The sequence below is a fragment of the Lachnoanaerobaculum sp. genome (assembly GCF_057250505.1).
Genome location: NZ_DBHIEQ010000001.1, coordinates 156,813 through 214,483, shown reverse-complemented (window position 1 = coordinate 214,483; position 57,671 = coordinate 156,813). Strand labels below are relative to the sequence as shown.

Here is a 57,671-nt window from a genome sequence, read left to right as displayed (position 1 = left end):
TGATTCGCCCTGAAAACACCGCTCTGCTTTAAAAGCTGGTCAACGAGTGTAGTTTTACCATGGTCTACATGGGCGATAATGGCAATATTTCTTATATCTTCTCTTGTTGTTATCATATATACTTCCTCATAAAAATTTACAAATACCTATTATAGCATTGTTTTAGGGGATTTTCCATATATAAAATTTTACTTGGATATTGAAATTAATTAAAGATAATGCTATACTCACTGTACTATGATAGATAATACAGTTAAAGGAGAAGCCTATGATTGTGATTGACTCAAGGGATAAGAGACCTATCTATGAGCAGGTGGTAGACAAGCTGTCCGATCTGATGCTTGTAGGGGTATTGTCTCCGGGGGATAAGCTTCCGTCTGTGAGAAGCCTTGCAATGGAGCTTTCAATAAATACGAATACTATACAAAAGGCCTATATTGAGCTTGAGCGCGAAGGCTATGTATACAGTGTAAAGGGTATCGGAAGCTTTGTATCGGATATGGACAAAATAAAGGAAAATAAGAAAAATGTCTTGTTCAATGAACTTAGGGAGCTGGTGGACAAGTCAAAGAGACTTATAGACAGAGATGAATTTTGTAAAAAAGCGGATGAGTTCTATAAAAAGAAGGAGGAAGTATGATTGAAGCCAAGAATTTAAGTAAGAGCTTTGAAGATATCAAGGCGCTTGACAATATAAGCGCAACTATAAGAGACGGAAATGTCTTCGGACTTATAGGAACCAACGGTGCCGGAAAAAGTACCTTTTTAAAGATACTTGCAGGAATACTAAAGCCTGAGAGCGGTAAGATACTTATTGACAATGAGAGTGTATTTGAAAATATAAATGCAAAAGAGAAGTTTTTTTATATCTCTGATGAGCAGTATTTCTTTGCAAACACCAATGCAAAGGAAATGATGAAATTTTATTCTTCCGTATATAAAAACTTCGATACGGACAAGTGCGAAAAGCTTCTGGCCGCACTTGACCTTGGTATAAACAGAAAGATAAATACCTTTTCAAAAGGAATGAAAAAGCAGCTTTGCATTGCACTCGGAGTGGCGTCAAATACCAAGTATCTGCTCTGTGATGAAACCTTTGACGGACTTGACCCTGTTATGAGACAGGCGGTGAAGAGTCTTTTTGCAAAGGAGATGGATGAGAGAGGTCTGACACCTATAATAGCTTCACACAACTTAAGAGAGCTTGAGGACATCTGTGACCATGTAGGACTTTTACATAAAGGAGGAATACTTCTTTCAAAAGATGTATCGGATATGAAACTTAATATTCATAAAGTACAGTGTGTGTTTGAAAGTAATTTCGATATGGACATGTTAAAGTCGCTTGATATTATGCAGATGAAAAATAGCGGGCGTGTGTATACAATCACCGTTAAGGGTGAGGAAGAAGAGATAAGAACTAAGATGGAAGAGTTTCATCCGGTATTTTTTGAGATGATGGATCTTAGTCTTGAAGAAATATTTATAAGTGAAACGGAGGTCTACGGTTATGACATCAAAAAGCTTATTTTTTAAACTGCTGAAGGAAGATTTTAAGGTAAGGATTTGGAGTCTTGCTGTAAGCATTCTTACATTTTTCTTTTCAGTGATTGTAGCGACGGCTATGATGATAAGCATGCATATGAGTAACAGCGGAATATACGAATATGTAAGTATTGCAAGTGATGTAGAGTTAAGCAAAATTGAGTTTGCTCAGGCTTTTTGTAAATATATAAGTATTGCAAATCCCTTCTTTTCACTTGTATTTATAGGCCTTGCAATGGTAACGGCTTTGTCGGGATTTTCATATCTGTATTCAAAAAAGAAAGTGGATATGTATCACAGTTTGCCTGTAAAAAGAGAAACATTGTTTTTTATAAAGGTAATAAACGGAATTATTATAGCAATTGTACCTTTTATTGTATGTGCTTTAATCGCCTGTTTGATGATATTTATAAATACATCACAGACAAGTGTTATTATGGCAACCATATGGGGAATTATCGGATGGTCACTGGTGTTTTTTCTGAACTATTCTGTAGTGTTGCTTGCAATAATGCTTACAGGAAATATGCTTATAGGAATTTTGGCATGTGTATTTTTTGATTTTTATTTTCCGTCACTTTCATTTATTTTGATGGAATATCAAAAAATGTTTTTAAAGACCTGTTACAATTGCGGTCCCTTCCTTGAAAAGTTTTTACCGAATGTATCAAGCGTTATGATCGCATTCAATGTATTTAAGCTTAGTGAAATCAGTGAAATTGTGATTTCACTGATTGCCGGTATTCTTCTAATGTTTGTAAACCTGTTGCTGTACAGGAAGAGAGCTTCGGAAACTGCGGGTAAAAGTATAAGTTTCACAATAATAAAAGTACCTGTAAAGTTTATGACAGTGATTTTTATGAGTATGATGATGTATCTGCTTGCATATGAAATTATGATGGAAAGCACGGCATGGGGTATTTTCGGAGCGGTTGTAGGCGGAGTAATTACTCACTGTACAATGGAAATAATTTATAATCAGGATTTTAAGAAGATTTTTGCTAATAAAATACAGATGCTTATCTGTATAGTTATTTCACTTATCTTTGTTTGTATGTTCCAAATGGATTTGCTTGGATATGACAGATATATACCTAAGGTATCGGATATAAAGAGTGTGGCTGTAATATCTGATATTTTGGAAAGCAATGAATCACTATACTATAATAAAATCAAAGTTGGCAAGGATTATTATGCCGGCGGCAAGAATGTATATGTGGACTATGCAGATACCGACAGTATAGAATCATCATTGTTAAGTAAGATGGATATAGGAAATAAGGAAGCCGTACTTGAACTGGCAAAACTTGGAGCGGGATCAGTGAGTGATTATTATGAGGACTCACAGAGAGTGGTAATATCATATAAGCTGAAATCGGGAAGAACTGTACAAAGAGCTTATAATATAGGTTTTCAAGATATGATTTCACAGCTGTCAAAAATATATGATGATGAAGGCTATAAAAAAAGTATTTATCCCATACTTACAGAGGATAACAATGATATAGTAAGTATAGACTTAAACGGAATAAAGGATAATGACGGTCATATAGAATTAAAGGATAATAACTTAAAAAACAGACTTATGGATGCATACAAAAAAGATTTGCTTGGTTTAAGCTATGATACCAGAATGAAGAGTTATCCTATATACTCAATCAGATTTAATAATGAATATATGCAAAAAGCCTTGGAGGACTATATTCGTATTTCCAACGACGGTTATGATTCAATTGATAAGAAATATCCGAATGTAATGGAGGAAGTAGGATATTATCCCGTCTATCCTGAGTTTAAGGATACCATATCCATACTTAATGAAATGGGAGTTGATGCCGCAAAAACACTTCCTATAGAGGATATAGACAGAATAGAGGTAAGCCGTTATTATACATCGGGTCAGGCACAAGAGTATTACAATGAGGACAATGTGAAAGTCTTTAAAGATGCAAAAGATATAGACAAAATTCTTAGCGCTTTGGATTTTTGTGACAGTCCGTATAAGGACAGCCTGAATGAAGATATGGATCTTAATGTCTATATTTATCTGAAGACCGATAAAGATAATCCTTATGGAGGTTCAACATCATATCACTTTAAAAAGGGGAATATACCTGATATAGCAAGGTAAGGACATAGAAATATGGTAAGTGGGTTGGTAAATCAACCCACTTTTTATTTTTATGGTTGCTTTCCTATATATGCCAGTATTCCGCCGTCTACATAGAGTATATGTCCGTTTACAAAGTCGGATGCAGAGGATGATAAGAATACTACAGGGCCTGCAAGGTCGGCAGGATCTCCCCATCTGTTTGCAGGAGTCTTTGCAAGTATAAAGGAATCAAAAGGATGTTTGCTTCCGTCAGGCTGTATCTCACGAAGAGGTGCGGTCTGTGATGTTGCAATATATCCCGGTCCTATTCCGTTACACTGAATATTGTACTGACCGTATTCAGAAGCTATATTTTTTGTAAGCATTTTTAAACCGCCCTTTGCTGCTGCATAGGCGCTTACAGTTTCTCTGCCAAGCTCACTCATCATGGAGCAGATATTTATTATTTTGCCGCTTCTTCTTTTTACCATACCCGGTAAAACAGCCTTTGCCATAATAAAAGGTGCGATAAGGTCCACATCTATAACTGAATTGAACTCATCCACGCTCATATCGGTCATCGGAATTCTTTTTATGATTCCGGCATTGTTTATAAGAATATCTATTTCACCGATATTCTTTTCAATATCGGCTACCATATTCTTTACGTCTTCTTCATCGGTTACATCACATACATAACCCTTTGCATCAATATTTTCTTTTTTATATGCTTCAAGACCTTTTTTCAATCCGTCCTCTGAACTGCTGTTAAATATTACCTTCGCACCTGCGTCGGAAAGTGCCTTTGCCATTGCAAAGCCTATTCCGTGAGATGCACCTGTAACAAGTGCGATTTTTCCGTCAAGTCTGAAGCTGTTTAAAACATTTTCCATTATCTCAAATCCTCGTTCTTTATAACATCCATATCGTCAAATGCCTGATTTTCGCCGCCCATTGCCCAGATAAAAGTATAGTTTGATGTACCTGCCGCCGAATGTATACTCCATGAAGGAGATATGACGGCTTCTTCATTGTGCATTACAATATGTCTTGTTTCATTCGGCTCACCCATAAGATGGAAGATAACATTGTCCTTTGGAACCTCAAAGTACATATAGATTTCCATTCTTCTCTCATGTGTATGTGCAGGCATTGTATTCCATACATTTCCCTCATCAAGAACGGTCATGCCCATAGAAAGCTGTGCGGTTTGTAATACATCAGGATGTATAAACTGATTTATCACTCTCTTATTTGAAGTCTTATTATCTCCAAGAGATTTTTTGGCGGCATCCTTTATTGATATAAATTTTGTTTTATATGAAATATGTGCAGGAGCGCTTACCATATAAAACTTGGCCGGATTGCTTTTATCAAGGCTTTTGAAAGTGACATTTTTTGTACCCTTAGTGATATAGAGGCAATCCTTATAGTCAAGTATAAAGGTTTCACCATCTGCTGCTATTTCGCCCTTTCCTCCGATATTAAAAATACCTATCTCTCTTCTTTCAAGAAAATACTTTGTACCGAAATTTGACCATATATCGATATCCTTATCAATAGGCACCGCCTCATCAACAGGCATACATCCAAGAGTTACCATCCTGTCCACATGTGAATAAACCGCAACTACCTTATCGGGCTGATAAAGATTTTCAATAAGAAATTCATCCCTTATTTCACCTGTTGTATAATGCTTAAAGTCTCTTTGATTTGCTGAATAACGTATGTCCATAAAATCCTCCTTTAATATGCTGTAAACATTTCATCAAATTTGTTATTTAAGGCCGCATTGACCCTCTCAATACCGCCATAAAGATGCTTTTTAACTATTTTCTCTATCTTAGAGGTATCCCTGCTTTTAATTACCTCATACATTTGTCTATGTTCAAGTATTACATGCTCATAGTTTTCACATTCGAGCATATCAAGCATGCAAAATCTTGTGTAATTGGAGTCGGATTTTCTTATCTGTTCCCACAGATAGGTATGTCCGGTTTTCTTATACCACAATTCATGCATGGACAAATCTATTTCCTTAAATTTATCCGGCTTAAAGTTTTTGGTGTTTTCATAGCTTTTAACCAGTCTGATAACGGTCTTTTCAAGTTTTTTTATATCACTGTCTGTAGCAACGGCAATGTAGTCTTTGAGTACCATGCTCTCAAGTGCAAATCTTTCATAGATTATCTGCTTGACTATTTCCATATTTATCATGGATACCCTTGAACCGCTCTTTGGAATAATATCTACAAGCCCCGCTCCGGCAAGTCGTGAAAGCACTGCACGTATGGGAGTTCTTGAAACATTGTATTTGGTGCATAAGCTGTTTTCACTGATAAGCCTGCCGGGTTTTAAGTTTAACATCAATATATCATTTTCTATTTCCGAGTATATATTTTGAACGGTAGAAATACTCATACCCCCTTTCATACATAAATTAACCTTGTATGCAAGCATTATTTTATGCTATGATTAACAGGCTTATAAGACCATAATATAACGGATATTTTAATAAGTCAATCGAAAACTTGTATCCAAGATTTAAATAAACTTGTATCCAAGAAACCGGAATAACTGTTTGATAAATTTTAACAAGGAGAAATATATGGGCGGATTTTTTAATTATGACAATCCTGTATGGAGATTTGTGGGAAGAATATGGGATCTGTTTATTTTAAACTTGCTTTGGGTGATATGCTCTATACCGATAATAACCTTCGGAGCGGCTACAACAGCAATGTATTACTGCACCTTAAAAATAGCAAAAGACCGTGACAGCGGAGGAATGTTTAGGATGTTCTTTCACAGCTTTAAAGACAATATAAAGCAGTCTACTCTCATTTGGATAATAATGGCTGTGACAGGCGGTATACTTTTCTTTGATATAAGGTTTTTCAGTGTTTACGCACCTATACAAAATACATTTATAAGAATGATAATATTTACGGTTACCTGCTTTTTGATGCTGTTATGGTTATTTATATTTCTATATGTATTTCCTATACAGGCAAAGTTTATCAATCCGATAAAGCATACTTTTAAACTGGCGCTTTTCATGTCTATAAAGCACCTTGTCAGAACAATAATCATATTGGCGGGAAGTGTAATAATACTTATAGCGGTATATTATCTGATAATGAGAATGCCGGGAGTAATGTCCATGCTTGTGCTGATACTGGGTCCCGGAATAGCGCTGTTTCAGTCAAGTCAGTTCAATATGGTCTTCGATAAATATATAAATGAGGATAATGAATAAAAAATATTGTACTGATTTTTAGACATTTTGTTATTTTATTAACTAATCTTAATGCTTGTATTGTGGCTTTTTTTTTACTATACTATACATATATGAGCTCGGATGAGCTTTTTGTTGTGCAAATAAGCACAGGTTAAATATAAGCTATATGCTGTAATAACAGAAAGGGATATGTCATATGTCAATGATGGATCAACTAAGAGAGAGAGCAAAGAAAAGTAAGAAAACTATAATATTGCCGGAGTCAATGGATAAGAGAACCTTTAAGGCTGCCGAAACAATCTTGAAAGACGGTTTGGCAAACCTGATAATCATCGGAACACCACAGGAAGTGGAGGAGTATTCAAAGGGTTTTGATATCACAGGAGCGACAATAATTGATCCAAATACTTATGAGAAGACAAAAGAATATGAGGACCTCTTTGTAGAACTCAGAAAGTCAAAGGGACTTACTCATGAAGATGCAAGAAAGCAGATGCTTAGCGACTATACAACTTACGGATGCCTTATGCTCAAGGCGGGAGATGCCGACGGACTTGTAAGCGGTGCATGTCATTCAACAGCCAATACATTAAGACCTGCATTACAGATAATAAAGACAAAGCCGGGTACAAAGCTTGTTTCAGGATTCTTTGTAATGGAAGTTCCGAACTGTGAATTCGGCGAGGACGGTGTATTTGTATTTGCGGACTGCTCACTTGAGCAAAATCCTGATCCTGAGAAGCTTGCAGCTATTGCACTCTCATCAGCTGAAAGCTTTAAGTTCCTTGTAGGAAAGGAGCCTAAGGTTGCAATGTTAAGCCACTCATCAAAGGGAAGTGCAAAGCATGACGATGTAACAAAGGTTGTGGAGGCTACAAGAATTGCAAAAGAACTTGCACCAAATCTTTGTCTTGACGGAGAACTTCAGCTTGATGCGGCTATCGTTCCTGAGGTCGGAGAAGCTAAGGCACCGGGTTCAAATGTGGCAGGACATGCAAATGTACTTGTATTCCCTGATCTTGATGCCGCAAATATCGGATATAAGCTTGTTCAAAGACTTGCAAAGGCAAATGCTTACGGACCTATGTGTCAGGGTATTGCAAAGCCTGTAAACGACCTTTCAAGAGGATGCTCGGCTGAGGACATTGTCGGTGTGGTTGCAATCACGGCAATTCAGGCGGCAGGAGAAGATAAATAAATTAAACACGAGGAATGGAGTTTCTTATGAAAAATATTTTGGTTATAAACTGTGGCAGCTCATCACTTAAGTATCAGCTTATAAACATGGAAAATGAAGAGCCTTTGGCAAAGGGGTTGTTTGAGAGAATAGCAATACCGGGATCAAAGCTTACACATGAGCCTATCGGAAAAGACAAGTATGTCGTAGAGAAGGATGTAAAAGATCATACAGAGGCTATTGCACTTGTATTTGAGGCACTTACAGACAAGGAGCACGGTGTGATAAAGGATGCAAGCGAAATCGCGGCTGTAGGACACAGAGTGGTACAGGGTGGCGTTAAGTATCCTGATTCCGTAGTTATTGACGATGAGGTAAAGGCTGAGATAAAGAAGTACTGTGATCTTGCACCGCTTCACAACCCTGCAAACCTTATGGGTATTGAAGCTGTAGAAAAGGCAATGCCGGGAATTACAAATGTAGCCGCTTTTGATACATCATTCGGTATGGGAATGCCGGAAAAAGCATACAAGTATGCTATTCCAAGTGAGTACTATGACAAGTATCATATCAGAAGATACGGTTTCCACGGTACAAGCCATATGTATGTATCACATGAGGCTGTTAAGTTTGCAAACCTTGATAAAGACAATGCAAAGATAATAGTATGTCACCTCGGAAACGGTGCATCAATATCAGCATCTATAGGCGGCAAATGTATAGATTCATCAATGGGTCTTACTCCGCTTGAGGGTCTTATCATGGGTACAAGATCGGGAGATATCGACCCTGCCATAGTACAGTATATCTGTGACAAGGAGAATAGAAGTGTTGACGAGGTATTAAATATCCTCAACAAAAAGTCGGGTGTACTCGGAATGAGCGGCGGTATATCATCAGACTTCAGAGATATTGAGAATGCCGCAGCGGACGGAAATAAGCTTGCAGAAGTTGCGCTTGAAGCATTCAGATACAGAATTATCAAGTATGTAGGTGCATATATAGCTGCAATGGGCGGAGTGGATGCTATCTGCTTTACAGCCGGTGTAGGTGAGAACGATAAGGAAACAAGAAGAATTGTAGGAAACGCTTTCGGATATCTCGGTGCAAAGATTGATGACAATGCAAACAATGTTCGCGGCAAGAGAACTATGATTTCAACCCCTGACTCTAAGGTTAAGCTTATTCTTATGCCTACAAATGAGGAATTGGCTATAGCAAGAGATGCTTACAGATTGGCTAAAAAATAATATTGACAAGTGAAACCTTTACCATTATAATAAAACAAGTTTTGTGACTCGAGATAAGGAGGTGAAAGAATGTCAATTTGTCCAAAGAATAAAACATCTCGCGGTAGAAGAGATAAGAGAAGAGCTAACTGGAAGATGTCAGCTACAAGTCTTGTAAAATGTCCTAAGTGTGGAGAGTTAATGCTTCCTCATAGAGTTTGTAAGGCATGTGGTTCATATAACAAGCGTGAAATAGTAACAGTAGAATAATATTTTCTGCTGATCGGATTAACAGGGTTGCTACTTAGTGGCAGCCCTGTTATTCTATTAAATGACAAAATACATATAACTAAAAATGATTGAGTAGATGCTTTGATTTTACAATCCTTGTAGCGTTTAGCTGTGCGCAAAAAGCGAGACAGGATTCAGCAGCCGAGGACCTGTTTGAGTGCAGTTCGCTGCTTTCCAAGCGAATAAACGAGTTTTTACAGGCTGCGTAAAATCCTGCGAAGCTTTTAAGCATAGCTGCGTTTAGGATTGGAAAATCAAAATTCTACCTACATATAGGAGTAATTATATGAAGTGGGAGAAGTATACTCTTATTACAAAGACCGATGCGGTGGATATTATAAGTGCATCGCTTGGAGATATAGGCGTGGAAGGTATTGAGATAGAAGACAATGTACCTCTTACAGCCGAAGAGACAAAGGGAATGTTTATAGATATTTTGCCTGAACTTCCAAAGGATGAAGGTGTAGCAAAAGTAAGCTTTTATCTGGATTCCGAGGCGGACAATACAAAGCTTTTGGAGGATATCCATAATACATTGGAAGAACTTAAAGAGTTTTGCGATATAGGAGACAGTGTGCTTACAAAGTCCGAAACTGAAGATAAAGACTGGATAAACAATTGGAAGCAGTATTTTAAGCCTTTTTATGTAGGCGATATACTTATAAAACCTACTTGGGAAGAGATACCTGAGGATGCAAAGTATAAGACACTTATACAGATAGATCCGGGTACTGCATTCGGTACAGGTTCACATGAGACTACCAAGCTGTGTATATTGGCACTTGAGAAGTATCTGAAGACAAAGCCTGAAGCCAAAGTGCTTGATATAGGTACAGGAAGCGGAATACTTGGAATCGCGGCATTAAAGCTTGGAGCGGAATGTGTATTCGGAACAGACCTTGACGATATGGCTATAGATGCGGTCATGGAAAATATGATAAGCAATGAAATAGGTATGACCGAGTTTGTAGCGGTGTGCGGAGATATCCTGACCGATGAGAATATAATGGATATGGCAGGCTATGAAAAGTTTGATATAGTTACAGCCAATATTTTGGCTCCTGTTATTATAGAACTTATAAAGACTGTAGCAAAGCATATGAGAAAAGGCGGAATATTCATCACATCCGGAATAATAGATACAAAGGAAGCCGATGTGGTGCTTGCTTTTAAAAAGAGTGAGGATTTTGAAATCATCGAGATAAACCACCTTGGAGAGTGGGTAAGCATCGCGGCAAAAAAGAGGTAATAAATGTATCATTTTTTTGTAGAAGAAGAGCAGGTAAACGGCGAAAATGCGTATATAAAAGGCAGTGATGTAAATCATATAGTAAATGTTCTCAGGATGAAGGTCGGAGAAGAACTTCTGATCAGTGTAAAAGGAGATTGGGATTATCTTTGTAAGATAGAAAAAACGGAAGCTGACAGGGTGGATTTGAAAGTGCTTGAGAGCATGGAACAAAGAGAACTGCCTGTAAAGATTACATTATTGCAGGGTATTCCAAAATCAGACAAGCTTGAAATGATAATACAAAAGGCGATAGAACTCGGTGTAAGTGAGATAATACCTGTAAAGACAAAAAGAGTTGTGGTAAAGATAGATGAAAAGAAAGTCGACGCTAAGATAAACAGATGGAATGCTATTGCAGAGAGTGCGGCCAAACAGTCAAAGAGAAGTATTGTTCCGAAAGTATTAAAGCCGCAGACTGTCGAAAATGCACTTGAAACTGTAAAGGACTATGGTGTAAAATTGTTACCCTATGAGAATGCACAAGGTATCAAAAAGACCAGGAGTATACTTGAGAGTCTGGACGGCAAAAATGATATAGCCGTTTTTATCGGACCTGAAGGCGGATTTGAGGAAGCTGAAGTAAAAAAGGCGACAGACTTTGGGTTTGAAGTGATTACACTCGGAAAAAGAATCCTAAGGACGGAGACGGCAGGACTTGCATTGCTCAGTAATATAATGATCAGATTGGAAGAAGAATAGATGGACGCATATTTTGACAACTCGGCTTCTACAAAAGTAAGTGAAAAAGCCATAGATATAATGTTAAAGACTATGAGGGAGGACTATGCAAACAGCAGTGCGAAGCATATAAAAGGTGTAGATGCCGAAAAATATGTAAAGGATGCCGCTGAAACAATAGCAAAGACTCTCAAAGTTAAAAAAAGTGAGATAATCTTTACATCAGGCGGGACGGAATCCAATAATATGGCACTTTTAGGCACGGCCATGGCAAAAAAGAGGCTTGGAAAGCATATAATAATATCGGGAATAGAGCATCCTGCAGTATATATGCCTGCGACATTTTTGACGGAAGAAGGTTTTGAGCTGACTGTACTTCCTGTGGATAAAACAGGAAGAGTGGACCTTGAGGTATTAAAAGAAAGCATCAGAGAAGATACAATACTGGTTTCAATTATGTATGTAAATAATGAAATAGGAGCTGTGGAGCCTGTAGATGAGATATCAAAGATAATAAAGAGTAAGAATTTAAACACTCTCTTTCATGTAGACGCAATACAGGCATATACAAAATTAAAAATAAATCCTAAAACACAGGGAATTGATATGCTCTCGGCTTCAGGGCATAAGTTCCACGGCCCGAAGGGTGTAGGATTTTTATACATTGACGGCAATGTGAAGATAAATCCTATTATATTCGGAGGCGGACATCAAAGAGGTATGAGAAGCGGCACATTAAATACTACCGGAATTGCCGGAATGGGAGTTGCCGCAAAAGAAGCCTATGACGAGTTTGATAACAGAATTGAAAAGATCAAGAGCCTTAAAAACTTTATTATGGATGAACTTGAGAAAATAGACGGAGCCGTATTAAATACCGGCAGAGGCGATAACTTCGCACCGCAGATTATAAGTGTATCTTTTGAAGATATTCGTGCGGAAGTTTTATTACACGCCTTGGAGGACAGAGGTATATATGTTTCAAGCGGTTCGGCATGCTCTTCAAATCATCCGGGTATATCGGGAACACTTAAGGCTGTAGGTATAAGAGAAGATTTATTGGATGCTACCATAAGGATTTCCTTATCCGAGCTCAACAATATGGAGGATGCAAAGTATCTTATAGACAATCTGAAGGAGCTTTTGCCGCTTCTTAGAAAATTTGTGAGGAAATAATGAAGTACAAATCATTTTTAATTAAATACGGTGAAATAGGTGTAAAGGGCAAGAACAGATATATGTTTGAAGATGCCCTGATGAAGCAAATCAGAATTGCATTAAAAGAAGTGGAAGGCAAGTTCTTTGTATCAAAAGAACTTGGAAGAATATATGTGGATACCGACGGAGATTATGACTACGAGGACACCATAGACAGACTCAGTAAGGTATTCGGAATAGTAGGCATCTGTCCGATGGTCAGAATAGAGTCAAAGGACTACGAAAATCTGAAAAAAAGTGTGGTTGAATATGTGGATGAAGTGTATCCGGATAAGAACTTTACGTTCAAGGTGGATACCAGAAGAGCGGACAAGAGTTTTCCGGGTACTTCAGAGAGTATCAATGCAGACCTTGGAGAGGTGATTTTAAACGCATTTCCCGAGATAAAGGTAAATGTAAGAAAGCCTGATGTGCTTATCAAAGTGGAGATAAGAACCTTTATCAATATATATTCACTTGAGATAGAGGGACCGGGAGGAATGCCTATAGGTACAAACGGTAAAGCGATGTTACTCTTATCAGGAGGAATAGACTCACCTGTAGCGGGATATATGATTGCAAAAAGAGGTGTGAGAGTGGAAGCGGTATATTTCCACGCACCGCCGTATACTTCGGAGAGAGCAAAGAGAAAGGTAATAGAGCTTGCAGAGATTGTGGCAAGATACAGCGGACCTATAAACTTACATATAATCAATTTTACGGATATCCAGCTTGCAATATATGAGAACTGTCCACATGAGGAACTTACAATCATCATGAGAAGGTATATGATGAAGATTGCAGAGAGAATAGCTGTGGAAAACGGCGATCAGGCGCTTATAACAGGTGAGAGTATAGGACAGGTGGCATCTCAGACAATACAGTCGCTGCTTACCACAGACGCGGCAGCCACATTGCCTGTATTCAGACCGCTTATAGGTTTTGATAAACAGGAGATTGTGGAGATTTCTGAGAAGATAGGCACATATGAGACTTCTATACAGCCATATGAGGACTGCTGTACAATATTTGTTGCAAAGCATCCTGTGACAAAGCCTGTACTTGAAGGTATTGAGAGATCTGAAAAGAGCCTTGAAGGAAAGATAGAAGAACTTTTGGAAAGGGCGCTTGAGACTAAAGAAAGAATTTTGGTAAAGGCGAAGTGATAAAAAATCCGGCAGATACATCTGCCGGATTAAAAAAATATTATTTGATGATATATGGAGAGAGTGCCTCAAGTATCTGCTCTACATTATCCTCAGCGTGAATGTTAAGATCGATAGGCTTTGATAAGTCTAAGCTGAAGATACCCATTATTGATTTTGCATCTATAACATATCTTCCTGAAACTAAGTCAAAGTCTACATCGTACTTAGCCAATTCGTTAACAAATGACTTTACTTTGTCGATGGAATTAAGGGAAATTTGAACTGTTTTCATATAATCCTCCATTGTAAAAAATATTGTGTGAATGCAACAAACACATAAAAGTATTTGCACATTAGCTTCTGCCTATATCCTATATAAATTTTATAGTAAAGTCAATGACATTTGAAAAGTTAGAAAGGATTTTTATGAAAACAGTTGCTTTTCACACACTGGGCTGTAAGGTAAATACATATGAAACTGAGGCTATGCAGCAGCTGATGGAGGCTGCAGGCTATAAATGTGTGGATTTCGGTGAAAAAGCGGATGTATATATTATAAATACCTGCTCGGTGACAAATATTGCAGACAGAAAGTCAAGACAGATGCTTCACAGGGCTAGAAAGATGAACGAAGATGCCATAGTTGTAGCGGCAGGTTGCTATGTGGAGTCCGCAAAGGAAAAAATTGATGAGGACCTAAGTATTGATATAATTGTCGGAAACAATAACAAAAACGAGATTGTAAATATAATAAATGAGTATTTACAGGATAAGAATGAAAACAGGTTCATAATTGATATAAATAAAAATACCGAGTATGAAGAGTTCAATATAAGTAAAATAAACGACCATACCAGAGCTTTTATAAAAGTGCAGGACGGCTGCAACCAGTTTTGCTCATACTGTATTATTCCGTTTACAAGAGGCAGGGTGAGAAGCAGAAAGATGGAAAATATCATAGAAGAGGTAAAAAAGCTTGCATCTTCAGGATATAAGGAAGTGGTGCTTACAGGTATACATCTTTCATCATACGGAGTGGATTTTTTGGATGAGTCTTATAATAAAAGAATGGAGTTACTCACACAGACCGAGGAAAGTGATGAGGAGTTTGTCACAAAGAACGAGCTGCTTAATCTGATAGAAAATATAGCAAAAGTGGACGGAATAGAAAGAATTCGTATAGGCTCACTTGAACCGAGGATTATAAAAGAGGAGTTTATAAAGAGGCTTAGTGAAATAAACAAGTTTTGCCCGCATTTTCATCTTAGTTTACAGAGCGGATGTGACAAGACTCTAAAGAGTATGAACAGAAAGTATACTGCAAGTGAGTTTTATGAGGGAGTAGAGCTTATAAGAAAGTATTTTGACTCTCCGGCAATCACTACGGATATTATTGTGGGATTTCCGGGAGAAAGTGAAAGAGATTTTGAAGAGAGTAAAGCCTTTGTAGAGAAGGTAAAATTCTATGAAACTCATATCTTCCCGTACTCTGTAAGAGAGGGTACAAAAGCCGCACATATGCCGCAGGTGGACGGTAATGAGAAGGCAAAGAGGGCAAATATATTGAATGAAATAAATTTGGAAAACCAAAGAGAGTTCAGAAGTCAAAGAATCACAAGAGTTGATGAGGTACTTTGCGAGGAGACTTTTACAAAGGATGGAAAAGAGTATTATACAGGTTATACAAAGGAATATGTAAAGATTGCAGTCTTAAAGGACGGACTTAATACAAACGATATCATAAAAGGCAAAGTGGCCCGGTTTTTGACGAATGATATATTGTTGATGAAAAAAGAATAAAACAATATGCATTAGTGCGAAAAAATCTGTGTTGAGGTTTTATTTTCTGAACTTTAAAAATAATATTGCAATATAACCTGCAATCGTGATAAAATAAAACTTATTAGAAAAGGAAGCGTGATAAGATGGATGTTCAAAATACACAATATTTTAGGGCAGTACAAGAAAATAAGATGGATGTCAAGGAAGTGTTGAAGCTGGTTTATGAGGCTATGACAGAGAAGGGATATAATCCGGTAAATCAGATAGTCGGCTATGTGATGTCAGGAGATCCGACTTATATCACGAGTCACAAGAGTGCAAGAAGTCTCATTATGAAGGTTGAGCGTGATGAGATAGTGGAAGAGTTGTTAAAAAGTTATATTGAGAAGAATCTTAGCTGAACTTTTTAAGATGAATCATAAAGCCGCGTGATGGACCTTCTGAGGCTGGGTCATACAATAAAACATATTTTAAATATGGGTAAAATGTATGAAGAAGTTTGCTTTGAAGGTAGGCTTCTTTTTACAGTTTGGAGAAAAAGTGGATTTGAAAGATAGAATCATGGGACTTGACTATGGCTCAAAGACTATCGGAGTAGCTATAAGCGATTCATTGGGGCTTACAGCGCAGCCGTTTGAGACCATTGAGAGAGATAAAGAAAATAAGCTCAGAAGATCCTTGGCAAGGATTGCCAAGATAGTGGAAGAAAATAATATAAAAGAAATAGTGGTAGGACTGCCTATAAATATGAACGGCAAGAGCAACGAGAGAGTGGCTCTTACAATGGAGTTTGTAGAGAAGTTAAAAAAAAGAGTGAACGTTCCTATTGTGATGCAGGATGAAAGACTGACTACGGTGGAAGCGGATGAGATTCTGGATGAGTCAGGTGTGAAGAAGGAGAATCGAAAGCAGTTCATTGATATGGTGGCGGCCGGTATTATTTTGAGAGAATATATGGAGAAAAAGAAATGAAAAACGATACGGTATCTTTTTTATCGGAAGACGGTGAAAATATAAAACTTAGTGTTATAGAAGAGACTAAGATAAACGGAGTCAGCTATATACTTGTGACAGACAGCTTTGAAGGCGAAGACGGCGAATGCTATATTATGAAGGATATTTCAAGCGGTGATGACGAGGAAGCCAATTATATATTTGTAGAAGACGAAAACGAGCTGGATTCGGTATTTGAGATATTTGAAAAGATGATGGATGATATAGATATTGTTAGATAGTTTATATCTGTTTATATATTAGATTTAGAAAGGAATAAGTTTTGAACGAGAATGAGAAGAATCCGTTGCTGAATATGCAAAGAATAATGCAGGAAAGCAAGGAACTGAGTGAAGCAAGCACAAATGAATTGGGAGACAAACCTGAAAAGAAAGTAAAAAAAGAAAGAACGGTTAACGCCAGATTAAAGCATGAGCAGGGTACTAAAAGAAGGGCGACTTCAAATGAAGAGAATACAACAGAGGCCGGTCAGGCAAACACTACAGAAGAAAAGTCGCTTGAAAAAAAGTCTGTAAGAAGAACCGGAACAAGAAAGACAAAGACTGCAGAAAGCAAAAGAGATGCAGGTATAAGTGAAGTATCCGAAGAGATGAAAAAAATAGGGGCAAGATATGTGGCTCCTGACAGAAATGTACCTTCTTTGGCTGAGCAGGTATCAAGCATACTTATGGAGAATACCAACAAAAAAAGAAGGGGCAGGGCAAAGAAAGCAAGTAAAAATGTAAAGATAATACCGCTTGGCGGACTTGAGCAAATCGGTATGAATATTACCGCGTTTGAGTACGAGGACAGCATCATGGTAGTTGACTGCGGACTGGCTTTCCCAAGCGACGATATGCTTGGAATAGACCTTGTAATACCTGATATAACATATCTGAAGGACAACTATCTTAAGGTAAAGGGATTTTGTATAACACATGGTCATGAGGACCATATCGGAGCGCTGCCGTATATATTAAAGCAGCTTAATGTACCTGTCTACGGTACGAAGCTTACCTGTGCGCTTATTGAAAAGAAACTTAAAGAACATCAGATAGACGATACGGCAAAGCTGAATGTGGTAAAGTACGGAGATACAGTAAAGCTGGGAGATTTTAATGTTGAGTTTGTAAAGACCAATCACTCCATAGCTGACGCTGCGGCACTTGCAATACACTCTCCGGCAGGTACGATTTTCCATACAGGTGACTTTAAGGTGGACTACACACCTGTATTCGGTGATCCGGCGGACCTTGGAAGAATGGCTGAGATAGGAAAGCAGGGCTGTCTTGCAATGCTTTGTGACTCCACCAATGCTACCAGACCGGGATTTACGATGTCCGAGAGAACTGTGGGCAAGACATTTGATATGGTATTTGCAGAGCATAAGGACAGCAGAATAATCGTAGCGACCTTTGCTTCAAATGTGGACAGAGTGCAGCAGATAATCAACACGGCATATAAGTATGACAGAAAAGTGGTGGTGGAAGGCAGAAGCATGGTCAATGTCATAGGAACCGCCGCAGACCTCGGATATATAGATATTCCGGAGGGAACACTTATTGATATAGATCATTTGAGAGATTATCCGCAGGAAAAGACGGTTATTATCACTACAGGAAGTCAGGGAGAGTCTATGGCGGCACTTTCAAGAATGGCTTCTTCCATACACAGAAAAGTTGAGATAGTGCCTGAGGATGTTGTAATTATGAGTTCAACACCTATCCCGGGAAATGAAAAGGCCGTTTCAAAGGTTATAAATGAGCTTTCCATGAAGGGTGCGGAGGTAATATTTCAGGATACTCATGTATCCGGACACGCTTGTCAGGAAGAAATCAAGCTTATGTATTCACTTCTAAAGCCGAAGTTTGCCCTGCCTGTTCACGGCGAGTACAGACATCTTATGGCGGGAAGAGGGCTTGCCGAGGCGGTAGGAATCCCAAGTGAGAATGTACTTATAATGTCAAGCGGTGATGTTGTGGAACTTGGAGAGGATTCATGTAAGATAGTAGGTCATGTAGAGGCCGGAGGAGTCTTTGTAGACGGCCTCGGTGTAGGTGATGTCGGAAATATTGTACTTCGTGATAGGCAAAGCTTGTCACAAAATGGTATAATAATAGTGGCGATGAGTCTTGAGCATGGAACCAACAGACTTTTATCAGGTCCCGACATAGTTTCAAGGGGCTTTGTATATGTGAGAGAGTCTACCGATTTGATGAACGAGGCGAGTGCAGTGGTAAGAGAAGCTGTGGCGGATTGCCTTCACGCCAGAATCACGGACTGGGCGAAGATAAAGAATGTGGTAAGAGATTCTTTGAGCGAGTTTTTGTGGAAGAGGATGAAGAGAAATCCGGTTATATTGCCAATAATAATGGAGGTACATTAAAAGGTACTAAATGAGCAAAGAAATTACATCTAAGAGGAAGACAAAAAAAAGAGTGACTTCTTTTTTGGGAAGAATTGTTACATATATTCTTGTGCTGATAATGCTGGTAGGTATACCTTTTTCTTATCAGTTCGGACACAGTGTATTTTATGCGTCGAGTGTGGACTCACCTCCCGGCAGGAATGTTGAAGTGACTGTGGAAGACGGGACGAGCTTTAAGAAACTGGCGGATGAGTTATACAGCGTGGGAGTTATAGAAAATAAGTTTTCCTTTGAGATACAGGCCAAATTTTTTGATATCAGAATGCATGCGGGTGAGTACACATTCAACACCTCACAGACATCCAGACAGATACTTGAGATGATTGACGACGGTGTTTCGGAGAACAATAAAAATGATAACAAATCCTAAAATATTGGAATATCTTGATATCATTTCTCCGGTGAACTCCGAAGCACTGGAAGAGATAAGGGCTGAGGCTAAAAGAAATTACATACCGATAATAAAAAGAGATACCGAAAATTTTTTGAAATTTGTATTGAAGATGCAAAATCCGGATTCTATTTTGGAAATCGGTTGTGCTGTCGGTTATTCCGCTGCGGTTATGCTTGAAAACTCCGATGCGGATATAGTGACTGTTGAAAAAATGCCTGAGAGGGTGGAAGAAGCTAAAAGAAATATAAAATATGCTGATTTTGAAAGCAGAACAAGTATATTGGAAGGTGATGCCGGTGAGATACTTAAGAGCATGGTCGATAAGGGTGAGAAGTTTGATTTTATCTTTATGGATGCGGCCAAGGCGCAGTATATCACATGGCTGCCTATGGTAAAGAAACTTTTAAAAGAATCAGGAATGATTTTCTCGGATAATTGTTTGCAGGAGGGAGACTTGGCGGAGTCTTCCTTTGCAATAAGAAAAAGAGATAAGACAATACATAAGAGAATGAGAGAATATATATATCTTCTTTTGCATGATGAGACTTTGGAATCATGGATATTTTCAATAGGAGATGGAGTTTTACTGAGTAGAAGCAGGAGGTAAATTGAGAAATTTGGAACTTTTGATACCGGCAGGCAATCTTGAGAACCTGAAGGTAGCAATAGATTACGGTGCCGATGCGGTATATATAGGCGGTGAATTTTTCAGCCTTAGAGCAAAGGCAAAGAATTTTACAAAAGAGGATATGAAAGCCGGTATAGAGTATGCCCACAGCAGAGGCAAAAAGGTCTATGTAACGGCAAATATCCTCGGACACAATGATGACTTGGATGCGGCAAGGTCTTACTTTAACGAGCTTAAGGAAATAGGACCGGATGCACTTATCATATCCGACCCCGGAATATTTACCATAGCAAAGGATGTTTGGCCGGAGGTTGAGATACATATTTCCACACAGGCCAACAATACAAACTATGCCACATATCTTTTTTGGTGGAAGCTTGGAGCAAGCAGAGTGGTTACAGCCAGAGAGCTTTCGCTTGAGGAGATAAGAAAGATAAGGGAAAATATACCTGAGCAGATGGAGATAGAGACATTTGTACACGGTGCTATGTGTATGTCATACTCAGGCAGATGTCTGCTCAGCAACTTCTTTACAGGAAAGGATGCCAACAGAGGTGAGTGTACTCATTCATGCAGGTGGAAATATTCCGTTGTGGAGGAGAAAAGACCGGGTGAATATATGCCTGTATATGAGAATGAGAGAGGTACATATATTTTCAATTCTAAGGACCTTTGTATGATTGAGTATATCCCCGATTTGATTAAAGCGGGCATTGACAGCTTTAAGATAGAGGGCAGAATGAAAACGGCACTCTATGTTGCTACAGTGGCAAGGACATACAGAAAGGCTATAGACGACTACCTTAAGTCTGAAGAAACTTTCAAAGAAAACCTTGAATGGTATAAGTCCGAGATAGGAAAGTGTACCTACAGAGAGTTTACCACAGGATTTTTCTTCGGAAAGCCTGACAGCGATACACAGATATATGACAGCAACACCTATGTGAAAAACTATATTTATATAGGTACAGTAAATGAAGTTGATACAGAGGGCAGAGCAATCTTTAATCAAAAGAACAGATTCTTTGTAGGTGACAATATAGAAGTTATGAAGAAAAACGGTGAGAATATATCACTGAAGGTGGAATCTATAGAGAACGACAAGGATGAGAAGATGGAGAGCGCTCCGCATCCTTTACAACTTTTGAAGGTGACATTTGACAAGCAGGTAGTGGAAGAAGGAGATATACTGAGAGTTTATAATCCCGAAAGACAGTAGTGGAGGTATAATGTTTGCGTTTATACTGGCGGTATTATGTGGGATATATGGAACAATTGTTATTTCTATGACAGGCTTTGTGGAATTACAAAGTTATATATGGTATGGATTTGCATTTGTATTTTTTGCTTTAGGCAAACTGATCAAATTTTATCTAAATAAGAGAATTCCATTGTGGTCTGTGGTATCTGTCTATACTTTGGCGACTCTTGGGGTTCTCATTTTTGTTATAACTTCTATAGCTATAAGCCTTTCATTGCCGGATAATGATGAGCCGGGACTTGATTTTTTGATTGTTCTCGGCACAAAGCCGGATTTGGAGAAGAAAGGAAGCGAGTGTAAGTATAGACTTGATAAGACAATAGAATATATTGATAACAATCCCGATACGATAATAGTTATAAGCGGCGGAACCGGAAGAGACGGTAAAGTAGAGTCTGTAGTGATGGCGGATTACCTTATACAAAACGGTATAGACAGAAATAATATTTTGGTTGAAACACAGTCACATAATACAAGAGAAAATTTAATATATTCAAAGGCACTTATTGACAAATACAGTGCCGATATAAAGAGAAGTACAGATATTACAATAATAAATGATATGGGTCCGGTGCTTGAGGTAGAGGACAAGCCGCAGACTATAGGCATTTTGACAAATGATTTTCATATTTTCAGGTCAATGCAAATTGCAAAAAAAATTGGATATACACAAGTTTTTCCTATCAGTGCAAGATCTAACAAAGTTTTATATTTACATATGTTGGTAAGAGAGACATTTGCAATTTTTAAATACAAATTTTTTGAATATATATAAGGAGGAACAGATTGAAAACTTACGATATTGAAGAGCAAGTAAATAATATAAAGAAATTATCTGCATATAATGTAGTTGAAATATCAGATATAGATGAACTCAGTGCAAAGGCTGCAATACTTGAGCATAAGAAGACAAAGGCAAGAATTTTTGCATTACTTACAGATGACAACAATAAGGTATTTACTATAGGTTTCAGAACACCTTCAAAGGACTCCACAGGAGTGGCGCATATCTTGGAACATTCCGTGCTGTGCGGTTCTAAAAAGTTCCCGGCAAAGGATCCTTTTGTAGAGCTTGTAAAGGGCTCGTTAAATACATTCCTTAACGCCATAACTTATCCGGATAAGACTGTCTACCCGATAGCATCCTGCAATGACAAAGATTTTGACAATCTTATGGAAGTATATTTGGACGCCGTATTTTACCCGAATGTGTATACCGAGCCTAAGATATTTAAGCAGGAGGGATGGCACTACGAAGTTGTGGATGAGAACGGAAGCCCTGATGAGAACGGAGATATTATCTTAAACGGTGTAGTATACAATGAGATGAAGGGAGCCTTTTCCGCTTCCGACAGTGTGCTTGAAAGGTCTATTACAAAGACACTTTTTGAAGGTCACTCATACGGTGAGGAGTCCGGAGGAGACCCCGACGTTATCCCTACTTTGACATATGAGAATTTCCTTGATATGCATTCAAAGTACTACCATCCGTCCAATTCATACATTTATCTGTATGGAGATATGGATATGGCAAAGAAGCTTGACAGGATAGATAAAGAGTATCTTGATAAGTTCGAGTACAAGTTTGTGGACTCAAAGATAGAAGAGGTAAAGCCGCTTGAGAGTGTAAGAGAGAGAAACTTTGAATATCCTATTACCGAAAATCAGACTGAAGAAAATGCCACCTATCTTTCATGTAATACTCTTGTAGGCGGAGAGCTTGACCCGACAGTATATATGGGTTTTCAGATACTTGAGTATGTTTTGATAGATGCACCGGGTGCACCTCTTATGCAGGCTCTTATAGATGCAGGTATCGGAGAAGATGTATACGGCGGATATGCAAACGGTATATATGTTCCTTATTTCGGCGTGACCGCAAAGAACAGCAATCTTGACAGAAAGCCTGAGTTTTTGGCTGTAATAGAGGGTACATTAAGAAAGCTTGCATATGAAGGACTTGACAAGGAGGCTATAAAAGCCGCCATCAATGTATTTGAGTTTAAGGCAAGAGAAGCGGACTACGGCTCATATCCTAAGGGACTTATGTACGGACTTTCAAGCTTTGATTCATGGCTTTATGACGCAGATCCTACAATGCATCTCAGATTTGAAAATATCTTTAAGACACTTAGAGAAGAAGTGGAAAACGGATACTTTGAGAATCTTATAAAGAAGCATCTGCTTGACAATAAGAATACGGCAATAGTTACTATGACACCGAAAAAGGGACTTACCACAAAGAAGGATAACGAACTTAAAGAAAAGCTTGCCGAGTTCAAGGCTACATTGTCAAAAGAAGAGTTAAAAAAGATATACGAAGATACAATAGCACTGAAAAAGTATCAGTCGGAGCCTTCAAGTGAAGAGGCGCTGCTTAAGATTCCTCTGCTTAGCAGGGATGATATAAGCAGAGAAGTGAAGATGCCTGAGTTTGAAGAAGACAGTGTGAAAGTTTGTGACAAAGATATAAAGGTGGTACATTCCAAAGTATTCACATCTGGTATCAACTATATGAAATTTATCTTCAACATTGATTTTGCAAATGAGGAAGAGATAAAGTATCTGGCACTGTTAAAGGAGATACTTGGATATATTGATACAGAGAAAGAAACATTTGCCACATTAGCCACCAATGTAAACTTGAATTCAGGCGGTATATCATACTCGCTTGAGGCTTATGCTACAAATGCAACCCCTATTGATTTTACATTCGGATTTTGTGTAAATGCAAAGATTTTGTACGGCAAGGAGCCGTGGCTGTATTCAACCGTAGCCGAGGTACTTACAACATCAAAACTTGAAGATAAGAAAAGAATCAAGGATATAATAGCTGAAGTACTGGCAGGCAAGGACAGATTGGTTTCATCAGGTCATATGACCGCACTTACAAGAGCAGGTTCATATATTTCAAAAGAACTGCTTTTTAAAGATTTGACAAAGGGTATTGCATATCTTAAATTCCTTGAGTCGATTGATATTGAAAAAGACTTTGACAAGCTCTATGAAAAGTTGACAATGTTGTCCAAGAAGGTATTTAATGTAAACAATCTCTTGATACATACCATATGTGACGATAAGGGATATAAGCACAGCTTTGACGGAGTAAAAGGACTTATTGACAGCCTTGAAAAAGAAGATATTAAAAGTGAGAGAGCAAAGCTTTTGCCTGAGATAAAGAATGAGGGATTTGAGACTTCGTCAAGGGTAAACTATGTTGCAAGATTCGGAAACTTTGTAAATCACGGCTTTAAGTACACAGGAGTACTGATAGTGTTCAAGGTGTTGTTAAGCTACGATTATCTGTGGAACAATATCAGAGTAAAGGGCGGCGCATATGGATGCAGTGCGGTATTTTCAAGAAGCGGAAATGCGGGATTTGTATCATATCGTGACCCGAATGTGGCCAATACAAATAAAATATATGAGGGCATAGTTGACTATGCAAAGAACTTCACTGCAAATGACAGAGAGATGACCAAGTCCGTAATAGGTGCGATAAGCGAGATGGACACACCGCTTACACCTGCCGGAGAGGGTATGAAGGGACTCAGTGCATACTATTCAAAGGTAAGGCGTGAGGATATGCAAAAGGAAAGAGAAGAAGTCTTAAATACAAGTGAAGCCGATATCAGAGGTTTGGTACCTCTTATGGAGGCCGTACTTAGTGATAATCTTATCTGTGCTGTCGGAAATGCGGACTTAATAGAAAAGGACAGTGTATTGTTCAAAGAAGTAAAGCACCTTTTTAAGGATTGATAGGAGAAGATATGAAATCAGGTTTTGTCGCTCTTATAGGGAGACCGAATGTAGGAAAATCAACATTGATGAATACGCTTATAGGACAAAAGATAGCTATTACATCAAATAAACCGCAGACTACAAGAAACAGAATACAGACAGTATTCACAGATGAAAGAGGTCAGATAGTATTCCTTGACACTCCGGGTATACATAAAGCAAAGAACAAGCTTGGAGAGTATATGGTAAAAGTCTCTACAAGAACCTTGCGTGATGTGGATGTGGTACTTTGGCTTATAGAGCCGAGTACATTTATAGGAGAGGGAGACGAGCATATATTTGAGATACTTTCAAATGTGGAAGTACCTGTAATACTTGCCGTCAACAAGATGGACTATTTGAAACGAAAAGAGGATATGCTTGAGGTAATAGCAAAGTACTCGTCAAAGATGAAGTTTGCCGAAATAGTGCCTGTGTCGGCACTTAAGGGTACAAATACGGATGAACTTTTAAAGGTTATATTCAAGTACCTTGATGAAGGTCCTATGTATTATGATGAGGATACCGTCACAGACCAGCCTATAAAGCAGATAGCCGCAGAGCTTATCAGAGAAAAGGCGCTCAGGTTTTTGCAGGATGAGATACCTCACGGTATCGCCGTGGAGATAGATACTTTCAACTACAGAGACAGCGGCGATATTGTAGATATCGAGGCAGCCATAGTATGTGAGAAGGAATCACATAAGGGCATCATTATAGGTAAGGGCGGAAGTATGTTAAAGAGAATAGGCAGCGCCGCCAGAAAAGATATAGAGAATCTGCTTGATTGCAAGGTGAATTTGAAAGTGTGGGTAAAGGTCAGACCGAAGTGGAGAGACTCGGATGTGCAGATGAAAAACTTCGGCTACAATCCGAAGGATTTATAATGTGAGAGAGAACATAGAATTGACAGGCATTGTGATAAAATCAATGCCTGTCGGCGATTTTGATAGAAGAGTTACCATATTTACAAAGGAGAGAGGTAAAATCTATGCCTTTGCAAGAGGTGCCAGACGAATCAACAATCAGATGATGGGATATGCAAGGATATTTGCCTACGGTAAGTTTAAGCTTTTTGAGGGAAGGGATTCATACAACATCATAAGTGCGGAGATAGCCAACTATTTTGAAGAGATAAGTGACGATATTGAGAGCACCTGTTACGGCACATATTTCTTGGAGATGCTTGATTATTATACAAAGGAAGCGCTTGCGGATATGGAGAGCTTAAAGCTTATATATTATACTTTGCTTGCTCTTATCAAAAAGTCGATTCCCAACAGACTGGTCAGGAGAATATTTGAGCTTAAAATCATGGCGTTAAACAGCGACTATGATCCGAATCCGAAGATGAATGATAAGACCGCATTATACACATGGGAATATATTATCTATACAAAACCTGAGAAGCTTTTTACCTTTGTGATAACGCAGGAGGCGCTGCTTGAGATAGAAAAGACTCTGGATTTTATGATGAAAAAGTATATAGACAGACATTTCCACTCTTTGGATATTCTGAAGGATATTTTATAAACGGTATTGACATTTGAAAAATATCTGATAAAATAATCGATGTTCGGCAAAGACGCCTATATAGGGAGTCTTTGCCATTTTTTTGTAAACAGCTATATTTTATTTTGCGAAAATATAAGCCTAGGAGGTAAGATTATGTCATATGTAGAAGAGATTTTAGAAAAAGTTGTAGCAGCCAACCCTAATGAGCCGGAGTTCCATCAGGCGGTTAAGGAAGTTTTGGAGTCACTTAAAGTGGTTGTAGACGCTAACGAGGAGCTTTACAGAAAGAACGGTATTTTGGAGAGACTTGTAGAGCCTGAAAGAATTATCTCATTCAGAGTTCCGTGGGTGGATGACAAGGGAAATGTACAGGTAAACAAGGGATATCGTGTACAGTTCAACAACTCAATCGGCGCTTACAAGGGAGGTCTTCGTTTCCACCCTACAGTAAATCAGTCTATACTTAAATTCCTGGGCTTTGAGCAGGTGCTTAAGAACTCACTTACAGGTCTTCCTATGGGCGGAGGAAAAGGCGGTTCAAACTTCGATCCTAAGGGAAAATCAGACAGAGAAGTAATGGCATTCTGCCAGAGCTTTATGAGCGAGCTTTACAAGCACATCGGAAAAGACACAGATGTACCTGCAGGTGATATCGGTGTAGGCGGAAGAGAGATAGGTTACCTCTTCGGTCAGTACAAGAGACTTTCAACATTGTTTGAGGGTGTACTTACAGGAAAGGGAATTCCTTTCGGCGGTTCTTTAGCAAGAACAGAGGCTACAGGTTACGGCCTTGTATATATCCTTGATGAGATGCTTAAGGCAAACAACAAGGAGCTTAAGGGTAAGACAGTTGTAGTTACAGGTTCAGGAAATGTTGCTATCTATGCAATTGAGAAGGCACAGCAGCTTGGAGCAAAGGTAGTTGCACTTTGCGATTCAAACGGTTATGTATATGATGAGAACGGTATCCAGGTAGATGTTGTTAAGGATATCAAGGAAGTTAAGAGACAGAGAATCTCAGAGTATGCAAACAGAGTATCTTCAGCAAAGTATACACAAGGAAAGGGAATTTGGAATATCAAATGTGATATCTATCTTCCATGTGCTACTCAAAACGAGCTTGACCTTGATGGAGCGAAGGCACTTGTAGCTAACGGATGCTTTGCTGTAGCTGAGGGTGCAAACATGCCTACAACTCTTGAGGCTACAAAGTATCTTCAGGAAAACGGTGTACTCTTTATGCCGGGTAAGGCTTCAAATGCAGGCGGTGTTTCAGTTTCAGGTCTTGAGCAGAGCCAGAACGCTATGAGACTTTCATGGACATTTGAGGAAGTTGACGAGAAGCTTAAGGGCATCATGAAGGATATCTTTACAAAGGTTGACGATGCCGCTAAGAGATACAATCAGGAAGGCAACTATGTTGCAGGTGCAAATATTGCCGGATTTGAGAAGGTTGCAAACGCAATGATTTCACAGGGAATTGTATAAAAATATTGTACAAAATTAAATACATAAGCATTTAAAAGCCCTTTTTTAAGGGCTTTTTTTTAATTCCTATTGACTTACTGGGAATTAAGCTTTAAAATCCCATTATGCAGGTAACAAAGATAATCTGTTACAAGATTACCCATGCTCATGGGATAAGTGAAAGGAAAAAATCAATGTCATTATTAAATGTAAATAATTTAACAGTTTCCATAGAAGATGATGAGAATTTAAAGGAGATTCTTCATGGAGTAAATATAGAGATAAACAAGGGTGAGACACATGTACTTATGGGACCTAACGGTGCCGGTAAGTCAACACTCGGTTATGCTCTGATGGGTAACCCAAGATATATCACAGAGGGCGGAGAGATTATATTTGACGGTAAGAATATAGTTGACGAGTCTGCGGATAAGCGTGCAAAGGCGGGAATGTTTTTATCATTTCAAAATCCGCTTGAGGTACCGGGACTTCCTCTAAGCAGCTTTATAAGAAATGCGGTAGAGGCTGTTTCGGGCAAGAGAGTAAGGATGATGCAGTTTAAAAAAGAACTTGAAAAGAACATGGAAGTCTTAAATATGGACAAGGATTATGCCAACAGAGCTTTGAATGTAGGATTTTCAGGCGGTGAGAAGAAAAAAGCCGAGATTTTGCAGCTTCTTATGCTTTCACCAAAGCTTGCAATACTTGATGAGACGGATTCGGGACTTGATGTGGATGCTGTAAGAACAGTTTCGGAAGGTGTTAAGGAATATCAAAAGAGAAAAGACGGTGCTCTTCTTATAATCACTCACAGTACCAGAATACTTGAGTCATTAAAAGTTGACTATACACATATTATGGTAGACGGAAAAATCATAAAGACAGGAGATGCTTCTTTGGTAGATGAAATCAATGAGCATGGATTTGAAAAGTATATTCAGGAGAGCAAATAATGAAGGAAAAGACATATGTAGAAGACATCAACAGGAGTATTTATGACTTTAGAAATGAAGATACCGACAACTTCAAGATAGCCGCAGGTCTTACACCTGAGCTTGTATCTCAGATTTCAAAAGAAAAGAATGATCCTGCATGGATGCAGAATTTCAGATTACAGGCATTACAGATATATAATCAGATGGAAGTTCCGCCATGGGGTCCGTCCATAGAGGGTCTTGATATGGACGATATAGTTACCTATGTAAGACCGAATACAAATATGAAGACCAAGTGGTCGGATGTACCGGAGGAGATAAAGGATACATTTGAAAAGCTCGGTATTCCGCAGGCGGAGAGAAAGTCACTTGCAGGTGTAGGAGCACAGTATGATTCAGAGCTTGTATATCACAATGTAAGAGATGAAGTTTCACAGATGGGAGTTGTATATACCGACCTTGAAAGTGCAATGCATGGCGAATTTGCGGATATGATTCAGAAGCATTTTATGAAACTTGTAAAGCCGAATGACCATAAGTTTGCGGCATTACACGGTGCGGTGTGGTCAGGAGGTTCATTTGTATATGTACCGAAGGGCGTTCATCTGGATATTCCTTTGCAGTCATACTTCAGACTTAATGCAAAGGGAGCAGGACAGTTTGAGCATACACTTATTATCGTGGATGAGGGTGCGGACCTTCACTTTATCGAAGGATGTTCTGCACCGAAGTATAATGTGGCCAATCTTCATGCAGGATGTGTGGAGCTGTACGTAGGAAAGAATGCCAGACTCAGATATTCAACTATTGAGAACTGGTCAAAGAATATGTACAACCTCAACACAAAGAGAGCTGTTGTGGAAGAGGGCGGAAGAATCGAGTGGGTTTCAGGTTCGTTCGGTTCACATGTATCATATCTTTATCCTATGAGTATTTTAAAGGGTAGAGGTGCAAGAATGGAGTTCACCGGAATCACATTTGCAGGTGAAGGACAAAACCTTGATACAGGTTCAAAGGTTGTACATGCGGCACCTGATACATCGTCGGTTATAAGTACAAAGTCAATATCAAAGGCAGGCGGTATATCCACATTCAGAAATGCGGTAGTGGTATCTGAAAAGGCGAATAATTCAAAGTCGTCGGTATCATGTGAGTCGTTGATGCTTGATGATATATCACGCTCCGATACATTACCTGCAATGGATATAAGATGTGCGAATGCGGATGTAGGACATGAGGCAAGAATAGGTAGAATCAGTGATGACGCCGTATTCTATCTTATGAACCGCGGTATCAGCGAGGAAGATGCCAGAGCAATGATAGTAAGCGGATTTGCAGACAATGTATCAAAAGAGTTGCCGCTTGAGTATGCTGTAGAGATGAACAATCTCATTCAATTAGAGATGAAAGGAAGTATTGGTTAATGAAAGATATTGTTTTAAATAAGATACCGGTCCTTACCTGGAGATGGCTTAAGATGAATGAGACTGCTATTTCAATACCAAGTGAAACCGGCAGCGCAAATATAAAAGTATTAAATGAGAATGCAAATAATGAACTGTCAAGTGAAAATATCGAAAAGATGAATGCACTGCCCACAGGAATGGGCGAGGCTATGTCAGAGCTTATGAGTGAAAACAGTGAGGATATTATTATAAATACACTTACAGGAAAAGTTTCAAAGACTCATATAAATATATACAGAGACAATGAAAACCTTTCAAAGGTAAGAGTATATGTCTATGCGGCGGAAGGCAGTGATGTAAGTGTATGGATGGATTACTCATCAAATAGTGAAAATGAGGGTGCACTTGCAGTACAGACTTTGGTATATGCCGAAAAAAATGCAAAAGTGAAGCTTTATCAGGTAGGGCTTCAGTCAGACAGTGATATCTCACTTAATGATATAGGTGCAAATGTTGACAAGGACGCTTCATTTGAACTTGTTCAGCTTTTACTTGGCGGTAAGAAGATATTTGCAGGAGCAAGAGCAAGCCTTATAGGTAAAAGAAGTGAGTTCATATCAGACCTCGGATATTACGGAAAGGCAGAGGATCAGATAGATCTTAACTATGTGGCTGACCATATAGGAAAATCCACAAACTCAAAGATGATAGCTTCGGGAGTACTTAATGACAATTCAAGCAAGCTCCTTAGAGGTACAATCGACTTTAAGCAAGGTGCAAAGGACGCTACAGGTGAAGAGAGTGAGGAAGTACTTCTTTTAGGTCAAAATATCCACAATCAGAGTATACCTGTAATACTTTGTACCGAGGAAGATGTGGTCGGAACACATGGTGCTTCCATTGGAAATCTTGATGAGGAAATGCTCTTCTATCTTACTTCAAGAGGTATGGACAAGGAAAGTGTTACAAAGATGGTAGCAAGAGCTAGAATAGATGCTATAGGCAAGAAGCTTGAGAATGTGGCACTTGAGGAGAAGATAAATGTTTATCTGGGAGGTAGCGAAGATGAGCAAGAGCGTATATAGAGCCGACTTTCCGCTTCTGGATTCAAGTGATGTAATATATATGGATAATGCGGCTACTTCACAGAGACCACAGGCAGTACTGGATGCAATGAACGAGTTTTATAAGCATCACAATGCCAATCCTTTAAGAGGAGTATATAAGCTCAGTGTTGAGGCTACGCAGGACTATGAGAATGCCAGAGCCAAGGTTGCAAAGTTTATAAATGCGGCGGGAAGCGAAGAGATAGTATTTACAAGAAATGCTACAGAGAGCCTTAACCTTGTGGCATACAGCTACGGTCTTAACAATATAAAAGCAGGTGATGAGATAGTTGTAAGTATACTTGAGCATCATTCAAATATGCTTCCGTGGCAGATGGTGGCAAAAGCTACAGGAGCCAAACTTGTATTCCTTGACTGTGAGGAAGACGGTGAGATTACAAAGGCTGAAATAGATTCAAAAATAAATGAAAATACAAAGATTGTAGCTTGTACACAGATTTCAAATGTACTGGGAATCCCTACACCTATAGAGTATATAATTGAGAAGGCTCACAGTGTGGGTGCCGTAGCGGTTGTTGACGGCGCACAGAGCATACCTCATAAGAAAATAGATGTAAAAGCCTTGGATGCGGACTTTTTCGCATTCTCAGGCCACAAGCTTTGCGGACCAATGGGTATCGGTGTACTCTACGGTAAGAAAGAGTTGCTTGACGCTATGCCTCCTTTCCTCAGCGGTGGAGAGATGATAGAGTATGTCACAAGAGATTCGGCAACATATGCCGAGCTTCCGCACAAGTTTGAAGCCGGTACTGTAAACGCGGAAGGTGCGGTAGGTCTTGTGGCGGCTATCGACTATATAGAGAGCATAGGCTATGAGAAGATAGAGAGTATCGAAAGAGAGCTTAGTGAGTATGCTATTGAGGTTCTTTCAAAGAACAAGTATGTCAGAATACTTGGTTCAAAGGATCCAAAGAAGCACAGCGGTATAATAAACTTTATACTGGAGGGAGTACATCCGCATGATGTATCAACGATACTTGATTCAAAAGGTATTGCGGTAAGAGCCGGACATCACTGTGCACAGCCGCTGTTGCAGCATCTTAAGATAAATTCAACAACAAGAGCAAGCCTTTCTTTCTATAATACAAAGGAAGAGATAGATGCACTCGCAGCAGCTCTATCAGATATAAGAAAGGAGATGGGATACGATGAGTGATAACAGAGCCTTTTATAATGAAATTCTGACAGAACACAATTTAAGACCTTATCACAAGCATGATTTGCCTGATGCAAACCTTGTACTTGACGGTGTGAATCCAAGTTGCGGAGACCATATCACTTTAAAGCTGAAGGTAAATGACGACGGCATTATAGAAGACGGAGCATTTGTAGGTGACGGATGTGCCATATCACAGGCTTCAGCGGATATAATGCTTGATATGATAATAGGTTTGAAAAAAGATGAGGCCATGAGACTCTCCGATATTTTCTTGCGTATGATAAAGGGAGAGGCGACTGACGAAGAGATAGACGAACTTGATGAGGCCGGAGCCTTAAAAGATATCTCACATATGCCTGCAAGAGTAAAATGTGCAGTACTCGGTTGGCATACAATGGATGAGTTGCTGAAATAGAGTATATATGAAAAGACAGGGATAAAAGTTCCTGTCTTTTTTTATATCGTACAAAATATAATAAAAAATCTCTCCTACCTTGAAAATGGCAGTCATTTGTGGCATACTTATTTTTGATGTCTTAATGTAAAAGCCCGGGACAGGTTTATATCTTTTGATGTAGTTTTACTTGTTACATTGCTTCGATTTGGGGCATATGAAATTATATAGAAGAGGAGTACTCATGAAAAAGGGATATCTGATAGCTATAATGATGATATTATTTTTATCCGGCTGTGGTGGTAAAAAAGCGTATTCATATAATCCTGATGAAAGTTCTATATTTATATCTAAAGACGGTACATTAAAGTCGGCTTTGGTGCAGAAAATAGATACTAAGGCAAAAAGTGAAGAACTTAAAGATTTTGCAAATGCGGAAGTGGAGGATTTTAACAAGCTTAATTCCGCAAATCAGGTAAAACTGGAAGAAGCCGGGATAAAGAATGATATTGCAAAGGTGGTATTCTCATATACTTCATTTGAGTGTATGCAGGAATTTGCAAAGTTTACTCAGGACAACAGCTTTGATTTGAAGTCGCTTGATGTGTATAAGCTTAGTGATGCGGACCTTTCAAAAATGGATTCCATAAAAATACCTGACGGAATAAAAGGCGATTATATTGCCGTAATAGACGGTAAGGCTGATGTGTATACAGACGGTAAAATCACATATGTGTCCAACAACATAGAATTTAACGATAATACTGCCAAGGTAGATGGCTTTAATTATATCATTTTTAAATAAAGGAGATATTCATGGAATATAGCATGGAAAAAATCATAGCACTGGCAAAGTCAAGAGGATTTGTATATCCGGGTTCAGAGATATACGGAGGTCTTGCAAATACTTGGGACTATGGTAATTTAGGTGTTGAATTAAAGAATAATGTTAAGGCGGCTTGGTGGCAGAAGTTTATAAAAGAATCACCATACAATGTAGGTGTGGATTGTGCTATCTTGATGAATCCGCAGACATGGATTGCTTCAGGACATTTGGGAAGCTTCTCGGATCCTTTGATGGACTGTAAGGAATGTCATGAGAGATTCAGAGCAGATAAGATAATAGAAGATTATATGCAGGAAAACGGCATTACTATAGAAGGAAGTGTGGATGCATGGTCAAATGACGAGATGAAAAAGTACATTGACGAGCACGAAATAGCTTGTCCGACCTGCGGTAAGCATAACTTTACAGATATCCGTCAGTTCAACCTGATGTTTAAAACATTCCAGGGTGTAACTGAGGATGCCAAAAATGTGGTTTATTTAAGACCTGAGACAGCACAGGGTATCTTTGTAAACTTTAAGAATGTACAAAGAACTTCAAGAAAGAAAGTTCCTTTCGGTATAGGACAGATAGGTAAGTCATTCAGAAATGAGATTACACCGGGTAACTTCACATTCAGAACAAGAGAGTTTGAACAGATGGAGCTTGAGTTCTTCTGTAAGCCGGGAACAGACCTTGAGTGGTTTGACTACTGGAGAGGTTTTTGCAGAGATTGGCTTATAGCGCTCGGTATCAAAGAGGAGCAGATGAGACTTAGAGACCATGATAAGGAAGAGCTCAGTTTCTATTCAAATGCTACAACCGATATAGAGTTTTTATTCCCGTTCGGTTGGGGTGAGCTTTGGGGAATCGCTGACAGAACGGATTATGACCTTAATCGTCATCAGGAAGTTTCAGGACAGGATCTTTCATACTTTGATGATGAGACAAGTGAGAGATATATTCCATATGTTATAGAGCCTTCACTTGGAGCTGACAGAGTAACTTTGGCATTCCTCTGTGCGGCATATGACGAGGAGACGCTTGAGGGCGGAGATACCAGAACGGTTCTTCATTTCCATCCGGCACTTGCTCCTGTTAAGATCGGTATTTTACCTCTTTCAAAGAAGCTTAATGAGGGCGCTCTTAAGATATCCGAAGAATTGTCAAAGTATTACAATGTAGAGTTTGACGACAGAGGAAATATCGGAAAGAGATATCGTAGGCAGGATGAGATCGGTACACCGTTCTGCATCACTTACGACTTTGATTCCGAGAATGACAATGCTGTAACTGTAAGAGACAGAGACAGTATGGAGCAGGTAAGAGTACCTATCTCAGAGCTTAAGGCTTATTTTGAGGACAAATTCAGATTTTAAAATTTAACTTATTTTGAGTAGAGCTTTAACTTCACATTTGTGGAGGGAAGCTCTAATCAACTTTAAACAGGTAGCGAAAGGAATAGATTATGGCACAGTATAATCATAGTGCAATAGAGAAAAAATGGAAGAAAAGATGGGAAGAGCATCCTATAAATGTAGATGATGGAAAGAAGCCTAAGTACTATTGCTTGGATATGTTCCCATACCCTTCAGGTTCGGGACTTCATGTAGGACACTGGAGAGGATATGTAATATCGGATGTATGGGGCAGATATCAGGTATTAAAGGGACATTATGTAATCCATCCTATGGGTTGGGATGCGTTCGGACTTCCGGCGGAGAACTACGCTATAAAGATGGGCGTTCATCCTGCAAAGTCTACAGCCGAGAATGTAGCCAATATCAAGAGACAGATAAATGAGATTGCCGCAATATATGATTGGGACAGAGAGGTAAATACTACAGATCCTAAGTTCTATAAGTGGACACAGTGGATATTTGTTCAGATGTTCAAAAAAGGCCTTGCATATGAGAAGGAATTCCCGATAAACTGGTGTCCTTCATGTAAGACAGGTCTTGCAAACGAAGAGGTGGTAGACGGAAAATGTGAGAGATGCGGAACTCCTGTTACCAAGAAAAACCTTCGTCAGTGGATGCTTAGAATTACAAAGTATGCGGACAGACTTCTTAATGACCTTGATAAGCTTGATTGGCCTGAGAAGGTTAAAAAGATGCAGTCGGACTGGATAGGAAAGAGCTATGGTGCAGAGGTAAACTTCAAGGTGGACGGAAGCGATGACAATATAGTTGTTTACACTACAAGACCTGACACTCTCTACGGTGCTACTTTTATGGTACTTTCACCTGAGCATGAGCTTGCAAAGAAGCTGGCTACCGATGATCAAAGAGAGGCTGTTGAAAAGTATATCTTTGACAGCTCTATGAAGTCTAATGTAGACAGAATGCAGTCAAAGGAAAAAACAGGTGTATTTACAGGTTCTTATGCAATCAATCCGCTAAACGGAGCGAAGACACCTATCTGGCTTTCAGACTATGTTTTGGCCGACTACGGTACAGGTGCTATTATGTGTGTACCTGCACATGATGACAGAGACTTTGATTTTGCAAAGAAGTTCGGACTTCCTATAGTTCAGGTTATAGCAAAAGACGGTAAAGAAATTGAAAATATGACTGAACCTTACACAGATGCTGTAGGTACAATGATAAATTCAGGCGATTGGAACGGTATGGAAAGTGCCAAGTTAAAGCTTGAAGCTCCACAGATGATTGAGGAGAAGGGATATGGTAAGAAGACTACCAATTACAAGCTTCGTGACTGGGTATTTTCAAGACAGCGTTACTGGGGTGAGCCTATTCCTATAGTACATTGTCCATGTTGCGGAAATGTAGCGGTGCCTGAGGATCAGCTCCCTCTTGAGCTTCCTAAGGTGGAAAGTTATCAGCCTACCGGAACAGGTGAGTCACCGCTTGCGGCTATTGACGAGTGGGTAAATACAACATGTCCTGTATGTGGCGGACCTGCAAAGCGTGAGACCAATACTATGCCGCAGTGGGCAGGCTCAAGTTGGTATTTCTTAAGATATGTGGATCCTCACAATGATAAGGAGCTTGTAAGTAAGGAGATGGCGGATAAATACCTCCCTGTAGATATGTATATCGGCGGTGTTGAGCATGCCGTACTTCATCTGCTTTACTCAAGATTCTACACCAAGTTCTTAAATGATATCGGTGTGGTTGACTTTGACGAGCCTTTTACCAAGCTTTTTAATCAGGGAATGATAAACGGCAGTGACGGACAGAAGATGAGTAAGAGTAAGGGAAATGTTGTATCCCCTGATGATTTAGTGCGTGACTACGGCTGTGATGCACTTAGGATGTATGAGCTTTTCGTAGGACCGCCTGAGCTTGATGCCGACTGGGATGACAGAGGTATCGAGGGTGTTGCCAGATTTTTAAATAAGTTCTATAAACTTGTAATGGAAAATAAGGATAAGAATGTGGAGGCTGACAGAGAACTTCTAAGAGTTCGTGCAAATCTTATCTCGGATATTGAGCAAAGATTTAATGCATTCAGCTTAAACACTGTTATAGCAGGCTTTATGGAGTACAATAATAAGCTTATCGAGCTTGGTAAAAAGACCGGTGTGGATAAGGAAACATTAAAGGCATTTGTTATATTACTTGCACCTTTTGCACCTCATATAGGTGAGGAGCTTTGGGAAGAGCTTGGAGAAGAAGGCTCCGTATTCCATGCGAAATGGCCTACATTTGACGAGAGCCACAAGGAAGTGGATACCATAGAGGTTCCTGTGCAGATAAACGGTAAGACAAAGCTGGTTATTGAGCTTGATGTCAATGTAAGCAAGGAAGATGCTATAGAGGCAGGTAAGAAAGCCTTAGTTGAAGCCGGAAAGCTTGAAGGAACAATAAGAAAAGAAATTTATGTTCCGAAGAAGATTATAAATATAGTTGTCGGATAAAATTAAAAGAAGTCGCCTGAAATGACGGCTTCTTTTTGTATTTTAGAAATCATTTCTTGACAGCAAAGTTAGGTGGTACTAACATTGAATTGTAAAGTATATCTTTTAGAATAAGGGGGAGAAATAAATGAAATTAAAAGATATTATTGTAGTAAGTTTGCTTGGAGTGGTGGGTTTTGTTGTCAGCTTGTTATCAGGAATGATAACACAGGTCTTCGGAACCTATGGAGTTTTTATACATGTTTCAATAGGAAGTTTATTATGTGCTCCGGTTTATTTTGTTATGTGTCATAAAATTGCTAAAAGAGGAACAATATTCATTTATTATCTGTTATCAGGTATTATTTATGCTGTTATGGGATTTATTCCTATGCTTCCGATTATGCTTGTAGCCGGTATTTTGGGAGAAGTATGTATAGGGGGTAAAGATAATTATATAAATGACGGCAGAATCGGCATATCATATGTAGTTTCACAGGTGATTTATGCACTGCACGGTTTCTTTTTTATACTTTTCTTAGGTGTGGAAGGACTGGTAAAAACTTTCCCGAATCTGTTTACTGTTGAAAAGGCTCAAATGGTTAAAGGGATTTTCTTTAATCCTAAAAATATGGCAATCATATTGCTTATAGAGCTTTTAGCTTCAATTTTAGGTACATTGCTTGGCAAATATATCTATAATAAGTTTTTTAATAAGAGTATTACCAGAGCGGGAATATTATCGTGATATTATGAAGACGGAAATACAAATCAAACCGATATCTGTGGGTATCCTTATGATAATCTATACAAGCATTGTGTTTTTTTGTACAATGCCTGTTTATTGGCTGATGCTGATTTTCAGCTTCTTTTTGGCAGTTGTTGTAAAAAGAAGAAAATCAATTCAGCTGTTTGCTTTTTATATTATTTTATTCGGTTTAATAAATATAGTTCCAAATGAATACTTTTTGTATGGATGGTTTGGGGCAATCTATACAATGGTACTGATTATCCTTAAACTGTTTCCTTTATGGATACTGGCAGGCATAATGTCTGATTTTAGCACATCCACAATGATATACTCTTTAAGGAATATACATTTACCGAATTCTTTATGTATCGGAGTGGCTATCTTTTTTCGCTTTATTCCGGAATACCGAGAATATTTATCAGAAATAAGGGAGGGATTAAAAGCCAGGAATATTGAAATAACTCTTTTCAGACCGATTCACAGTTTGGAAGTCTATCTTGTTCCTATGATTTACAAAGCATTTGAAACAGGTGAAACTTTATCATGTGCTTTAATTACAAAAGGAATTGAATATGATTGTAAAAAGACTTCTTATCAGGATCTCTCTTTCACATGGAGAGATTATGCGGTTATTTTAGTCGGACTTATATTACTTGGTATTACGATATGTCAAAAATTATAAATGTTGATATAAAAAAGTTTTCATATAGTAATGAAACTATTCTAAAGGATATCACTTTTTCTGTAAATAAAGGTGAATTTATTGTTATTACAGGATTGTCAGGATGCGGTAAGACGAGTTTATTAAGGCTGTTAAACGGATTGATTCCGGCATTATATGATGGGAATATAATAGGTAAAATAAGTATTTTGAATAAGAGTATTTCAGACTACAAAGCCGGAGAAATCGCAAAGTATGTAGGGAATGTATTTCAAAATCCGAATGATCAGTTTTTTTCAAAGGAGGTTGAAAATGAAGTGGCTCTTATCGGCGAGAATATGGGAATGGAACGAAATCTGCTACGCAGACAGGTTCAAAATTCTCTACAGGAAATAGGGATTTCTGATTTAAAAACAAGAAAAGTAAGAGAACTTTCCGGAGGACAAAAGCAAAAAGTAGCCATAGCTTCTACATTGGTATTTGACAGCGAGATTATTTTATTGGATGAGCCTTCGGCAAATTTAGATTATACATCTACAAATGAGCTTGGAAGAATTTTAAAACATTTGAAGGATTGCGGTAAAACTATAATTATAGTGGAGCATAGACTGTCATATTTATTTCAGTTAATAGACAGAATGATAGTTCTTAAAGAAGGAAAGATTGATGGGATTTTCACATCAAAAGATTTAACATCAGATTTGGAACAAAAAAATGAACTTAGGTCTTTTAACAATAATAATTTAAAATCCGTCATGGAATATCCTGATGATAATCAAATGATAAGAATTGAAGATGTATATATAAGTAATAAAGGCTATAGTCTAAAGGAGGCGGTTAATTTTACTCTAAACATCGGGGAATGTAAGGCTTTAATAGGTGATAACGGGATAGGAAAGACAACACTTGCAAAACAGCTTTCAGGTATTATACCATTAAAAAAAGGAAAGACTTCATACAGCCGTTCTATAAAGGAGAGGCTATCTGATGTAGCAATCAGTCTGCAAAATTGCAACAATATGTTTTTTTGTGAAACTGTTGAAAAAGAATTGATTCCTAAAGATAAAGTAAAAGACAGAAAATATTTGGAGGAGGTTAAAAGATACCTGGTTGAAATGGATTTATGGAATAAAAGAATGCTGAATCCACATGATTTATCAGGCGGAGAAAAACAAAGGCTGGCAGTTATTATAGCATTGCTTAAAAATTCCAAACTCGTTATTTTGGATGAACCTACAGCAGGGCTTGATTACAGGAGAATGAAACTGGTTGCTGATGCTATTAGAGAAAAAATAAAGAACACTCCGGTTATCCTTATAACACATGATATTGAGCTGATATTTAAAGTTTGTAACACGGCATATTTACTCTCAAAAAATGGGAACAAGAAGATTATAATTCGTGGAAATGAAGATAAGATATTAGATTTTTTTAAAAAAGGGAATTGAGAGTGATACAAAGTTTACAGTGATATTTTTGTTAAAATGACACTTAAACCGACATTATATTGTCGAATTCTTAAAATGTTAATGTAAAATAAATAAAAAATCTTGGAATCGGCGTTTGCCGACTCCAAGATTTTTTATTAAATAATTACCAATTAAACATTTCAATTGCCTTTGTAATATCAGCAGATGTAGAAGGGTTTTCTTTAATCTCATTTATCAGTGATAAAAAGTCATTATGGAATGCACTACTTGCATCATTGTAGCAACGATGAATCATCCATATATTATGAAATGTAGGATTTTTCTTTACCGATTCAATAAGTGCTTCTTCATAGCCCTTTTTATAAAACTTTTCTACAAAGTGGACCAATTCTCCGGGAGATCCGAAGTCGACACTTGGGTTTTGTGATATTATTTCCAAGACAGGCTTGACAAATTGGAACGGGTCGGGATACTCAAGCATTGCATCTATTATTTCATTATCAATATAATACTCTTCATCAGGTATTACCGCTTCTTTTAGTGCGGAGATTATATCATCTTTATTCATAATTCTCATATTTATAAATTATTGTAATCCCTTTTTAAAGAATTTTTTAAACTCGGCCACTTCTGCAGATGATTGAGTGATTGAAACTGAATGTCTTGCACCGGCAGTAATTCCGGGTTCATAGGTCATAGGAACAAATTGTAGAGAAACTTCAGGATTTCCTACAAAACAAAAGCCTAGAGATGTCTTTGTAAAACTTTCATTTGCTTTATTAAATACCATTGCATCCCCATACTCTGTAAGTTCGGCATTTACAGGAATAACTACAACTTCGCCTTCCTTGTACCCTACAATAAAGTTACTGTGCCTTGTAACCTTAACAATAACAGCATTGGTACAGTTTTCCATATGGCAATAAATAAGCTTGTAATCATCACCGTTTGCAACACTGCTGTTAAATATTTCTCTCATTCTGGCTTTGTTCTTACGATTTTCCTCGTCGGTTGCTCCCATAAAAGCCTTTTTAAACAAATCCATTAACGCCATAATAATCTCCATTCCGTCATCTTAGGTGATGACATAAATATATTAATGTCTAAACCAGGGTATTACCCTGTTGACATGTTTACAATACTCTGTATATTCCAATCCGAATTTATCAAGCAGCCACTTTTCTTCAGTTTGCTTAATCAATACAGTTAAGAATATATAAAAAACTACCGGAAATATAAGTAAGTACACATTATGTGCAGTTATCAAAATGCCTGTACACACACATAAAAATGCAAGATAAATAGGGTTTCTGACAATGGAATATATTCCGGTTGTTACCAGATTCCCGCTGCTTATCTCTCTACTGATTCTTTGAATGATTACAGCATATATCCACAATGCTATTCCGATAAAAATAAGCAGAAAGCCTATAATCATCGCTACAGACTTTAAGCTCGGAAGGTCTCCGCCATTTAGAAATCCTTTCTTTTTTAAGAAAAGTCCGAAGGCGGTTAGAAGTAAACAACTGACGGCATAAATAGGACCGACACCAAAAACAGGTAATGTATTCTTTTTCATATAAGCCCCCTTTATATAAACTTTTTATACATTAAATCTAATTTGTCAGATTATACTTTTTCATTTCTTTTAAGCATTTAGCACATAATTTTCCTATTATTCTATTTGAGTATCCGGGTAACGGATTGATTCTACCTTGGTAATATGAAGTGTGCCACATTCTTAGTATTGGAACTTTTTTACCGGATATATAAAAAAAATGTTTTTCTCCAAGTTTTTCTGCACCAAGGTATTTTGAATGCAACTCCATATCATATGTTTTTGTCCCAAGCCATACTACTATATCAGGATCTATTATATTAATTTCTTTTACTATAAAATCTTTATAGTATCTGCAATATGCCTCAATATGATTTGCTCCTTTAACATCAGAACCACCACCTCTTTTGTTTAAATCCATTATTGCATAATGTAGAGCTGCATCAGAATTAGATATATCGTTAATATCATATCCTGCAACTACCTTATAAATAGCGGAAGTCCTCTCACGCATTTTGCCTTTCCATGAATCATAACCGGTTTTATAATAATGGTTATAGTCGTAAATATTACTTGGGTTAATATATGTCTTAGCAGAATATTCATCATCATTGGCTTCATTTGATATAAATAAGACTTTACGTTTTTCTTGTTCGAAAACTTCTTCATCAATTATACCATCAATACGAAAATGTTTTTTTGTTATATTATTACCACTTCTTGTAATTTTCCAAATGTTGTCAGGCTCATATTCTTGTGCCTTTTTCCATTCGATAAATAATAGGGATAATTGGTCTGACTTGTTCATATCGACCTCCAAAAATCAATATAATTATTTATAATTTTGCTAAAAAAGAGAGAGGCAAAAACCTCTCTACTTCCTTTAATATTTCTCGCTTTATATAGGCAGTGAGGTGATTTTTATCAATATATAAATTTTATCAATATTGCCTAGATAAGTCAATTTATATAAATTTATACATTAAATCTAAAGAGTATTACGTCTCCATCCTGTACTACATATTCTTTACCTTCTATACGAACAAGTCCCTTTTCTTTGGCAGCAGCTGTAGAGCCGCAGTCAAGTAAATCCTTATAGTTGATAACCTCAGCTTTGATAAATCCACGTTCAAAGTCTGAGTGAATCTTTCCTGCCGCTCCAGGAGCCTTTGTACCTTTCTTTATAGTCCAGGCTCTGCACTCATCCTCTCCGGCTGTAAGATAGCTTAAAAGTCCAAGCAGATCATAGCTGGCTGCAATAAGCTTATCAAGACCTGATACGGAAATTCCGAGGGCATCAAGATATTCTGCTTTTTCATCATCGTCAAGCTGTGAAATTTCTTCTTCAATGGCTGCACATACGACAAATACCTTTGCATTTGACTTTGCGGCATATTCTTTTACCTTAGCTACATACTCATTGGAAGCACCGTCATCAGCCAAGTCCTCTTCAGCTACATTTGCGGCAAAGATAACAGGCATATATGTGATAAGTCCAAGCGATTTTACAAATGCCAAATCTTCTTCATCAGCAGATGTATAGCTGCTTGCCATATTGTCGTTTTCAAGTATATCCTTGAGTTCCAAAAGAATATCAAGCTCATGCTTTAAAGATTTGTCATTCATTGCAGCTTTCTTAGTCTTTGCAATTCTTCTTTCCAAAATCTCAATATCGGAGAATATAAGCTCCAAGTTGATAGTTTCGATATCTCTGATAGGATCAACGCTTCCTTCTACATGGATGATATTTGAGTCGTCAAAGCATCTTACCACATGTATGATGGCATCACATTCACGAATATTTGATAAAAACTGGTTTCCAAGTCCTTCACCCTTGCTGGCACCTTTTACAAGACCTGCGATATCTACGAAGTCTATAAGTGCAGGTGTAACCTTCTTTGTATTATATAATTTGCCAAGTTCCTTTAATCTGTCATCCGGTACCGCTACAACACCTACATTAGGGTCAATGGTAGCAAAAGGATAGTTTGCGGCAGTAGCACCTGCCTTTGTCAATGAGTTAAATAATGTACTCTTGCCTACATTTGGCAAGCCGACGATTCCTAGTTTCATATAAAAACCTTCTTTAAAATATTTTTGTTTTGAATAAGTATATTCACAATAAAACCTGAATAAATATCATGGTTAACGTGTTATATTTTAACATATAGGTGTATAATTTAAAAGAGTAAAGCAGTGAGCTTTTGCATAACCTTTTGTAGAAAGGATGACCGGATGAAATTGCCATATGGAGCAAATGAAGATAATTTTAAAAAATGTAAAAAAATAGTTTCAGAATTTACAAATTATGACAAGAATTTAGATGAAGCTACATTAGAAATAATGAACATAGCATATTCTACAGGGGGAGATTATTCGGATGAAATATTACTTGCTTATGTAAAAGCTTATTTTGTAATGAATAGTACAAATTAGAAGTTATAACTTTCTACGATATGAAACCTATAAAACTTGTACGGATATTGTAGGGTAGGAGAAGAAATCTTCCTCTATACTAAAATAAACCGAAATAAAGGGGGATTTGAAATGAATATTATCAAGTCGTTTAACAATGCGATTGATTATCTTGAAACAGTTCTCGATGATGAAATTGACGAAAAGAAAGTAACCCGGTTATCAGGATACTCTTATTCAATGTTCAGTCGCTTGTTTTCTATTTTGACCGAAACAACGCTCTCAGAATATTTAAGAAGCAGAAGATTGACGGAAGCAGCCGTTATATTAAGAGATACGGATGAAAAGATTATTGATGTTGCTTTCAAATTCGGATACGAGTCATCAGATTCATTTGGAACAGCGTTCAAGAATTTTCATGGATTTACTCCCTCTGAGGTAAGAAACGGGAAACCGTTCAAATTAGTATCACGAGTGCAATTAGCACTAAGTGTAAGAGGAGGAAGAAGCATGAATATTACAATTCAAAAGAAAAAAGCATTTGCGGTTGCAGGTGTAAATGAGCAAAGCATCAATTCATCATTATGTCCGAGTGTATGGAATAAGCTATATGAAAAATATAGCTACGATGAACTTGCAAGTTTGGGAAGCGGTCAAAGCATGGGCGTTTGTCATGATGTGGAAAATCCAAGCATAATAAACTACATGGCAGGCTATATTGTTAATGATGTAGACAAAGCCATAAGCATGGGTTTAGATGTTTTGAAAGTGGAAGAAACAGAGTATGCCGTTGTAGAGTTAATAGGAAGTGTTCCGGATTGTATTCATAACGGATGGAAATATGCGATGGAAGTATTCTTCCCTGAGCATGGCTATGTCCATTCAGGAAAACCTGACTTTGAATATTATTATGAAGGTGATATGGATAGCAAAGACTATAAAATGGAACTTTGGATTCCGATAACTAAAGCTTAAAAATTCCGGTTTGTAGGGATAGAGGTGGTTTTATTTGTCTAAAATATCGAATAGTATAAAGTAATATAACGTTAAGATAATGGAAGCTTTCAGTTATGTGCTTTTTCTGTACCTGTTCAATTATAAAAATGTTATAGTATATGGCATAACTTCACAGTATCTAATATTATAGATAATAAAAAATTCAGAGTTAAAAGGGATACTTGAAGGTTGTAGATTGAAAACTTAAAATAAATGAACAGCCTGCATAACACGACATAAAAATAGGTAAGATTTAAACGGTATTAGAGTGCAAATGATTTAAAGGGAAAATGGATGTATTTATGTTAGGGGATAAAACTCTTATAAAAGTTGATAACGGATCTTGAAAGCTTTAGATTTCAAATAAGTGATGATGAGAAATATGAACCGGTCACAAATTGTGACCGGTTCAAAACTTTGAAACATTTATCTTCAAACCCTTATGCCTTTACAGAACAAGGTATCGCCATGCTTTCTAATAGAGAAATGTTTGCTCGACTTGAAAGAGTTGAGTTAAAGTAATGGGAGAGCTTATACTTATAGATAATTATGTTGATGTAAATACTCTTAATATTCTGAGATAGATTTATTATCATAGATAGAAAAGAGGTTTACCATATAGGAGCATCCATTAAAGATGCCGGGAAGAAGAGTTTTGGAATTACTAAGCTGGATGTGGAAGATTTAACTAAAAGCCTGTTAGATAAAGTTCTGTAGGGATTTTCATTATCTAATCTATACAATATGAGGCTCATATATATAAATCATCCAATTTTCCGGACAGTGTCTGGAAAATTGTCACGGTCACATTATTGCGAATTGTTTACAATATCAGATTCAGATAAATATAGATTTTATGATAAGGAGAACCTATCCATGAACAGTATACAAACAGAAAAATTATTCAATCCCATATATGATTTACTTTCCATCTCTGATAAACAAGAATTATTAAATAATCTTGCCGGTATCTACGATTTGGAAATACTTTGTTTTAAAAAATTTTCAGCTTTTGGAAAGTCGACATATACGGCAGAGTTCATCTCAAAAGACGGTATCGAATTTGTTTTTGTTCCGGGAGAGCGTGTTAAGCTGGGAATTGACTTTAAAGGTAGAAAGCCTTCTGAAATTTTCAATGAAGAAAATTTATATGATCTTGCATACTCATTTATAGACGAGTATGAAGATGAAACTGACAGCCAAGATTCTGTTACAGAGAAAATCAAAGAAAAGCTTGAAGATAATGAATTTATATCAACAATAGAAGACTATCTTAGTAATAATTTCAGTAAGGAGGAGACCATTTTAATACATCCTATGTTAGTACAAAAAGACTACAGTGAAACCTGCTGGAAGGGTATTTCGGATGATGAACTTAAAGAAAACAAAGAGTGGCAAGCAAAGATTGAAAATGCTGAAAAGAAGGGGATATCTGAAATAACAGTTCATAAGAGTATTTGTCTGTATAAAGAAAATGAAAGTTGGTACGGTAAACTGTATAAAGAAACCACATTTAACAAACTGCTTCAGGATATAAAAGATAAAGGTTACTCTCTTCCCACAAAAAGAGAGTGGGAGTATTTATCAGGCAAGGGATGTAGAAGCATATTTCCTTGGGGCAACGATATGGATTTTTCCATGAAGCTTAGACATATGGAGTGGACTGATAATGAAGACGATTACACTTTAGAAAAAGAAAACTTCTTCGGGCTGCATATAGCTTTTGATCCCTATTGCAGAGAGATTGTATATGATGACGGAGTATTTTCATATAAGGGTGGAGACGGAGGACGCAATATATGCGGAGGACTGGGGCCTATTTGGGGATATTTTCCGGTTTCGCCATATTTTGAAAATAAGGATGAAGAGACAGGTGAGTATATAAACGGCGGCTATGATTTCTTTAGAAGAGTTATAAGAATTACATAATAAGCGACAGGCACTCTATGTAAAAACATAGGGTGTTTTTATTTGAAAAGTTTTCATGTTAACTTCTTTAACATATTTTATACTAATTTTCGCTGCCATATCCCTTCCGATATGTTATACTATGAAAATAAAAATATTTGGAGGTATATATGGACGTTTCGTTTCCACATTTGGGGATTTATATAAAACATTTGGTAAATCATATCAATATTTTCGGCTTCAGGATTGCCTTTTATGGGATAATCATAGCACTTGGAATGCTTGCAGGTATAAATATGGCCTGTGCAGATGCCAAAAGAAGGGGGCAAAACCCTGAATTGTATCTGGATTTTGCAATGTATGCCATAATATTTTCAATAATAGGTGCAAGAACTTATTATGTAATATTTGAGTGGGATATGTATAAAGACGATCTTTTGCAGATATTCAATCTAAGAGGCGGCGGACTGGCAATATATGGAGGTGTAATAGCGGCGGTAATTACACTTATAGTTTTTACCAAGGTAAAAAAACAGTCCTTTTTTTCTATGGCCGACAGTGGAGTTTTGGGACTTATCCTGGGTCAGATTATAGGAAGATGGGGTAACTTTTTCAATGCCGAGGCATTCGGAGGGTATACAAACTCACTTTTTGCACTAAGGTATAAGCTTGATATGGTAGGCTCGGGAATGTTAAATGATAATGTACTGAGCCATGTTATGGATATAGACGGAGTGAAATATATTCAGGTTCACCCTACATTCCTTTATGAGAGTTGCTGGAATCTTTTGGTGCTTTTCTTTATGTTATGGTACAGGAAGAGAAAGAAGTTTGACGGTGAGGTATTCTTTATATATCTTGGAGGATACGGACTTGGAAGAATGATTATAGAGGGACTTCGTACGGACAGCCTTTTGTTGCCGCATACAAATATAGCGGTATCACAGTTACTTGCAGGTATATGTTTTATAGTTTCAATCATATGTATAACAGTGGGAAGGAAGAGAGTAAAGAATGCGACTGAATAAGTTTTTGGCAAGCATAGGGGTTTGTTCAAGAAGAGAGGCTGACAGAGCTATAGAAGCAAACAGAGTCATGATAAACGGAGAGACGGCAAGCCTCGGTGCAATGGTAGGAGAGGAAGACCTTGTAAGTCTTGACGGAAAATATATTGCGACAGGTAAAGATGTAGAAAAGGTAAAGCCTATAATCATCGCCTTTAATAAGCCTGAGGGTGTAGTATGTACCACCTCTGACAATGACGGCGCAATGAATGTGGTGGACTATATAGGAATGAAGGAGAGAATCTATCCTGTAGGAAGACTTGATAAGGACTCAAGCGGACTTTTGCTTCTCACAAATCAGGGGGCACTTACAAACACCTTACTGAGGGCGGCAAATTATCACGAGAAAGAGTATGTAGTAAAGGTAAACAAGGATATAGATGATGAGTTTATAGAGAAGATGTCAAACGGTATCTATCTTTATGAACTTAAGACAAAGACCAGAAAGTGTAAGGTTAAAAAATTAAATAAAAACACCTTCAGCATTGTGCTTACTCAGGGGCTTAACAGACAGATAAGAAGAATGTGTGCGGCCTGCGGCAGAAAAGTACAAAAGCTCAACAGAGTCAGGATAGTGAATATAAAGCTTGAAGGTCTGGCGGTAGGAGATTATCGCAACTTAAGCGAAGAAGAGACCAAAAGATTGTATAAAGAACTGGGGATAAGAGATAATGGATAAAAAGGCTAGAATCAAAGAGTTGGTGGAGATTTTGAATAAGGCTGCAAAAAGCTACTATGTGGATGCGGTTGAGATAATGCCGAATATAGAGTATGACAAGCTGTATGACGAACTTGTAAAACTTGAAAAAGAAACAAATGTTGTATTATCCAATTCTCCTACTCAGAATGTAGGCTATGAGACGGCAAGTGAACTGCCTAAGAAGGCACATGAAAGTCCTATGCTTTCACTTGATAAGACCAAAAGTGTGACTGAACTTGAGGACTGGCTGGGTGATAATGAGGCGCTGCTGTCTTGGAAGATGGACGGACTGACCATCGTACTCACATATAGAGGCGGTGAGCTTGTAGAGGCGGTTACAAGAGGAAACGGTATCATAGGTGAGGTAATTACAAACAATGCAAAGAACTTTCAGAATGTTCCGCTAAAGATTGAATATAAGGGAGAGCTGATACTTAGAGGTGAGGCTGTTATAAAATATTCCGATTTTAAAAGAATAAATGATAGTATTACCGATGCCGATGCCAGGTATAAAAATCCGAGAAATCTTTGTTCAGGTTCTGTAAGACAGCTGAATCCTGCAGTTACAAAGGAGAGAAAGGTATATTTCAATGTTTTCAATGTTGTAAAAGCGGATGATATAGACTTTGAGAACTCCAAGGCAAAGCAGTTTGAGTGGGCAAAAAATGAGGGCTTTGATGTTGTGGAGTATAAGTTTACAAACAGGGCGTCATTGGCAAATGATATAGCAAATTTTGAGTCAAGGATAGCCGATAATGATATACCGTCTGACGGTCTTGTGCTTTTGCTTGACGATATTGCACTTGGTGAAAGGCTTGGAAGTACCGCAAAGTTTCCGAGAAATGCTATAGCATTCAAATGGAGTGATGAAAGACAGACTACAAAGTTAAAATATATCGAATGGAGTCCGTCAAGAACCGGACTTATAAATCCTGTGGCGGTATTTGAGCCTGTAGAACTTGAAGGAACTACAGTCTCAAGAGCAAGTCTTCACAATGTGAGTATCTTTGAAGAGCTTATGCTTGGAGTCGGTGATGAGATATCCGTTTATAAGGCAAATATGATAATCCCGCAGGTATATGAAAATCTTACAAAGTCAAACACTGAAAAAGTTCCTAAGATATGCCCTGCCTGCGGAAAGGATACCACAATAAAAAAGGACAATGAGTCAAAAGTACTTCTGTGTACAAATCCTGACTGTCAGGTAAAGCATATCAAGCAATATGCCCTGATGGCATCCAGAGATGCACTCAATATAGACGGACTTTCAGAGTCCACACTTGAAAAATTCCTTTCAAAGGGCTTTATAAAGAGTGACAGTGATCTGTTTCACCTTGACAGGTTCAAGGATGAGATTATAAATATGGAGGGTTTCGGAAAGAGAAGCTATGAAAAGTTGATGGCCGCACTTGATGAAGCTAAAAATACCACCGTATCAAGATTTCTTTATTCACTTGGCATAGCCGGAATCGGAAGTGCCAATGCAAAGATGATTGCAAAGTATTTTGACAATGATATTGACAGGATAATATCTGCAAGTAAGGATGATTTGCTTGAGATAGAGGGAATCGGAGAGGTGCTTGCAAACTCAATAGCGGATTTTTTCAGGTCTGAGAAAAATATTGAAAATGTAGAGAGTCTTAGAAAGATTCTGAAATTTGAAAAAGAAGAAAGCGGAGGCGGTGATAAATTATCAGGAAAGGTATGTGTAATCACAGGTTCGCTACAACATTTTTCAAACAGAAATGAATTGAAGGAGCTTATAGAAAAAAACGGAGGTAAGGTGTCAGGCAGCGTGTCAAGTAAGACAAACTACCTCATAAATAATGATACCGCCTCCAATTCTTCAAAGAATAAAAAGGCCAAGGAGCTTGGAGTGGAAATAATATCTGAAGAGGATTTTCTGAAGCTTTTGGAATAATGATTTTTTGTAGACATTGTCTACCGGGAAAGAGGTATTATGCCGATAAAAATACAGAAAGAATTACCTGCAAAGGCGATACTTGAATCTGAAAATATATTTGTTATGGATGAGGACAGAGCCATATCACAGGATATTCGTCCTTTGCAGATTTTGATACTTAATTTGATGCCTATAAAGGAGGATACGGAGACTCAGATACTTAGAGCGCTCTCAAACACTCCGTTACAGGTGGACTGTTCGTTCCTTATGATGAAGAGCCATCAGTCAAAGAATACAAGCCAAAGCCATTTGAATAAGTTTTATACTTTTTTTGATGATATAAAGACTGAAAAATATGACGGAATGATTATCACAGGTGCGCCTGTGGAATGTATGGACTATGACAAGGTCAATTATTGGGATGAGCTGTGTGAGATAATGGAGTGGTCAAAGACTCATGTCACATCCACTCTGCATATCTGTTGGGCTGCACAGGCCGGGCTTTACTATCACTTCGGTGTGCCTAAGTATGACAGAGATGAGAAACTTACAGGTGTTTTTACACATGAGATTTTAAAGAAAAAAGTACCGCTTGTAAGAAGTATGGACGATTATGTGAACTGTCCGCATTCAAGGAATACCGAGGTCAGACTTGAGGATATATTAAAGCATCCTGAACTTGAAGTGCTTGCAAAGTCTGATGAGGCAGGAGTGTTGTTGGTACTCAATGAATACGGCAGCGGTTCACAGGTATTTATACAGGGGCACCCCGAGTATGACAGGATGACTCTTGGCAATGAATATCACAGAGATGTGGCAAAGGGGCTTAATCCTGCACTGCCTAAAAATTATTTTACAGACAACAATCCGTTTTCAAGGCCTGTGCTTTGTTGGAGGAACTTTTCAAATACACTGTATGCCAACTGGCTCAACTTCTATGTGTACCAGAATACTCCGTACGAACTGAGTAACAACTTTGATTGGGTAATATAGTATATATTTTATAAATAAGTTCAAAGTGGTTTGATTTTATGATAAAATATGATTAAGCTTTCAGGCGGATTGTAGAGTATACCGCCTGACAACGGATATTTTAAGTTTAAAGGAGTATGGCTATGAGCGGAAAATATGTTGCTTATGTAGGTTCTTATTCATATACCGGTAAGGCAAAGGGAATCACAATATATGATGTGAATCCGGATAAGGGTTGTTTTGTAAAAAAAGGTGAGGTAGATGTTGACAACTCTTCTTATGTCATTAAGTCAAGGAATCAAAAGGTATTGTACTCTATAGCGGATGAAGGCATAGTCTCATTTAATATATTACCTGACGGAGGGCTTGAAAGACTTAACAGTGTGAAGATAAACGGAATGAGAGGTTGTCATCTTTCTACAGACGTTGATGACAAATATATCTTTGTATCGGGCTATCATGACGGAAAGATTACAGTGCTCAGATTGCATGAAGACGGAAGTGTGGGAGATATAGTGGATGAGGTATATCACAAAGGACTTGGCTCTATTGCGGAGAGGAACTTCAGACCTCATGTAAGCTGTACCAGAACAACACCTGACGGACATTTTGTAATGGCGGCGGACCTCGGTATAGACCAGGTTAAGATATATCACTTTGATGATAAGGATGAGACGCTCAATCTTGTAGATATGATTTCATGCAAAATCAATTCCGCACCGAGATTTTTTGAGTTTTCAAAGGACGGAAAGTATCTGTACTTGATGTATGAAATGAAAAATGTTATAGATGTGTTCTCATATGAAGCCAAACCGGGGTGCAGAGTACCGAATATTGAAAAGATTCAAACAGTGCCTACAACAGGGAGCAATAAACTGTCCGAATTGACAGCCGCAACCGCTCTTTCATTCAGCGCAGACGATAAGTTCATATTTGTATCAAATGCAGGAGATGATTCGGTGTGCTTATATCAAAGAGATGCCGATACAGGTCTTTTGAAGGAGAAGATGTGCTTACCGATAAGCGGTGAGTATCCTAAGGATATAGCGGTTTTTGCAGACAATAAGCATATAGCGTCTATAAACCATGAGAGCGGAACCATCACATTCTTTAAGATAGATTATAAGACCGGGCTGATTGTAATGTGCGCAAACTCGGTAAAAGTAAATCAACCGAATTGCTGTGTCATAGTGGAGGTTTAATGGCAGGTTCAAGTTTTGGAAAAAGTTTCAGAGTGACAACATTCGGAGAGTCACACGGAGCGGCATTGGGAGCGATTGTGGACGGAGTACCGGCAGGTATACCTTTAAGTGAAGAGGATATTCAAAAGTACTTGGACAGAAGAAGACCGGGTACAAGCACTGTGACCACTTCAAGAAATGAAAGCGACAAATGTAGGATTTATTCAGGCGTATTTGGAGGATTGACTACAGGTACACCTGTTATGGTGATGATAGAAAACACTTCACAAAGATCACAAGATTATGATGAACTTGCAATCACATACAGACCCGGACATGCCGATTTCGGCTATGATTCAAAGTACGGATTCAGAGATTACCGAGGCGGCGGAAGAAGCTCGGGCAGAGAGACAATAGGAAGAGTAATAGCAGGTGCAATAGCGTCAAAGGCACTTGATATGCTGGGTATTAAGGTACAGGCGTTTACACAGAGTATAGGAAACGTATACGCACAGTCGCTGAACTTGGATGAATGCAGTGAAAATGCGGTATATATGCCTGACAAAGATGCAGCTATGAGAGCAATAGAGCTTATAAAAGAAGCTAAGTCGGATAAGGATTCACTTGGCGGTATCATAGGATGTATAGCTACAGGTGTGATGCCGGGGCTTGGGGAGCCGGTATTTGATAAGCTTGATGCAAGACTTTCAGCAGCCGTTATGAGTATCGGTGCCGTAAAGGGTGTGGAGTTCGGTGCAGGATTTCATGTAAGCACTATGACAGGTTCACAAAACAACGATCCTTTTTATATTGACGAGGATGATGAAGGACTGCATATCAGAAAAAGAACCAATATGTCGGGAGGTATCTTAGGCGGTATCAGTGACGGTTCACCTATTATTATCAATGCGGCAATAAAGCCTACTCCTTCAATTGCCAAGGAACAGGATACTGTAAATGCAATAAATGAAGAAGTGAAGCTTGAGATAAAAGGCAGACATGACCCTGTAGTGGTACCCAGAGCGGTGGTAGTAGTGGAGAGCATGTTTGCAATCACGCTTTTTGATATGGTACTTGAAAATATGAAATCCAGAATGGACAATGTACTGAAAGTATATAAAAAATAATTTTATAAAGAATATTCAGGGGGCTTTTAATCACAATCTTTGTATGACAGGATGCAGTGTAAAGGTTTTGTTTAAAAGCCTCGAATATTTGGAGGAGGTTTTATGAAATGGTATGACGGTGCGGTATTTTATCATATTTACCCTATAGGAATGACGGGAGCACCAAGGACAAATACTTTTGAAGCGGGTGAGCACAGGCTTAATAGGCTGCTTGATTGGTTGCCACATATAAATGAAATCGGCTGTGATGCGATATATATCGGTCCGCTTTTTGAGTCTGTGGCACATGGTTACGAGACGATTGATTATAAAAAGCTTGATTCAAGGCTCGGTGACAATTATGACTTAAAGAACTTTGTAAAGGTTTGCCATGAAAGAGGTATAAAGGTTATAGTGGACGGAGTTTTCAATCATGTCGGCAGAGAGTTTTTCGCCTTTAAGGATTTGAGGGAACATAGAGAAAACAGTGCATACAAGGACTGGTTTAAAAATATACATTTTGATTGGAACAATGACTACAATGACGGTCTATACTATGACAGCTGGGACGGACACGGTACACTTGTAAACTTGAATCACCAAAATCCGGCTGTAAGAGAGTATTTTTTGGATGTGGCAAGATTTTGGATAAGTGAGTTTGATATAGACGGAATAAGGCTTGACGCGGCTGATGTACTTGATTTTACATTTATGAGGGAGTTAAGGTCTGTGACAGATTCATGTAAGCAGGATTTTTGGCTTTTGGGAGAAGTTATCCACGGTGATTATACCAGATGGGTAAATAATGAGATGCTTCATTCGGTGACAAACTATTGGCTGCACAAGGCTCTTTATTCAGGCCACAATGACCACAACTATTTTGAGATAGCACATACCGTAAAGCGCTGTACAGATATGGGAATGCATATCGCAAATGCTTTTTATAACTTTGTTGACAACCATGATGTGGCAAGAATCATCACAAAGCTTAATAACAAGGCACATTTCTTCCCTGTTCATGTACTTTTGTATACATTACCGGGAAAGCCGTCCATATACTACGGCTCGGAGTTTGCTATTGAGGGTGAGAAGAAACCCTATGCGGATGAAATTCTCAGGCCTGAGCTGAAGATAGAAGATTATAAGGATGCCGTTAATACAAATGAGAATACAAAAAGGATTGCGGCTCTTGGTAATATGAGACTTAATAATCAGTGGGTAGGAGAAGCAGGCTATAGGGAACTTTTGCTTACCAACAGACAGTATGCATTCTTAAGAGAATATGGAGATAAGAGACTTGTTGCCATAGTAAATAATGATGACAATAATGCTGATATTCATTTAAATATCAGCGGTGAATTTACAGAAATCTTTTCAGGAGAAAAAAGGAATTTCGACGGGAATATGCATGTAAATATCCCCGGAAATTCCGGACAAGTATGGATAGGGTAAAACCTATCCTATTTCTTTAATTTAAGATAATCAACCACTATCAATCCTATATCCAAAACAGACAAAAGAGAAAGTATTATCTGTGTTGTAATATATGCCTGCATAAATGATAATTCACTGTAGTTGTTATTTGCATAATTATAAAGGAATATACGTGGTGCAATTTCATCCGCATTAAATATCAATATCAACAGTACAAGCAGTATTGCAACCTTGTAAGCTATATAGGTTATGCTGTTATCATCGTTTCTATTCATAATGAACCTCCTGAAGTGCGCGGTTAAGTAGGTATTACTAACATAAATATATATTATTTGAAGTAAAAGTTCAATAGTACACATATTTTATACTTAAAACAGAATAAAAAACTTGATAGATACAATTGAAATGTTTATACTGTTAGCGATTAATTTTGAGTTTTGTATTTATAGAAAGGTGATATATATTAGATGAAGAAAATAATAATTGCGATTGCAATAATAATTGTATTTGTTGCAATCGGATGGTATTGCAGATTTATTCTGGGACTTGCGTCACAGATGGCAAACCCGAAGGTTTCCACGTTGGAAAAAGAGGTGTCTTGGGAGAAGGAGCATAAGCTTTGGGGAGATTATGACGACTATGAGAAAGAGGATTATATAGTAAAGGGTCTTAATGACTACGACCTCCATGTAACCTTGGTAAAAAATCCTATACCGAGTGATAAGTATGTGATAATCAGCCACGGCTTTAAGTCAAACAGATACGGTGCGGTGAAGTATGTGGATTCATATATTGACCTTGGATTCAACTGCATTATCTATGATATGAGAGACCATGGTGAGAATGCAAAGGCGACAGTAAGCCTCGGGCAGTTTGAATCTGAGGACTTATATAAGCTTATTGAAGATACATATAACAGATACGGCAATATAAAGCTTGGGCTTCACGGCGAGTCAATGGGTGCGGCGACTTCACTGACGGTGCTTGCTAAAAAGCCGAAGGTGGATTTTGTAGTGGCGGATTGCGGTTTTGACAATCTTTACGATCTTATTCACACAAGCTACAGTGTGGCAAAGGTGGGCTTTGTATTGCCGAGTGTAAATATCGCCATGAAGTTAAGATACGGATATGATATGAAAAAGACTTCGCCAAAGGATGCTCTTGTGGGAAATGAAGTACCTATATGCTTTATACATGGTGAGGCGGATACCTTTATTTTGCCTGAGAATTCACAGGTAAATAAGGCTGCCACAGCAGGATATTCGGAGCTTCATTTGGTACCGAATGCGGCACATGCACAGTCAAGAGAAGTACTGGGCAAGGCTGAGTACAGGGGTATAATCGGTGATTTTTTGAATAATATAGACTTTAAATAAAGATTTTTGAGATTAAAAATATCCTGACAAGCAAAAGGCATTAGCACTGTGACTTGTCAGGATATAAACTCCTCTATTAATGGAAATTTACATTATTACGCTTTAGTATATCTGTAATCAAATCAAATTTATCTTTTTTATAAATCAATAATTCTTTAAAATATTGGTCGGCTATAATGCCGTCGTCTATATTTATAAAGAAAAATGGAAACAAACTATCTTCTTTAAAGTTCATGATTTTTCCCAAATCAAGCATACTTGTAGTCCCTCTTAATCTAATCAAAGGCGGTTTTATCTCTATTAGCCTAAAGCCCAAATCAAATGCCAGATTTATAGTGTCAATTTCATTATTTAAGCAATCAAGTTCTAT

The 57,671-nt window shown here is 38.0% G+C and carries 59 protein-coding genes (1 of these 59 only partly in view); 47 read left to right on the top strand and 12 right to left on the bottom strand.

Going from position 1 to position 57,671, the window contains the following annotated elements:
• A protein-coding gene (typA, locus tag ACO6FI_RS01170; RefSeq protein ID WP_009446904.1) for a translational GTPase TypA crosses the window boundary here: on the bottom strand, positions 1–116 show its start. The gene continues 1,720 nt to the left of window position 1, outside the view; 116 of the gene's 1,836 nt are visible here — the first part of the coding sequence; it begins with the start codon at positions 114–116; its stop codon lies beyond the left edge, outside the window.
• A gap of 152 nt (positions 117–268) precedes the next feature.
• Here typA and ACO6FI_RS01165 point away from each other — a divergent pair, with 152 nt between their 5' ends.
• Genes ACO6FI_RS01165 through ACO6FI_RS01155 form a run of 3 tightly spaced genes read left to right on the top strand, consistent with a single transcriptional unit; the run spans position 269 to position 3,676 of the window.
• Positions 269–640 carry a GntR family transcriptional regulator gene (locus ACO6FI_RS01165; protein WP_485455736.1) on the top strand — a complete coding sequence of 124 codons (372 nt, stop codon included), beginning with the start codon at positions 269–271 and terminating at the stop codon, positions 638–640.
• On the top strand, positions 637–1,536 hold the full coding sequence (locus ACO6FI_RS01160; protein WP_485455735.1) for an ABC transporter ATP-binding protein: 900 nt from the start codon (positions 637–639) through the stop codon (positions 1,534–1,536). Before ACO6FI_RS01165 ends, ACO6FI_RS01160 begins: the two co-directional genes overlap by 4 nt.
• Complete coding sequence (locus ACO6FI_RS01155; RefSeq protein WP_485455734.1) at positions 1,511–3,676, top strand: DUF6449 domain-containing protein; 2,166 nt, start codon at positions 1,511–1,513, stop codon at positions 3,674–3,676. Before ACO6FI_RS01160 ends, ACO6FI_RS01155 begins: the two co-directional genes overlap by 26 nt.
• Before the next feature lie 50 nt (positions 3,677–3,726).
• Here ACO6FI_RS01155 and ACO6FI_RS01150 read toward each other — a convergent pair whose 3' ends face one another.
• From ACO6FI_RS01150 to ACO6FI_RS01140, 3 genes are read right to left on the bottom strand one after another with little or no spacing between them, the layout of a single operon-like run.
• Entirely contained in the window at positions 3,727–4,530 is an 804-nt protein-coding gene (locus ACO6FI_RS01150; RefSeq protein WP_485455733.1) for a gluconate 5-dehydrogenase, read from the bottom strand.
• Positions 4,530–5,372, bottom strand: coding sequence for a 5-dehydro-4-deoxy-D-glucuronate isomerase (kduI, locus tag ACO6FI_RS01145; protein WP_485455732.1), 843 nt, complete (start codon positions 5,370–5,372; stop codon positions 4,530–4,532). Before kduI ends, ACO6FI_RS01150 begins: the two co-directional genes overlap by 1 nt.
• Before the next feature lie 11 nt (positions 5,373–5,383).
• Positions 5,384–6,058, bottom strand: a complete 675-nt coding sequence (locus tag ACO6FI_RS01140; protein WP_485455731.1) for a GntR family transcriptional regulator — start codon at positions 6,056–6,058, stop codon at positions 5,384–5,386.
• 187 nt (positions 6,059–6,245) lie between these two features.
• Between ACO6FI_RS01140 and ACO6FI_RS01135 the strand changes: the two genes are divergently transcribed.
• From ACO6FI_RS01135 to thiI, 8 genes are all read left to right on the top strand, one after another.
• Positions 6,246–6,896 carry a YesL family protein gene (locus ACO6FI_RS01135; RefSeq protein WP_485455730.1) on the top strand — a complete coding sequence of 217 codons (651 nt, stop codon included), beginning with the start codon at positions 6,246–6,248 and terminating at the stop codon, positions 6,894–6,896.
• Positions 6,897–7,074: 178 nt separating this feature from the next.
• A complete protein-coding gene (gene pta / locus ACO6FI_RS01130) occupies positions 7,075–8,076 on the top strand; it encodes a phosphate acetyltransferase (protein WP_485455729.1) in 1,002 nt (333 codons plus the stop codon).
• Between the two features lie 26 nt (positions 8,077–8,102).
• Positions 8,103–9,305: an acetate/propionate family kinase gene (locus tag ACO6FI_RS01125; RefSeq protein ID WP_485455728.1), complete on the top strand. Its 1,203-nt coding sequence runs from the start codon at positions 8,103–8,105 to the stop codon at positions 9,303–9,305.
• A 69-nt stretch (positions 9,306–9,374) separates the two neighbouring features.
• Positions 9,375–9,554, top strand: coding sequence for a 50S ribosomal protein L32 (gene rpmF, locus ACO6FI_RS01120; protein WP_124952507.1), 180 nt, complete (start codon positions 9,375–9,377; stop codon positions 9,552–9,554).
• Between the two features lie 307 nt (positions 9,555–9,861).
• Positions 9,862–10,824, top strand: coding sequence for a 50S ribosomal protein L11 methyltransferase (gene prmA, locus ACO6FI_RS01115; protein ID WP_485455727.1), 963 nt, complete (start codon positions 9,862–9,864; stop codon positions 10,822–10,824).
• A 3-nt stretch (positions 10,825–10,827) separates the two neighbouring features.
• Positions 10,828–11,565 carry a 16S rRNA (uracil(1498)-N(3))-methyltransferase gene (locus tag ACO6FI_RS01110; RefSeq protein WP_485455726.1) on the top strand — a complete coding sequence of 246 codons (738 nt, stop codon included), beginning with the start codon at positions 10,828–10,830 and terminating at the stop codon, positions 11,563–11,565.
• The gene (locus tag ACO6FI_RS01105; RefSeq protein ID WP_485455725.1) at positions 11,566–12,720 is read left to right on the top strand and encodes a cysteine desulfurase family protein; all 1,155 of its coding nucleotides are present in this window, start codon (positions 11,566–11,568) and stop codon (positions 12,718–12,720) included.
• Positions 12,720–13,907: a tRNA uracil 4-sulfurtransferase ThiI gene (thiI, locus tag ACO6FI_RS01100; protein ID WP_485455724.1), complete on the top strand. Its 1,188-nt coding sequence runs from the start codon at positions 12,720–12,722 to the stop codon at positions 13,905–13,907. Before ACO6FI_RS01105 ends, thiI begins: the two co-directional genes overlap by 1 nt.
• Before the next feature lie 40 nt (positions 13,908–13,947).
• Here thiI and ACO6FI_RS01095 read toward each other — a convergent pair whose 3' ends face one another.
• Entirely contained in the window at positions 13,948–14,181 is a 234-nt protein-coding gene (locus ACO6FI_RS01095) for an HPr family phosphocarrier protein (protein ID WP_007593716.1), read from the bottom strand.
• Positions 14,182–14,315: 134 nt separating this feature from the next.
• On the opposite strand from ACO6FI_RS01095, the gene ACO6FI_RS01090 reads away from it, so the two are divergent.
• The 24 genes from ACO6FI_RS01090 (at position 14,316) to ACO6FI_RS00975 (ending at position 40,706) form a co-directional block, all read left to right on the top strand.
• Positions 14,316–15,689 carry a MiaB/RimO family radical SAM methylthiotransferase gene (locus ACO6FI_RS01090; RefSeq protein ID WP_485455723.1) on the top strand — a complete coding sequence of 458 codons (1,374 nt, stop codon included), beginning with the start codon at positions 14,316–14,318 and terminating at the stop codon, positions 15,687–15,689.
• Between the two features lie 125 nt (positions 15,690–15,814).
• Positions 15,815–16,072, top strand: a complete 258-nt coding sequence (locus tag ACO6FI_RS01085) for an IreB family regulatory phosphoprotein (protein ID WP_009446888.1) — start codon at positions 15,815–15,817, stop codon at positions 16,070–16,072.
• 160 nt (positions 16,073–16,232) lie between these two features.
• Positions 16,233–16,643: a Holliday junction resolvase RuvX gene (ruvX, locus tag ACO6FI_RS01080; protein WP_485455742.1), complete on the top strand. Its 411-nt coding sequence runs from the start codon at positions 16,233–16,235 to the stop codon at positions 16,641–16,643.
• Positions 16,640–16,906 carry a DUF1292 domain-containing protein gene (locus tag ACO6FI_RS01075; RefSeq protein ID WP_485455722.1) on the top strand — a complete coding sequence of 89 codons (267 nt, stop codon included), beginning with the start codon at positions 16,640–16,642 and terminating at the stop codon, positions 16,904–16,906. Before ruvX ends, ACO6FI_RS01075 begins: the two co-directional genes overlap by 4 nt.
• Positions 16,907–16,980: 74 nt before the next feature.
• Complete coding sequence (locus ACO6FI_RS01070) at positions 16,981–19,050, top strand: ribonuclease J (protein WP_485455741.1); 2,070 nt, start codon at positions 16,981–16,983, stop codon at positions 19,048–19,050.
• 10 nt (positions 19,051–19,060) lie between these two features.
• Positions 19,061–19,462 (top strand): endolytic transglycosylase MltG, encoded by a 402-nt coding sequence (locus ACO6FI_RS01065; protein WP_485455721.1) that lies wholly within the window; start codon positions 19,061–19,063, stop codon positions 19,460–19,462.
• On the top strand, positions 19,446–20,093 hold the full coding sequence (locus ACO6FI_RS01060; protein ID WP_485455720.1) for an O-methyltransferase: 648 nt from the start codon (positions 19,446–19,448) through the stop codon (positions 20,091–20,093). The genes ACO6FI_RS01065 and ACO6FI_RS01060 overlap by 17 nt, the downstream gene beginning before the upstream one ends.
• 1 nt (position 20,094) lies before the next feature.
• Complete coding sequence (locus ACO6FI_RS01055; RefSeq protein WP_485455719.1) at positions 20,095–21,333, top strand: peptidase U32 family protein; 1,239 nt, start codon at positions 20,095–20,097, stop codon at positions 21,331–21,333.
• 10 nt (positions 21,334–21,343) lie between these two features.
• Entirely contained in the window at positions 21,344–22,150 is an 807-nt protein-coding gene (locus ACO6FI_RS01050) for a YdcF family protein (RefSeq protein ID WP_298056661.1), read from the top strand.
• 11 nt (positions 22,151–22,161) lie between these two features.
• Complete coding sequence (locus ACO6FI_RS01045) at positions 22,162–25,134, top strand: insulinase family protein (protein ID WP_485455718.1); 2,973 nt, start codon at positions 22,162–22,164, stop codon at positions 25,132–25,134.
• A gap of 11 nt (positions 25,135–25,145) precedes the next feature.
• Positions 25,146–26,042 (top strand): GTPase Era, encoded by an 897-nt coding sequence (gene era / locus ACO6FI_RS01040; RefSeq protein WP_485455717.1) that lies wholly within the window; start codon positions 25,146–25,148, stop codon positions 26,040–26,042.
• 1 nt (position 26,043) lies between these two features.
• On the top strand, positions 26,044–26,688 hold the full coding sequence (gene recO / locus ACO6FI_RS01035; RefSeq protein WP_485455716.1) for a DNA repair protein RecO: 645 nt from the start codon (positions 26,044–26,046) through the stop codon (positions 26,686–26,688).
• Between the two features lie 135 nt (positions 26,689–26,823).
• A complete protein-coding gene (gene gdhA, locus ACO6FI_RS01030; protein ID WP_124952494.1) occupies positions 26,824–28,158 on the top strand; it encodes an NADP-specific glutamate dehydrogenase in 1,335 nt (444 codons plus the stop codon).
• A 173-nt stretch (positions 28,159–28,331) separates the two neighbouring features.
• Complete coding sequence (gene sufC / locus ACO6FI_RS01025) at positions 28,332–29,090, top strand: Fe-S cluster assembly ATPase SufC (RefSeq protein WP_485455715.1); 759 nt, start codon at positions 28,332–28,334, stop codon at positions 29,088–29,090.
• On the top strand, positions 29,090–30,496 hold the full coding sequence (gene sufB, locus ACO6FI_RS01020; RefSeq protein WP_485455714.1) for a Fe-S cluster assembly protein SufB: 1,407 nt from the start codon (positions 29,090–29,092) through the stop codon (positions 30,494–30,496). The genes sufC and sufB overlap by 1 nt, the downstream gene beginning before the upstream one ends.
• Entirely contained in the window at positions 30,496–31,563 is a 1,068-nt protein-coding gene (locus ACO6FI_RS01015; RefSeq protein ID WP_485455713.1) for a SufB/SufD family protein, read from the top strand. Before sufB ends, ACO6FI_RS01015 begins: the two co-directional genes overlap by 1 nt.
• On the top strand, positions 31,544–32,761 hold the full coding sequence (locus ACO6FI_RS01010) for an aminotransferase class V-fold PLP-dependent enzyme (protein ID WP_485455740.1): 1,218 nt from the start codon (positions 31,544–31,546) through the stop codon (positions 32,759–32,761). The genes ACO6FI_RS01015 and ACO6FI_RS01010 overlap by 20 nt, the downstream gene beginning before the upstream one ends.
• Positions 32,754–33,179 carry a Fe-S cluster assembly sulfur transfer protein SufU gene (gene sufU, locus ACO6FI_RS01005; RefSeq protein WP_288914231.1) on the top strand — a complete coding sequence of 142 codons (426 nt, stop codon included), beginning with the start codon at positions 32,754–32,756 and terminating at the stop codon, positions 33,177–33,179. The genes ACO6FI_RS01010 and sufU overlap by 8 nt, the downstream gene beginning before the upstream one ends.
• Positions 33,180–33,402: 223 nt before the next feature.
• Positions 33,403–33,963: a putative periplasmic lipoprotein gene (locus ACO6FI_RS01000; protein WP_207644051.1), complete on the top strand. Its 561-nt coding sequence runs from the start codon at positions 33,403–33,405 to the stop codon at positions 33,961–33,963.
• A gap of 11 nt (positions 33,964–33,974) precedes the next feature.
• Entirely contained in the window at positions 33,975–35,363 is a 1,389-nt protein-coding gene (locus tag ACO6FI_RS00995; RefSeq protein ID WP_124952484.1) for a glycine--tRNA ligase, read from the top strand.
• 89 nt (positions 35,364–35,452) lie between these two features.
• Positions 35,453–37,867: a leucine--tRNA ligase gene (leuS, locus tag ACO6FI_RS00990; protein ID WP_485455712.1), complete on the top strand. Its 2,415-nt coding sequence runs from the start codon at positions 35,453–35,455 to the stop codon at positions 37,865–37,867.
• A gap of 127 nt (positions 37,868–37,994) precedes the next feature.
• Entirely contained in the window at positions 37,995–38,594 is a 600-nt protein-coding gene (locus ACO6FI_RS00985) for an MptD family putative ECF transporter S component (RefSeq protein ID WP_485455711.1), read from the top strand.
• A 4-nt stretch (positions 38,595–38,598) separates the two neighbouring features.
• Positions 38,599–39,279, top strand: coding sequence for an energy-coupling factor transporter transmembrane component T family protein (locus ACO6FI_RS00980; RefSeq protein ID WP_485455710.1), 681 nt, complete (start codon positions 38,599–38,601; stop codon positions 39,277–39,279).
• On the top strand, positions 39,264–40,706 hold the full coding sequence (locus ACO6FI_RS00975) for an ABC transporter ATP-binding protein (RefSeq protein WP_485455709.1): 1,443 nt from the start codon (positions 39,264–39,266) through the stop codon (positions 40,704–40,706). The genes ACO6FI_RS00980 and ACO6FI_RS00975 overlap by 16 nt, the downstream gene beginning before the upstream one ends.
• A gap of 145 nt (positions 40,707–40,851) precedes the next feature.
• Here the strand turns inward: ACO6FI_RS00975 and ACO6FI_RS00970 are convergent, their stop codons facing one another.
• The 5 genes from ACO6FI_RS00970 to ychF form a co-directional block, all read right to left on the bottom strand.
• Entirely contained in the window at positions 40,852–41,256 is a 405-nt protein-coding gene (locus ACO6FI_RS00970) for a hypothetical protein (protein WP_485455708.1), read from the bottom strand.
• A gap of 18 nt (positions 41,257–41,274) precedes the next feature.
• The gene (locus ACO6FI_RS00965; protein WP_485455707.1) at positions 41,275–41,742 is read right to left on the bottom strand and encodes a hypothetical protein; all 468 of its coding nucleotides are present in this window, start codon (positions 41,740–41,742) and stop codon (positions 41,275–41,277) included.
• Between the two features lie 42 nt (positions 41,743–41,784).
• Positions 41,785–42,267, bottom strand: coding sequence for a methyltransferase family protein (locus ACO6FI_RS00960; protein WP_485455706.1), 483 nt, complete (start codon positions 42,265–42,267; stop codon positions 41,785–41,787).
• Positions 42,268–42,304: 37 nt separating this feature from the next.
• Positions 42,305–43,054: a hypothetical protein gene (locus tag ACO6FI_RS00955; protein WP_485455705.1), complete on the bottom strand. Its 750-nt coding sequence runs from the start codon at positions 43,052–43,054 to the stop codon at positions 42,305–42,307.
• Between the two features lie 167 nt (positions 43,055–43,221).
• Positions 43,222–44,319, bottom strand: coding sequence for a redox-regulated ATPase YchF (gene ychF / locus ACO6FI_RS00950; protein WP_485455704.1), 1,098 nt, complete (start codon positions 44,317–44,319; stop codon positions 43,222–43,224).
• Positions 44,320–44,481: 162 nt separating this feature from the next.
• Between ychF and ACO6FI_RS00945 the strand changes: the two genes are divergently transcribed.
• The 11 genes from ACO6FI_RS00945 to ACO6FI_RS00895 all read left to right on the top strand — a co-directional run bounded on the left by ACO6FI_RS00945 (position 44,482) and on the right by ACO6FI_RS00895 (position 55,943).
• A complete protein-coding gene (locus ACO6FI_RS00945) occupies positions 44,482–44,682 on the top strand; it encodes a hypothetical protein (protein WP_485455703.1) in 201 nt (66 codons plus the stop codon).
• A gap of 111 nt (positions 44,683–44,793) precedes the next feature.
• The gene (locus ACO6FI_RS00940; protein ID WP_485455702.1) at positions 44,794–45,636 is read left to right on the top strand and encodes an AraC family transcriptional regulator; all 843 of its coding nucleotides are present in this window, start codon (positions 44,794–44,796) and stop codon (positions 45,634–45,636) included.
• Positions 45,637–45,987: 351 nt separating this feature from the next.
• Positions 45,988–46,179 (top strand): ORF6N domain-containing protein, encoded by a 192-nt coding sequence (locus ACO6FI_RS00935; protein WP_485455701.1) that lies wholly within the window; start codon positions 45,988–45,990, stop codon positions 46,177–46,179.
• Positions 46,180–46,533: 354 nt separating this feature from the next.
• Positions 46,534–47,586: a hypothetical protein gene (locus tag ACO6FI_RS00930; protein ID WP_485455700.1), complete on the top strand. Its 1,053-nt coding sequence runs from the start codon at positions 46,534–46,536 to the stop codon at positions 47,584–47,586.
• Between the two features lie 149 nt (positions 47,587–47,735).
• Positions 47,736–48,593 carry a prolipoprotein diacylglyceryl transferase gene (gene lgt, locus ACO6FI_RS00925; protein WP_485455699.1) on the top strand — a complete coding sequence of 286 codons (858 nt, stop codon included), beginning with the start codon at positions 47,736–47,738 and terminating at the stop codon, positions 48,591–48,593.
• Positions 48,580–49,308: a pseudouridine synthase gene (locus tag ACO6FI_RS00920; protein ID WP_485455698.1), complete on the top strand. Its 729-nt coding sequence runs from the start codon at positions 48,580–48,582 to the stop codon at positions 49,306–49,308. The genes lgt and ACO6FI_RS00920 overlap by 14 nt, the downstream gene beginning before the upstream one ends.
• Positions 49,301–51,250 (top strand): NAD-dependent DNA ligase LigA, encoded by a 1,950-nt coding sequence (gene ligA / locus ACO6FI_RS00915; RefSeq protein WP_485455697.1) that lies wholly within the window; start codon positions 49,301–49,303, stop codon positions 51,248–51,250. Before ACO6FI_RS00920 ends, ligA begins: the two co-directional genes overlap by 8 nt.
• Before the next feature lie 39 nt (positions 51,251–51,289).
• The gene (metA, locus tag ACO6FI_RS00910) at positions 51,290–52,225 is read left to right on the top strand and encodes a homoserine O-acetyltransferase MetA (protein ID WP_485455696.1); all 936 of its coding nucleotides are present in this window, start codon (positions 51,290–51,292) and stop codon (positions 52,223–52,225) included.
• Between the two features lie 122 nt (positions 52,226–52,347).
• On the top strand, positions 52,348–53,406 hold the full coding sequence (locus tag ACO6FI_RS00905; protein ID WP_485455695.1) for a lactonase family protein: 1,059 nt from the start codon (positions 52,348–52,350) through the stop codon (positions 53,404–53,406).
• The gene (gene aroC / locus ACO6FI_RS00900; RefSeq protein WP_485455694.1) at positions 53,406–54,512 is read left to right on the top strand and encodes a chorismate synthase; all 1,107 of its coding nucleotides are present in this window, start codon (positions 53,406–53,408) and stop codon (positions 54,510–54,512) included. The genes ACO6FI_RS00905 and aroC overlap by 1 nt, the downstream gene beginning before the upstream one ends.
• 102 nt (positions 54,513–54,614) lie before the next feature.
• Positions 54,615–55,943 (top strand): alpha-amylase family glycosyl hydrolase, encoded by a 1,329-nt coding sequence (locus ACO6FI_RS00895; RefSeq protein ID WP_485455693.1) that lies wholly within the window; start codon positions 54,615–54,617, stop codon positions 55,941–55,943.
• Positions 55,944–55,951: 8 nt separating this feature from the next.
• On the opposite strand, the gene ACO6FI_RS00890 is transcribed toward ACO6FI_RS00895, so the two are convergent.
• A complete protein-coding gene (locus tag ACO6FI_RS00890; protein ID WP_485455692.1) occupies positions 55,952–56,200 on the bottom strand; it encodes a hypothetical protein in 249 nt (82 codons plus the stop codon).
• 192 nt (positions 56,201–56,392) lie between these two features.
• On the opposite strand from ACO6FI_RS00890, the gene ACO6FI_RS00885 reads away from it, so the two are divergent.
• The gene (locus ACO6FI_RS00885; RefSeq protein ID WP_485455691.1) at positions 56,393–57,301 is read left to right on the top strand and encodes an alpha/beta hydrolase; all 909 of its coding nucleotides are present in this window, start codon (positions 56,393–56,395) and stop codon (positions 57,299–57,301) included.
• A gap of 76 nt (positions 57,302–57,377) precedes the next feature.
• Here ACO6FI_RS00885 and ACO6FI_RS00880 read toward each other — a convergent pair.
• Positions 57,378–57,671 (bottom strand): hypothetical protein (locus tag ACO6FI_RS00880; protein WP_485455690.1); only part of this gene is annotated, 294 nt, incomplete at its 5' end.

Excerpts from the sequence above, each read along its gene's own strand:
- ACO6FI_RS00920 (WP_485455698.1), top strand. The coding sequence starts at position 48,580 with ATGCGACTGAATAAGTTTTTGGCAAGCATAGGGGTTTGTTCAAGAAGA.
- sufB (WP_485455714.1), top strand. The coding sequence starts at position 29,090 with ATGAAGGAAAAGACATATGTAGAAGACATCAACAGGAGTATTTATGAC.
- ACO6FI_RS01090 (WP_485455723.1), top strand. The coding sequence starts at position 14,316 with ATGAAAACAGTTGCTTTTCACACACTGGGCTGTAAGGTAAATACATAT.
- ACO6FI_RS01015 (WP_485455713.1), top strand. The coding sequence starts at position 30,496 with ATGAAAGATATTGTTTTAAATAAGATACCGGTCCTTACCTGGAGATGG.
- ACO6FI_RS01140 (WP_485455731.1), bottom strand. The coding sequence starts at position 6,058 with ATGAGTATTTCTACCGTTCAAAATATATACTCGGAAATAGAAAATGAT.
- ACO6FI_RS01155 (WP_485455734.1), top strand. The coding sequence starts at position 1,511 with ATGACATCAAAAAGCTTATTTTTTAAACTGCTGAAGGAAGATTTTAAG.
- ACO6FI_RS01110 (WP_485455726.1), top strand. The coding sequence starts at position 10,828 with ATGTATCATTTTTTTGTAGAAGAAGAGCAGGTAAACGGCGAAAATGCG.
- ACO6FI_RS00985 (WP_485455711.1), top strand. The coding sequence starts at position 37,995 with ATGAAATTAAAAGATATTATTGTAGTAAGTTTGCTTGGAGTGGTGGGT.
- era (WP_485455717.1), top strand. The coding sequence starts at position 25,146 with ATGAAATCAGGTTTTGTCGCTCTTATAGGGAGACCGAATGTAGGAAAA.
- aroC (WP_485455694.1), top strand. The coding sequence starts at position 53,406 with ATGGCAGGTTCAAGTTTTGGAAAAAGTTTCAGAGTGACAACATTCGGA.
- kduI (WP_485455732.1), bottom strand. The coding sequence starts at position 5,372 with ATGGACATACGTTATTCAGCAAATCAAAGAGACTTTAAGCATTATACA.
- ACO6FI_RS01075 (WP_485455722.1), top strand. The coding sequence starts at position 16,640 with ATGAAAAACGATACGGTATCTTTTTTATCGGAAGACGGTGAAAATATA.
- gdhA (WP_124952494.1), top strand. The coding sequence starts at position 26,824 with ATGTCATATGTAGAAGAGATTTTAGAAAAAGTTGTAGCAGCCAACCCT.
- ACO6FI_RS00970 (WP_485455708.1), bottom strand. The coding sequence starts at position 41,256 with ATGAATAAAGATGATATAATCTCCGCACTAAAAGAAGCGGTAATACCT.
- pta (WP_485455729.1), top strand. The coding sequence starts at position 7,075 with ATGTCAATGATGGATCAACTAAGAGAGAGAGCAAAGAAAAGTAAGAAA.
- ACO6FI_RS01085 (WP_009446888.1), top strand. The coding sequence starts at position 15,815 with ATGGATGTTCAAAATACACAATATTTTAGGGCAGTACAAGAAAATAAG.
- ACO6FI_RS00995 (WP_124952484.1), top strand. The coding sequence starts at position 33,975 with ATGGAATATAGCATGGAAAAAATCATAGCACTGGCAAAGTCAAGAGGA.
- ACO6FI_RS01000 (WP_207644051.1), top strand. The coding sequence starts at position 33,403 with ATGAAAAAGGGATATCTGATAGCTATAATGATGATATTATTTTTATCC.
- ruvX (WP_485455742.1), top strand. The coding sequence starts at position 16,233 with ATGGGACTTGACTATGGCTCAAAGACTATCGGAGTAGCTATAAGCGAT.
- ligA (WP_485455697.1), top strand. The coding sequence starts at position 49,301 with ATGGATAAAAAGGCTAGAATCAAAGAGTTGGTGGAGATTTTGAATAAG.
- ACO6FI_RS00890 (WP_485455692.1), bottom strand. The coding sequence starts at position 56,200 with ATGAATAGAAACGATGATAACAGCATAACCTATATAGCTTACAAGGTT.
- sufC (WP_485455715.1), top strand. The coding sequence starts at position 28,332 with ATGTCATTATTAAATGTAAATAATTTAACAGTTTCCATAGAAGATGAT.
- ACO6FI_RS01135 (WP_485455730.1), top strand. The coding sequence starts at position 6,246 with ATGGGCGGATTTTTTAATTATGACAATCCTGTATGGAGATTTGTGGGA.
- ACO6FI_RS00940 (WP_485455702.1), top strand. The coding sequence starts at position 44,794 with ATGAATATTATCAAGTCGTTTAACAATGCGATTGATTATCTTGAAACA.
- ychF (WP_485455704.1), bottom strand. The coding sequence starts at position 44,319 with ATGAAACTAGGAATCGTCGGCTTGCCAAATGTAGGCAAGAGTACATTA.
- ACO6FI_RS01125 (WP_485455728.1), top strand. The coding sequence starts at position 8,103 with ATGAAAAATATTTTGGTTATAAACTGTGGCAGCTCATCACTTAAGTAT.
- ACO6FI_RS00975 (WP_485455709.1), top strand. The coding sequence starts at position 39,264 with ATGTCAAAAATTATAAATGTTGATATAAAAAAGTTTTCATATAGTAAT.
- ACO6FI_RS00980 (WP_485455710.1), top strand. The coding sequence starts at position 38,599 with ATGAAGACGGAAATACAAATCAAACCGATATCTGTGGGTATCCTTATG.
- ACO6FI_RS01010 (WP_485455740.1), top strand. The coding sequence starts at position 31,544 with ATGAGCAAGAGCGTATATAGAGCCGACTTTCCGCTTCTGGATTCAAGT.
- ACO6FI_RS00905 (WP_485455695.1), top strand. The coding sequence starts at position 52,348 with ATGAGCGGAAAATATGTTGCTTATGTAGGTTCTTATTCATATACCGGT.
- thiI (WP_485455724.1), top strand. The coding sequence starts at position 12,720 with ATGAAGTACAAATCATTTTTAATTAAATACGGTGAAATAGGTGTAAAG.
- ACO6FI_RS00955 (WP_485455705.1), bottom strand. The coding sequence starts at position 43,054 with ATGAACAAGTCAGACCAATTATCCCTATTATTTATCGAATGGAAAAAG.
- rpmF (WP_124952507.1), top strand. The coding sequence starts at position 9,375 with ATGTCAATTTGTCCAAAGAATAAAACATCTCGCGGTAGAAGAGATAAG.
- ACO6FI_RS00945 (WP_485455703.1), top strand. The coding sequence starts at position 44,482 with ATGAAATTGCCATATGGAGCAAATGAAGATAATTTTAAAAAATGTAAA.
- ACO6FI_RS00895 (WP_485455693.1), top strand. The coding sequence starts at position 54,615 with ATGAAATGGTATGACGGTGCGGTATTTTATCATATTTACCCTATAGGA.
- ACO6FI_RS01150 (WP_485455733.1), bottom strand. The coding sequence starts at position 4,530 with ATGGAAAATGTTTTAAACAGCTTCAGACTTGACGGAAAAATCGCACTT.
- sufU (WP_288914231.1), top strand. The coding sequence starts at position 32,754 with ATGAGTGATAACAGAGCCTTTTATAATGAAATTCTGACAGAACACAAT.
- ACO6FI_RS01060 (WP_485455720.1), top strand. The coding sequence starts at position 19,446 with ATGATAACAAATCCTAAAATATTGGAATATCTTGATATCATTTCTCCG.
- ACO6FI_RS01165 (WP_485455736.1), top strand. The coding sequence starts at position 269 with ATGATTGTGATTGACTCAAGGGATAAGAGACCTATCTATGAGCAGGTG.
- ACO6FI_RS01095 (WP_007593716.1), bottom strand. The coding sequence starts at position 14,181 with ATGAAAACAGTTCAAATTTCCCTTAATTCCATCGACAAAGTAAAGTCA.
- metA (WP_485455696.1), top strand. The coding sequence starts at position 51,290 with ATGCCGATAAAAATACAGAAAGAATTACCTGCAAAGGCGATACTTGAA.
- ACO6FI_RS00960 (WP_485455706.1), bottom strand. The coding sequence starts at position 42,267 with ATGAAAAAGAATACATTACCTGTTTTTGGTGTCGGTCCTATTTATGCC.
- ACO6FI_RS01105 (WP_485455725.1), top strand. The coding sequence starts at position 11,566 with ATGGACGCATATTTTGACAACTCGGCTTCTACAAAAGTAAGTGAAAAA.
- ACO6FI_RS01065 (WP_485455721.1), top strand. The coding sequence starts at position 19,061 with ATGAGCAAAGAAATTACATCTAAGAGGAAGACAAAAAAAAGAGTGACT.
- lgt (WP_485455699.1), top strand. The coding sequence starts at position 47,736 with ATGGACGTTTCGTTTCCACATTTGGGGATTTATATAAAACATTTGGTA.
- ACO6FI_RS00930 (WP_485455700.1), top strand. The coding sequence starts at position 46,534 with ATGAACAGTATACAAACAGAAAAATTATTCAATCCCATATATGATTTA.
- ACO6FI_RS00965 (WP_485455707.1), bottom strand. The coding sequence starts at position 41,742 with ATGGCGTTAATGGATTTGTTTAAAAAGGCTTTTATGGGAGCAACCGAC.
- ACO6FI_RS01070 (WP_485455741.1), top strand. The coding sequence starts at position 16,981 with ATGCAAAGAATAATGCAGGAAAGCAAGGAACTGAGTGAAGCAAGCACA.
- ACO6FI_RS00885 (WP_485455691.1), top strand. The coding sequence starts at position 56,393 with ATGAAGAAAATAATAATTGCGATTGCAATAATAATTGTATTTGTTGCA.
- ACO6FI_RS01050 (WP_298056661.1), top strand. The coding sequence starts at position 21,344 with ATGTTTGCGTTTATACTGGCGGTATTATGTGGGATATATGGAACAATT.
- ACO6FI_RS01160 (WP_485455735.1), top strand. The coding sequence starts at position 637 with ATGATTGAAGCCAAGAATTTAAGTAAGAGCTTTGAAGATATCAAGGCG.
- leuS (WP_485455712.1), top strand. The coding sequence starts at position 35,453 with ATGGCACAGTATAATCATAGTGCAATAGAGAAAAAATGGAAGAAAAGA.
- prmA (WP_485455727.1), top strand. The coding sequence starts at position 9,862 with ATGAAGTGGGAGAAGTATACTCTTATTACAAAGACCGATGCGGTGGAT.